The 57,671-nt window shown below is 33.4% G+C and carries 42 protein-coding genes (1 of these 42 only partly in view); 14 read left to right on the top strand and 28 right to left on the bottom strand.

Features of this window, described 5'->3' with window-relative positions; all coding sequences use genetic code 11:
* Window positions 1-64 precede the first annotated feature (64 nt).
* The 3 genes from ACHRVX_RS20025 to ACHRVX_RS20015 all read left to right on the top strand — a co-directional run bounded on the left by ACHRVX_RS20025 (window position 65) and on the right by ACHRVX_RS20015 (window position 4,145).
* On the top strand, window positions 65-919 hold the full coding sequence (locus tag ACHRVX_RS20025; RefSeq protein WP_395335518.1) for an EamA family transporter: 855 nt from the start codon (window positions 65-67) through the stop codon (window positions 917-919).
* A gap of 446 nt (window positions 920-1,365) precedes the next feature.
* The gene (locus ACHRVX_RS20020; protein WP_395335515.1) at window positions 1,366-2,652 is read left to right on the top strand and encodes a Glu/Leu/Phe/Val dehydrogenase; all 1,287 of its coding nucleotides are present in this window, start codon (window positions 1,366-1,368) and stop codon (window positions 2,650-2,652) included.
* Between the two features lie 269 nt (window positions 2,653-2,921).
* The gene (locus ACHRVX_RS20015) at window positions 2,922-4,145 is read left to right on the top strand and encodes a sterol desaturase family protein (protein WP_395335512.1); all 1,224 of its coding nucleotides are present in this window, start codon (window positions 2,922-2,924) and stop codon (window positions 4,143-4,145) included.
* 937 nt (window positions 4,146-5,082) lie between these two features.
* On the opposite strand, the gene ACHRVX_RS20010 is transcribed toward ACHRVX_RS20015, so the two are convergent.
* Window positions 5,083-6,681: a DUF6377 domain-containing protein gene (locus ACHRVX_RS20010; RefSeq protein WP_395335510.1), complete on the bottom strand. Its 1,599-nt coding sequence runs from the start codon at window positions 6,679-6,681 to the stop codon at window positions 5,083-5,085.
* Between the two features lie 479 nt (window positions 6,682-7,160).
* Between ACHRVX_RS20010 and ACHRVX_RS20005 the strand changes: the two genes are divergently transcribed.
* From ACHRVX_RS20005 to ACHRVX_RS19980, 6 genes are all read left to right on the top strand, one after another.
* The gene (locus tag ACHRVX_RS20005; RefSeq protein ID WP_395335507.1) at window positions 7,161-7,685 is read left to right on the top strand and encodes a DUF5004 domain-containing protein; all 525 of its coding nucleotides are present in this window, start codon (window positions 7,161-7,163) and stop codon (window positions 7,683-7,685) included.
* Window positions 7,686-7,776: 91 nt separating this feature from the next.
* Window positions 7,777-8,859: a hypothetical protein gene (locus tag ACHRVX_RS20000; RefSeq protein ID WP_395335504.1), complete on the top strand. Its 1,083-nt coding sequence runs from the start codon at window positions 7,777-7,779 to the stop codon at window positions 8,857-8,859.
* 120 nt (window positions 8,860-8,979) lie between these two features.
* On the top strand, window positions 8,980-12,000 hold the full coding sequence (locus ACHRVX_RS19995; protein ID WP_395335502.1) for a SusC/RagA family TonB-linked outer membrane protein: 3,021 nt from the start codon (window positions 8,980-8,982) through the stop codon (window positions 11,998-12,000).
* Between the two features lie 24 nt (window positions 12,001-12,024).
* Window positions 12,025-13,530 (top strand): RagB/SusD family nutrient uptake outer membrane protein, encoded by a 1,506-nt coding sequence (locus tag ACHRVX_RS19990; protein ID WP_395335500.1) that lies wholly within the window; start codon window positions 12,025-12,027, stop codon window positions 13,528-13,530.
* 609 nt (window positions 13,531-14,139) lie between these two features.
* A complete protein-coding gene (locus ACHRVX_RS19985) occupies window positions 14,140-15,384 on the top strand; it encodes a glycoside hydrolase family 71/99-like protein (RefSeq protein WP_395335497.1) in 1,245 nt (414 codons plus the stop codon).
* Window positions 15,385-15,409: 25 nt separating this feature from the next.
* A complete protein-coding gene (locus ACHRVX_RS19980; protein ID WP_395335494.1) occupies window positions 15,410-17,434 on the top strand; it encodes a glycoside hydrolase family 97 protein in 2,025 nt (674 codons plus the stop codon).
* Window positions 17,435-17,941: 507 nt separating this feature from the next.
* On the opposite strand, the gene ACHRVX_RS19975 is transcribed toward ACHRVX_RS19980, so the two are convergent.
* Window positions 17,942-18,859 (bottom strand): hypothetical protein, encoded by a 918-nt coding sequence (locus ACHRVX_RS19975; protein ID WP_395335491.1) that lies wholly within the window; start codon window positions 18,857-18,859, stop codon window positions 17,942-17,944.
* Between the two features lie 586 nt (window positions 18,860-19,445).
* Here ACHRVX_RS19975 and ACHRVX_RS19970 point away from each other — a divergent pair.
* Entirely contained in the window at window positions 19,446-20,618 is a 1,173-nt protein-coding gene (locus ACHRVX_RS19970; RefSeq protein WP_395335489.1) for a hypothetical protein, read from the top strand.
* A gap of 74 nt (window positions 20,619-20,692) precedes the next feature.
* Here ACHRVX_RS19970 and ACHRVX_RS19965 read toward each other — a convergent pair whose 3' ends face one another.
* Together ACHRVX_RS19965 and ACHRVX_RS19960 are read right to left on the bottom strand one after the other, a co-directional pair.
* Window positions 20,693-21,127: a DUF6526 family protein gene (locus ACHRVX_RS19965; protein ID WP_395335486.1), complete on the bottom strand. Its 435-nt coding sequence runs from the start codon at window positions 21,125-21,127 to the stop codon at window positions 20,693-20,695.
* Between the two features lie 430 nt (window positions 21,128-21,557).
* Complete coding sequence (locus tag ACHRVX_RS19960; RefSeq protein WP_395335483.1) at window positions 21,558-22,040, bottom strand: DNA-deoxyinosine glycosylase; 483 nt, start codon at window positions 22,038-22,040, stop codon at window positions 21,558-21,560.
* 214 nt (window positions 22,041-22,254) lie between these two features.
* Between ACHRVX_RS19960 and ACHRVX_RS19955 the strand changes: the two genes are divergently transcribed.
* Together ACHRVX_RS19955 and ACHRVX_RS19950 are read left to right on the top strand one after the other, a co-directional pair.
* Complete coding sequence (locus ACHRVX_RS19955) at window positions 22,255-23,274, top strand: helix-turn-helix domain-containing protein (protein WP_395335480.1); 1,020 nt, start codon at window positions 22,255-22,257, stop codon at window positions 23,272-23,274.
* 432 nt (window positions 23,275-23,706) lie between these two features.
* Window positions 23,707-24,657 carry a GNAT family N-acetyltransferase gene (locus ACHRVX_RS19950; RefSeq protein WP_395335477.1) on the top strand — a complete coding sequence of 317 codons (951 nt, stop codon included), beginning with the start codon at window positions 23,707-23,709 and terminating at the stop codon, window positions 24,655-24,657.
* A gap of 99 nt (window positions 24,658-24,756) precedes the next feature.
* Here the strand turns inward: ACHRVX_RS19950 and ACHRVX_RS19945 are convergent, their stop codons facing one another.
* From ACHRVX_RS19945 to ACHRVX_RS19915, 7 genes are all read right to left on the bottom strand, one after another.
* Window positions 24,757-25,956, bottom strand: coding sequence for an NAD(P)/FAD-dependent oxidoreductase (locus tag ACHRVX_RS19945; RefSeq protein WP_395335475.1), 1,200 nt, complete (start codon window positions 25,954-25,956; stop codon window positions 24,757-24,759).
* Window positions 25,953-26,441 carry a low affinity iron permease family protein gene (locus ACHRVX_RS19940; protein WP_395335472.1) on the bottom strand — a complete coding sequence of 163 codons (489 nt, stop codon included), beginning with the start codon at window positions 26,439-26,441 and terminating at the stop codon, window positions 25,953-25,955. Before ACHRVX_RS19940 ends, ACHRVX_RS19945 begins: the two co-directional genes overlap by 4 nt.
* Before the next feature lie 6 nt (window positions 26,442-26,447).
* Complete coding sequence (locus ACHRVX_RS19935) at window positions 26,448-29,261, bottom strand: AsmA family protein (RefSeq protein WP_395335469.1); 2,814 nt, start codon at window positions 29,259-29,261, stop codon at window positions 26,448-26,450.
* 198 nt (window positions 29,262-29,459) lie between these two features.
* A complete protein-coding gene (locus ACHRVX_RS19930) occupies window positions 29,460-30,341 on the bottom strand; it encodes an MlaD family protein (protein WP_395335466.1) in 882 nt (293 codons plus the stop codon).
* Window positions 30,342-30,366: 25 nt separating this feature from the next.
* On the bottom strand, window positions 30,367-31,149 hold the full coding sequence (locus tag ACHRVX_RS19925) for an ABC transporter ATP-binding protein (protein WP_395335464.1): 783 nt from the start codon (window positions 31,147-31,149) through the stop codon (window positions 30,367-30,369).
* A gap of 1 nt (window position 31,150) precedes the next feature.
* Window positions 31,151-31,909 (bottom strand): ABC transporter permease, encoded by a 759-nt coding sequence (locus ACHRVX_RS19920; RefSeq protein WP_083693934.1) that lies wholly within the window; start codon window positions 31,907-31,909, stop codon window positions 31,151-31,153.
* A gap of 557 nt (window positions 31,910-32,466) precedes the next feature.
* Window positions 32,467-34,746: a glycosyltransferase gene (locus ACHRVX_RS19915; protein WP_395335460.1), complete on the bottom strand. Its 2,280-nt coding sequence runs from the start codon at window positions 34,744-34,746 to the stop codon at window positions 32,467-32,469.
* Window positions 34,747-35,168: 422 nt separating this feature from the next.
* Here ACHRVX_RS19915 and ACHRVX_RS19910 point away from each other — a divergent pair, with 422 nt between their 5' ends.
* Window positions 35,169-35,330: a DUF1328 family protein gene (locus ACHRVX_RS19910; protein ID WP_394777096.1), complete on the top strand. Its 162-nt coding sequence runs from the start codon at window positions 35,169-35,171 to the stop codon at window positions 35,328-35,330.
* 277 nt (window positions 35,331-35,607) lie between these two features.
* Here the strand turns inward: ACHRVX_RS19910 and ACHRVX_RS19905 are convergent, their stop codons facing one another.
* The 12 genes from ACHRVX_RS19905 to ACHRVX_RS19850 form a co-directional block, all read right to left on the bottom strand.
* Window positions 35,608-36,105 carry a DinB family protein gene (locus ACHRVX_RS19905; RefSeq protein WP_395335458.1) on the bottom strand — a complete coding sequence of 166 codons (498 nt, stop codon included), beginning with the start codon at window positions 36,103-36,105 and terminating at the stop codon, window positions 35,608-35,610.
* A 20-nt stretch (window positions 36,106-36,125) separates the two neighbouring features.
* A complete protein-coding gene (locus ACHRVX_RS19900) occupies window positions 36,126-36,500 on the bottom strand; it encodes a VOC family protein (RefSeq protein ID WP_395335456.1) in 375 nt (124 codons plus the stop codon).
* A gap of 83 nt (window positions 36,501-36,583) precedes the next feature.
* Window positions 36,584-36,796 (bottom strand): hypothetical protein, encoded by a 213-nt coding sequence (locus tag ACHRVX_RS19895; RefSeq protein ID WP_395335454.1) that lies wholly within the window; start codon window positions 36,794-36,796, stop codon window positions 36,584-36,586.
* A 9-nt stretch (window positions 36,797-36,805) separates the two neighbouring features.
* Window positions 36,806-37,186, bottom strand: coding sequence for a DoxX family protein (locus tag ACHRVX_RS19890; RefSeq protein WP_395335452.1), 381 nt, complete (start codon window positions 37,184-37,186; stop codon window positions 36,806-36,808).
* A gap of 385 nt (window positions 37,187-37,571) precedes the next feature.
* The gene (locus ACHRVX_RS19885; RefSeq protein WP_395335450.1) at window positions 37,572-38,309 is read right to left on the bottom strand and encodes a GNAT family N-acetyltransferase; all 738 of its coding nucleotides are present in this window, start codon (window positions 38,307-38,309) and stop codon (window positions 37,572-37,574) included.
* A gap of 70 nt (window positions 38,310-38,379) precedes the next feature.
* On the bottom strand, window positions 38,380-38,985 hold the full coding sequence (locus ACHRVX_RS19880) for a Crp/Fnr family transcriptional regulator (protein ID WP_395335448.1): 606 nt from the start codon (window positions 38,983-38,985) through the stop codon (window positions 38,380-38,382).
* Window positions 38,986-39,178: 193 nt separating this feature from the next.
* Window positions 39,179-40,531, bottom strand: a complete 1,353-nt coding sequence (locus tag ACHRVX_RS19875; protein ID WP_395335445.1) for a hypothetical protein — start codon at window positions 40,529-40,531, stop codon at window positions 39,179-39,181.
* Between the two features lie 348 nt (window positions 40,532-40,879).
* Complete coding sequence (locus ACHRVX_RS19870; protein WP_395335442.1) at window positions 40,880-42,298, bottom strand: TolC family protein; 1,419 nt, start codon at window positions 42,296-42,298, stop codon at window positions 40,880-40,882.
* A gap of 130 nt (window positions 42,299-42,428) precedes the next feature.
* Window positions 42,429-45,593, bottom strand: a complete 3,165-nt coding sequence (locus tag ACHRVX_RS19865) for an efflux RND transporter permease subunit (protein WP_395335440.1) — start codon at window positions 45,591-45,593, stop codon at window positions 42,429-42,431.
* An 11-nt stretch (window positions 45,594-45,604) separates the two neighbouring features.
* Window positions 45,605-46,753 (bottom strand): efflux RND transporter periplasmic adaptor subunit, encoded by a 1,149-nt coding sequence (locus tag ACHRVX_RS19860; protein ID WP_395335437.1) that lies wholly within the window; start codon window positions 46,751-46,753, stop codon window positions 45,605-45,607.
* A gap of 316 nt (window positions 46,754-47,069) precedes the next feature.
* Complete coding sequence (locus ACHRVX_RS19855; RefSeq protein WP_395335435.1) at window positions 47,070-47,663, bottom strand: TetR/AcrR family transcriptional regulator; 594 nt, start codon at window positions 47,661-47,663, stop codon at window positions 47,070-47,072.
* A gap of 997 nt (window positions 47,664-48,660) precedes the next feature.
* Entirely contained in the window at window positions 48,661-49,590 is a 930-nt protein-coding gene (locus tag ACHRVX_RS19850; RefSeq protein ID WP_395335433.1) for a ketopantoate reductase family protein, read from the bottom strand.
* 101 nt (window positions 49,591-49,691) lie between these two features.
* Here ACHRVX_RS19850 and ACHRVX_RS19845 point away from each other — a divergent pair, with 101 nt between their 5' ends.
* Complete coding sequence (locus ACHRVX_RS19845; RefSeq protein WP_395335431.1) at window positions 49,692-50,534, top strand: AraC family transcriptional regulator; 843 nt, start codon at window positions 49,692-49,694, stop codon at window positions 50,532-50,534.
* Between the two features lie 293 nt (window positions 50,535-50,827).
* On the opposite strand, the gene ACHRVX_RS19840 is transcribed toward ACHRVX_RS19845, so the two are convergent.
* The 5 genes from ACHRVX_RS19840 to ACHRVX_RS19820 form a co-directional block, all read right to left on the bottom strand.
* Window positions 50,828-51,256 (bottom strand): GNAT family N-acetyltransferase, encoded by a 429-nt coding sequence (locus ACHRVX_RS19840; protein ID WP_395335429.1) that lies wholly within the window; start codon window positions 51,254-51,256, stop codon window positions 50,828-50,830.
* 338 nt (window positions 51,257-51,594) lie between these two features.
* A complete protein-coding gene (locus ACHRVX_RS19835; RefSeq protein WP_395335427.1) occupies window positions 51,595-52,020 on the bottom strand; it encodes a response regulator in 426 nt (141 codons plus the stop codon).
* A 128-nt stretch (window positions 52,021-52,148) separates the two neighbouring features.
* A complete protein-coding gene (locus ACHRVX_RS19830) occupies window positions 52,149-55,253 on the bottom strand; it encodes an efflux RND transporter permease subunit (protein WP_395335425.1) in 3,105 nt (1,034 codons plus the stop codon).
* 34 nt (window positions 55,254-55,287) lie between these two features.
* Entirely contained in the window at window positions 55,288-56,376 is a 1,089-nt protein-coding gene (locus ACHRVX_RS19825) for an efflux RND transporter periplasmic adaptor subunit (RefSeq protein ID WP_395335423.1), read from the bottom strand.
* Window positions 56,377-56,420: 44 nt separating this feature from the next.
* Window positions 56,421-57,671, bottom strand: partial view of a TolC family protein gene (locus ACHRVX_RS19820; protein WP_395335421.1) — the 3' portion only. 36 nt of this gene lie beyond the right edge of the window; only the last 1,251 of its 1,287 coding nucleotides appear in the window; its start codon lies beyond the right edge, outside the window — the gene reads right to left on this strand; the stop codon is at window positions 56,421-56,423.

Below are 57,671 nucleotides of genomic sequence, written 5' to 3'. Positions count from 1 at the left end.
TTTTGCAGTAAAAAAAATAAAACCAAAAGACTTTAAATACTATTTTTGTTCAAAATTCTATCCTATGCTGTTTCTTGTTTTAAGTATTTTTTGTAGTGTAATTGTTGGCGTAATTTTCAAAATAACCCGTAAATACAATAGCAATCCAATTCAGATTGTTGCAATCAATTATCTAACTGCTTTAGCGCTTTGTTACTTTACTTTTAGTCCTAATCTGGCAGAAGTTAATCCAAATGCACCCTGGAATATTTATATCGCAATCGGAGTTTTATTACCTTTTGTACTCTTGTCTTTGGTTGCTTCCATTAGACATATGGGAATCGTAAAAACCGATGCAGCACAAAGATTATCGCTATTTATACCCATAATTGCTGCCTGGCTTATTTTCAAGGAAGAATTTAATTCGTATAAAGTTATTGGACTTCTAATAGGATTTCTGGCTTTGTTATTTATTCTGCGAAAACAATCTGATAATACCCAAAACAAGTGGTTTTTTCCCACTGCAGTATTCATAGGTTTTGGAGTAATTGATATTCTCTTCAAGCAAATTGCAGTTTATACTACTTTACCTTATCCTACGTCTTTATTTGTTGTTTTTTGCATTTCTCTGGCGGTTGCAATTTTAATTTCGATTTATGAAATGACAACTAAAAAAACCAAATTAGAACCTAAAAATATTCTTTTCGGAATTTTGGTTGGTATTTTTAATTTTGGAAATATTCTATTTTACTTAAAAGCACATAAGGCTTTCGCCGAAAATCCATCAACGGTTTTTGCCGGAATGAATATGGGAGTAATCATTTTAGGTAGTCTCGTTGGCTTGCTGTTTTTTAAAGAAAAATTATCCAAAATTAATTTCATAGGTATCTTTTTAGCCTTAATTTCTATTGTTTTTATAGTTATTTCGCAATTTAAATAATTTTTTTTAAGTCTTAATCTGTTAATTTACAGCTGTTTTTGCATTATCTTATTATTATACTGAAAATAAACTCTACTAATTCTATAGAATTTAAGAAATATATTTATAGATTTGCAGTAACAATGAAAAACTATAGTCTAAATATCATCCCGTTCATGTGCAGCTTCACGATGTGTTGCATGATGGACTATGCGATGAGATGGCGTTAATAGAGAAAGTACTTGTTAGTTATTTTTTTTTTTAGCCTTTCATGCACCATGAAAGGCTTTTTTTAGAAATAGTAAAAAATAAATGAAATGAGATCCAACAGAAATACCAACATAATGATGCAATACTGCTTAATGAAAATTCCATGTTGCAGGTGTAAATTATAATAAACAACAGCTTTTGAAATAGGAGCTTTTAAAAACGATACCAAATAACCCAAATTAAAAAAAATATATATCATGAGTGCAGAATTAATTAAACAGAATCCCTTTCAATCCATGATTGATCGTTTCAATATTGCTGCTGACATTCTAAATTTAAATGAATCGATCAGACAAAAACTACAACGACCTGAAAAACAGATCGTCGTTAATTTTTCTATCACGTTAGATAGCGGAACAGAGCAAAATTTTGAAGGATATCGTGTTATTCACAATACGGCGTTAGGACCATCAAAAGGAGGAATTCGTTATGATACAGGCGTAAATCTTGATGAAGTAAAAGCACTTGCTGCCTGGATGACCTGGAAATCAGCCGTAACAGGAATTCCGTTTGGAGGAGCAAAAGGCGGAATCATTTGTGATCCCAGAAAACTTTCTAAAACCGAATTAGAAAAAATTACCAGAGCGTATACAAAAGCTTTAGCAGATATTTTTGGACCTGAAAAAGATGTTCCTGCTCCGGATATGGGAACTGGTCCTGACGAAATGGGCTGGCTAATGGATGAATTTTCAATAGTTCACGGCAAAACAATTCATGCCGTTGTAACCGGAAAACATTTGCATTCAGGAGGATCTTTGGGCAGAGTAGAAGCAACAGGAAGAGGCGTGAGTATTATTACATTATTGGCACTTCAAAAATTAAAACTAAGACCTGCAAGATCTACCGTTGCGATTCAGGGTTTTGGAAACGTAGGATTACATTCGGCTTTGTTTTTGTTCGAAAAAGGATTAAAAGTTGTCGCTGTTAGTGATGTTTCCGAAGCTTTTTACAATCCGGAAGGACTTAATATCCCGGAACTGATTTTATATTATAATCTCAATAATAGAAGCATCAAAGGATATCCAAATTCAGTTGCGATCAAACACGAAGACTTATTATTGCTGGAAGTTGATGTATTAATTCCTGCTGCAAAAGAAGATGTTATTACACAAAAAAATGCAAATGATATTCGTGCAAAAATTATAGTCGAAGGCGCAAACGGACCCGTTTCATCAGATGCTGATGCGATATTGCATACTAACAATGTTTTAGTGGTTCCTGATATTTTAGCCAATGCGGGAGGCGTTACGGTTTCTTATTTTGAGTGGCTTCAAAATTCCCTTTTAGAGTCATGGAGAATTCAACAGATTAATACCCGTTTGGAGGATATATTAGAAAAAGGTTTTGAAACTGTTTTTAGAGTTGCAGCAAAACACAACGTAACGCCACGTATTGCCGCGTACATTATCGCTTTACAAAAAGTAGCCGATACTCAGGCTGTAAAAGAAGTAGCATTAGAGGAACCGAAATTTAAGCAGAATTAAAAATTAGGTTTTTAGAATACAAAGACTGTTTTCATTGATTACTATTATTTTCAAAAGAGAAGGTATTAATCGATGAAAATATCTTTGTTTTAAGTTTATAGTAATTTGCTGTATGACGTGAAAAATTATTAAACACATAGAAACATAGATTTTATGAGAAATAAAGGATACAAAAAAGAAATACATTTTCTATGTGTTAAAAATAATTGTTGCAGTGTTTACAGTAAAATGTATTTGAGTTTTTTATAATCAAAAAAGTAATTTTTAAAATGGAACATATTAATTTTCTAGCTTTTGCAATGCCCGCTTTTTTTCTATTCTTATTTTTAGAATATAAAATAGCGCAACGCAAAAAGAGACCGGAAATTTTTAATTATGAAAGTTCGGTTTCAAATATTAGCATTGGTATTGCGGAGCGATTAATCAATTTATTTATTGCCGCAAGTTTCTATCAATTGTATTATTTGATTTATGACAACTATAGAATTTTTGATATTCCGAGTAGTGTTTTTGTTTGGTTTGCCCTAATTCTTGCAACTGATTTTGTCTGGTATTGGTACCATAGATTAGGACATGAAGTCAATTTTTTCTGGGCGGCGCATATTGTACATCATCATAGTGAAGAATTTAATTTTACCGCAGCAGCCAGGATTACTACTTTTCAGGCAATTGTCAGAACCGGTTTTTGGTGCGTACTTCCGTTCGTTGGTTTTCATCCGTCAATGGTGATTACAATGTTGATTGTTCACGGCGCTTATTCGTTTTTTACGCACACACAAGTTATTGGTCGGATAAAATGGCTTGAATATGTTTTGGTAACGCCATCAGTTCACGGTGTTCATCATGCATCTGACGAAAAATATCTGGATAAAAATTACGGTGATATGTTCACCTTTTGGGATCGGCTTTTTGGAACTTTTCAGGCAGAGGAAGAAAAGCCAAAATACGGATTAACACATCCGTTAAAAAGTTATAGTTTCCTGTGGCAGCATTTTCATTATTACTTCGAAATTTACGAATTATGGAAACGCTCCGTAGGTTTTCGCGCCAAATGGAAAGCCGTTTTTGGAAGTCCCGCCCACATGGATCAGGATATTCGTCCCATATTAGAAAAACGTTTTTTACAGGATAAAACGAATCCGCATCAAAGGCTCCGGTTTAAAAATTATCTCTATATACAATTAGGAATTTCTACTTTATTTCTAACTGCTTTTACCTACTATTTTGACTACTTAAATGTCGTTGATAAGATTGTTGTATTATTAATTATCCTGATAACATTAGTCAATTGCGGTGCTTTGTTAGAACAGCGAAAATGGATTTATTATCTTGAATATGGACGTATTTTCATTTTTACAACCTACTTTTTATATCAGGAAAATCTAATTTCGTTTTTCTTTGTTCCGCTTGCTATAATGATTTTTGCGGAGCAGTTGTTTTCATTAAGTAGGCGATATCAAAATGTAGTGCTGCAATTGGAATCTTCAGAATAAAATGGTCCACAGATTATGCGGATTAAACGGATTATCACAGATTTTATTATTAGAAATTGTATAATATGGGAACAGAATAAAGGTTGAAAATGATAGCCACGAATTCACGAATCAAATACTCATTGTCAATAATAATAATAATAATAATTCGTGAATTCGTGGCTTTTGACCCTTTTGGTATTTTAAAGTCCCATCGGGACGCCATATTTATAGAAAATTTTATGTCGATTCCATAAAACCCCAGCGGGGTGACATAATTTATACCCTGACATCAAATATATCGCTCCGCTGGAGCTTTGTCTCTCTTGTGTATGAATTTTGCTATAAACATACCGCGCCGCTGGAGCTTTGATTCTCTTCGCGCATAAATTTTGCTATAAACATATCGCTCTGCTGGAGCTTTGTCTCTCTTGTGCATGAATTTTGCTATTAACATACCGCCCCCGCTGGAGCTGACTATTGAAACGTAAAAATTTGATTTTAGAATAAACATAAAAAATGACATCCACGAATTCACGAATTATTTATCCACAATCTGGATGCGAAAATTCGTGAATTCGTGGCGATTTATGTCACACATTAAAAAATCTGTGTAAACCCGTTTAATCCGCTCAATCCGTGGGCAAAAAAAATTATATCGTTTTTCACGAATTCTTTTTTATCAATTTACAGCATAAAAAATTAGCGAAAATTTGTGTAATTCGTGGCATACCTTAAGACTCTACATAAAATAATCTGTTTCAATCTGTTTAATCCGCTCAATCCGTGGGCAAAAAAAATTATATCGTTTTTTACGAGTTCTTTTTTATCAATTTACAGCATAAAAAATTAGCGAAAATTTGTGTAATTCGTGGCAAACCTTTTGACTTAATACGCTAAATAAAATAATCTGTGTAAACCAGTTCAATCCGTTTAAATCCGCGGCCAAAAAAATAATTTAAATAGTTTTAATCGCCATAATCTTCTCTTCAAAAGTATCCTTAAAATCAGATTTGCTTTTGATTCTTGTTTTATACGTATAGATTGTAGCTACAGAAAGTTCCAGGAATTCTGCCATTTGGCTGCTATCCTGAATCCCTAATCTGTACAAAGCAAAAATGCGCAATTCGGTATTTAAAAGTTCTCCTTTTTTAACGACACATTTATGATCGTTTGGGAATAAATGATTAAAATCAGTCACAAAAGTGGGGAATAATTTCAGGAAGATTTCATCAAACTGATGAAAGAGATTTTCTCGTTCTTCCTTTACATTATAACGCTTTAAACTCGCGATAACTTCATCTGTTTTTTTGGTAATGATTTTATGAAGCGTGCTTTTTTGCAGATGATCTATTTTGTTTATAAAAGCCGAAGTTGCCTTAATAAAATACGTAATATATTCCTCTTTAATCTTATTCGCTTCGCTTAAACTAATGTTCATTTCCTGAAGTTGCGCGTACGACGAAGCCATTATTTTTCGGGCTTTATTTTTTTCCTTTAATTGTTTGAAAATAATAATCGAAAACAAAATAATAATCAAGGTTAAAATCGTCAATAGAATAATAATCCTTTCCAGTTTATCATTTTTCTCCTTTACATTGTTCAATTGCGCCTTTTCTATAATAGGTAAAATCGATGAAATTTCGATTTTACGATGCCTTGCATTATAAAAGGTCGCATCGTCCATGGCAATATTAATATACTCATTTGCCTTGTCCAGAAACCCCATTTTAAAAAGTTCATTGGCTAAATTTCTAAGCGCAACAGTTTCCTTTGTCGCATTTTTAACATCGGCAATAGCCGCAAGAGCAAGATACTGAATCGCCTTTTTTGTATATCCTCTTTCAGAATAAATATAGCCTAAACTAGAAGTCGCGATTCCGTAATAATCCGCCGGTAAATTGTAGTTGTTAATCCAGTAACTAAATGCAAATTCGGCACCACGCCAATCTTGTTGTTTAAGGCGTTTTAAGCTTTCTGCTGCCCAATATTCGTTTGTATTTGTACCAATTAATTCTAGTGCCTTTTGCAGGAAATGATTTCCCTGCTGCACATAATGAATATTAAAACGCTGGTCTTTATTATAATCGGCAAGATCATAATAGGCGCGTGCTTTGATGGAATAAAATTCGAATTTGTTTTTGAGATCCAGTTTTTTATCATCAATAACATTCAAAGTATCAATTGCTTCTTTAAAAAGTCCGGACGAAAGCAGCACAAAACCTTCTTTAATCCTGCTTTTAGATAAATATTCAGGTTTTTTAAGCACTATTGCTTTGAATTTTGCCTGTTCTAAATAATAATAAGCCGAGTCGTATTTGAAAGATTTATATTCTTCAAACAACAACATATAATTATCATAAAGCTGTTCGTTGTTTTGGCTCAAAGTAAACTTGGAAACGTTTTTCTTTAAAGTTTCAATTTTACGATACTTCTGTTTTAAGTAAATATCCTTTTTCAGGAGCACTTTATCTAATTCTTCAAGAACAGGATTTGTCTCTTTTGCAGAGAGTGAAAAACCTGCAATGAAAAAATATAGAATTACTATTCTTCGCATGTTTTGGTTTGGTTAGGGTAGAAAAAATGTTTTAGTTCAGTGTGGGTTAATTCGGTTTTTAATTCAAAAATAGTTCAAGAGCTGATGATTGGCAACTTTTAAATATTGGGTAGCTTCTTTCGTAATATACATTAAGGAAAGGAAATTATAGCGTGAAAATGGTTTGTGAATGTTAAAAGTGGTCTAGTGACTTGCAATTATACAATAAAAACTATTCAAATATATAGATAGTGAAAAAATAATCTCGTTTATATTAGATATTGTCATTTTAACCATTATTTAATTGTCATTTTCATCTCAACAAAACCTTGATTTTTTAAATTACGAAAACGTAATAGTAAATTGGTTTTCAGTTCTTTAAACTTTTAAAAAGGCGAATTATATCTTGATTTTTCACAGATGTTTTTTTTTAGATTTATTTAACATCTAGTTTCGTGCTGTTCTTTTAGAAGAATAAAAACTAACAAAAACCAAAATTTATGAGAAGTAAAAGTATTTACTGGTTAGCTGTTTTGATGTGCATATTTGCGATTTCCTGCGATAGTACAGAAGACGGAAGCTACGTTGATCCAATTACCATTTATGAGAAAGTAAATGGAAATTGGGGATTAACAAATTTGAAGATGGTCGATGAATTTGCAAAGGCAAATAAGATCGAACCAAGCGAAGAAAACTTGAGTACTTATTTTAACTACGAGGATTTTAAAATCAAATTCAATGTAGATGAAAAAAATAATCCAACAAGTTATGAAGTCACAGGCAATGTTCCTCCTTTATTCGCCCCAAAAGGATTCTGGCAGTTAAGCTCAGATTTTCAGCCCACAAAAGCAGGAAATGCTATCAGGATTTATTTGTATAGCGATGCTCAGAAAACTCAAAAAACAGATGAACTCAGATTAACATCGGTTCCGGGGAAAAACGAAGAAATGGAAATTCAGTTGGTTCGCAGTTCCGGAGGAAGCCCATTTGTGTCTTACGTGTTTAAATTAAATGCTATTAATTAAAAAGTAATATGAAATCGCCATGTTTCTAAATAACAAACCGGAACAAAGGATGGCGATACCATTTGCTTTAAAAAACAAATATGATATACACATGAAAAAATTTATATATACAGTTTTACTTGCCCTTTTTATGGCTCCTAATTTTATGCAGGCACAAGAAAGTGCGGGAGCTGTGGGCGCTATGTCATCGTTTCCGGTGGTATACAAATATGATGAAAAAGTGACGTGGTATTTTGATATGTCAGCGAGTACGTTTGCTGAGAACGAAGATCTATATATGTGGATCTGGTCACCATCTGAGCCGGATGCAGGAAATTTTGATAACTCATCTGACTTTGCCAAACTAACGCACGTAAAAGATAAAATCTGGAGTTTTACTTTGACTCCAACAGAATATTTTTCTAAAACTCCGGCAGAAATTGCAGCGAGTGTAGGATTTTGGTTCCGTTTAAAAAATAAAAACGGGTCAAAACAAAGTGAAGTGGGAAATATGCCCTATACAGATTTTACAACATTTTACACGGCAAACGAGCTCATCAGGTCTTATCCTGCAAAGCCAACAATTGACAAAGGTGTAAGTATTTTGTTTAATGCCAATTTAGCTCCAGGATTTGCAGGTGCAACGAGTGTTCATATGCACAGCGGACTAAACGACTGGGATCTTAAACAAGAATACCAATCGTGGTTGCCTGAAATTGCGGCGAAAACAAAAATGAAAGATTTAGGAAACGGTTTTTATAAAATAGATTTAGTTCCAAAGGACTATTATAATGCACCGGACGGTTATGTTATGGAAAATTTAGTTTTCCTGATGGTAAAAGATGATTGGGCAGGAACAACTCCGGATCAGGTTCTATTTGCCGGAGCTTTTGTACCGCCACCACCACCGGTTTTTACCTTTTTTCCTTTGCAGATTAGTCAGAAAGATTTTCTTGGAATGTCCAGAAAAAACAATGAATCCGGTGTGAATAAATTGCTTTACACGATTACAGCCGGTAGCAAAGTAATTTCAGGCGAGTTTTCCGGTGGAACGGCAGAGATTAAAGGATTTGTTAATCTGGTTTCAGAACTTAACGGGATTCCGAATTTAAATGAAATTCATGTTTTGGTAAAAGACAATAAAGACAAAACAATTTCGGATACTACCATCCCGCTTAAAACTTTAGACAAATAATTCACTATCAAATTAAAATATCAATTCTAATGGAATCGGCATAATTCATAATGTGGTTATAACCAATAATGATTATGCGAATTACATATGACCGATAAAAAAAACAATAAATAACTACATATGAATAGTAAAAATAAAAAAATAGTCCTGCATCACATGTGGACTACTAAAAATGTGGTATTCATGCTTTTCATGCTTTTTCTTTCGGCAGGAATATTTGCTCAGGAAAAAAAGCAGGTAACAGGTAACGTTTATGATAATACAGGATCTGCATTACCGGGAGCGACAGTTCTTGAAGCAGGAACCAGAAATGCAACTACCACAGATTTTGACGGTAAATTTGTTATATCTGTAGCCTTAGGAGGTGCTATTGAAGTTTCATTCATTGGTTCAACCACTCAAAAAGTACAGATTACGGCGGCAACAAAACCTAATTTAGACGTTCGTTTACAAAATGACGGTTACATGCTTGCTGAGGTTCAGGTAGTTTCTGTAGGTTACGGAACGCAAAAAAAATCAGATTTAACGGGAGCGATTTCTAGTTTAAAATCAGATGATTTAGTAAAAGGAACAATCTCTTCTACAGAACAGGTTTTACAAGGAAAAGTAGCGGGATTAAATATCATTCGCCCATCCGGAGATCCGGCTGCGGGTTCTACAATTCGCTTGCGCGGAGGAACTTCCCTAACTGCAAGTAATAGTCCGCTGATTGTGGTTGACGGAATTGCGGGAGTTGATATTAATATTGTTCAGCCATCTGATATTAAATCAGTTGATGTTCTTAAAGATGCTTCGGCGACAGCCATATACGGATCAAGAGGAGCAAACGGAGTTATTATTATTACCACAAAATCAGGTACAAAAGGAGTTTCGGTTACGTACAGCGGTTTATCAAGCGTGGGTTATGTAACAGATAATTTAGATCTTTTGTCAGCCAATCAATGGAGAGGTTACGTTCGCAGTACAGGAAATACGGATGCTGTTGATTACGGCGGAAATACAAACTGGCAAAAAGCGTTACAGCAAACGGCTATTTCGCAGTCACATACTTTAAGTATTAATTCAGGAAAAGCAGATAGTGGTTTCAGAACGTCACTTTCGTATTTAAATAATGAAGGTGTGATCAAAAAAACGGGTCTTGAAAGATTGAGCGGAAACATCAATGCCTATCAATATCTGGGAGATAATAAAGAGGTGAAATTTGACATGGGTTTATTTGCCAATGTTGACAAATGGCACCCAATGGATTATAGAATTTTTGAACGTTCTTATAATTTAAATCCAACAATTCCGGTATATGATGCTAACGGAAATTTCTCCTCTGTAGCAGGAAATATTTATGAAAATCCCGTTGAAATTTTAACGAACAGAACCGTTGATAACGAAAGACACAGATTATTAGGCTATTTTAAAACCGAAGTGAAATTTGCAAAAGATTTTCTTGCGGTTGCGAATATATCTTATGAACATAATGCGGTAAAAGGAGCCACTTACAAACCAAGTTATGCGGTTATGGAAGGAGTGACTGAAAACGGTTATGCTCAAAGAACCTATGCTGAATATGCAAATGCACAAGGCGAACTTTATGTAAACTATAATAAAGTGATCGACAAACATACGATTGGCGCACTTGCAGGATATTCGTATTTAGAAAATATCTATGAAGGTTTTGGCGCACAACGAAGTGGTTTTGTAACCGATGCTTTTAGTTATAACAATCTTGGTGCGGGTTACAATTATCGTTTAGGCGATGTGTATTCGTATAAAGGCAAATCAAATTTAGTTTCCTTTTATGCCCGTGCAAATTATGCTTATGATGGTAAATATTTACTGACCGGAACAGTGAGACGTGATGGTTCAAGCCGTTTTGGAGAAAACAATAAATGGGGAACATTCCCATCAGCTTCTGCAGCATGGAAAGTTTCCAGCGAAGAGTTTATGAGTGGTACAAAAAGCTGGTTAGACAATCTTAAAGTGAGAGTGGGTTACGGAGTTACAGGAAATCAGGACGGAATTGGGGAATATAAATCACTTTCGATTTTAGGAGTCGGTAATGATAGTTACTATGATCCTGCAACAGGAACGTGGAGTTTAGCTTATTCGCCAAAACAAAACCCAAATCCTGACTTAAAATGGGAATCAACAAGACAATTAAATGTTGGTTTAGATTTTAGTCTGTTCAACAGAATTACTGGTTCATTTGAATATTACGTAAAAAATACCGACGATTTATTATACACTTACGAAGTGCCTCAACCGCCTTATTTAGTGGGAACAATGTTAGCAAATGTGGGGGAAATGTCAAACAAAGGAGTTGAACTTACTTTGAATGCCGATATTATAAAAGGCGATAAATTTTCCTGGAATGCGAATTTGACATTAGGACACAACATTCAAAAAATAGAAAAATTATCAAATCCTACTTATAAAACCGATGTTATTTACAGCGGATCTCTTCACGGATTAGCAGGAATGTCTGGACAATATTCTCAAATTATTGCCGAAGGATATCCAGTTGGAACTTTCTGGGGTTTCAAAAATGCAGGACTTGATGAAAATGGTAAAATTCAGTACTATAATGCAGCCGGAAGTGTAGTGGCAGAAAGTAATTTAGTGGATGCTGATAAAAGAGATTTAGGAAATATTCAGCCTGATTTAACAATGGGTCTTGGAATGAATTTTACTTATGGCAACTTTGATTTAGGCGTTTCAGGATATGGAATGTTTGGTCAAAAAGCTTTAAACGCAACCAACATGATGCTGAATGATCCTAACAGATTACCAACGTTCAATGTTCCGGATGATTTCCTGAATAGCGGCATCACATCTGCACCTAAATATTCAGATTACTGGATCGAAGATGCTTCTTTCTTCAGGCTTCAAACCGTTTCCGTAGGATATACTTTGCCTTTAAAATACAAAAGTTCTAAACTTAGAATATATCTTATGGGAGAGAATCTGGCCGTATTTACAAGCTATAAAGGCGTAGATCCTGAAATTGGTTTAAATGCACAAGACGGAATAAATCAAACAGGCGTAATGGATTTAACCGGATTAGCAGCTCCGGGAATTGACAGATATAATAATTATCCTCGTCCAACAACGATTTCTGTAGGATTAAATTTTACGCTGAATAACTAAGCGATTAACTCAAAAATATATAAAATGAAAATCAAAATAACTGCAGCACTATTAGTTAGCATGCTTTTTACGATATCATGTACCAATTTAAATGAAGATTTATATGATAAAGTTGAAGATGGAAATTTTGGAAATACTCCAAAAGAAGTTGATGCATTAGTGGGAGGAGCCTATTCATCATTAAGAGGATTTGCTGACGGAATATCAAATAATTATCCAACAAGTGAGTATGTTTTCTTTTTGAATGAAACTGCTTCAGATGAAGCTACAATCCCAACAAGAGGAACAAACTGGTACGACGGAGGTCAATATCAGGATGTACAAAAACATATCTGGAAAGCAGATAACCGTTTGATTCTTTCGTCATGGCGTTACAATTATACCGGAATTGCCAAGATCAATTCGATCCTTTATCAAGTGGATAAATCATCGTTGACAGATGCTGCAAAAGCACCAATTTATGCCGAATTAAAATCATTGAGAGCCTATTATTACTACAATCTTTTAGATGCATTTGGGAATGTGCCAATCGTAGTAAATTTTGAAGATACCTCTTTGCCATCCAATTCTACCAGAAAACAAGTGTATGATTTTGTCGAGAAAGAATTACTGGACGCGATTCCGCATTTAACATCAAATGTGGTGTATTCTAAATTAACAAAAAACGTAGCCTATTCATTATTGGCCAGATTATATCTTAATTCTGAAGCTTTTATAGGGACAGCGCGTTGGCAGGATTGTATTAATATGTGTCAGAAAGTGACGGGATATACTTTAACGCCTGATTTCTTTGCCAATTTTGCAACAGAAAATCAAAAGTCACCAGAGATTATTTTCGCAATTCCGTACGATTCAAAAGCAGGAACATTAGGTAATTATATGAACTCAATGTCATGCCATTATCTTCATAAATTAACAATTTCGGCTTCGGGAAATGATTATCCGTGGAGTGGAAACGGAATGTGCGCACAACCTGGCGTTTATTCGGCTTTTGCAGCAACAGATAAAAGAAGAAAATGTATGGTTGCCGGTGATCAGATTAATGCAGCAACCGGACAAGTTATTGTAATGGATAACGGAGAACCTTTAACTTATACAGAAACAGTTACAAGTGTGGCTGATGCCAAAGAAAATCAAGGAGTCCGTTTAGGAAAATACGAAATGAAAGCCGGAGAACAATGGGAACGTGATCACGATTTTGTATTAATTCGTTATGCCGAAATCCTGATGATGCAAGCGGAATGTTACGTTCGTTTAGGATCTGCTGATTTAGCGAAACCTTTTATTCAGCAAATTACAGCACGTGCGGGAGAAGAAATGCCAACAACAATCGACCTTAATTTTATAGATAAAGAATTGCTGAAGGAATTTACATTTGAAGGAAGAAGAAGAACTGATAATATCCGTTTTGGAACCTATTTTCTTCCTTGGTGGGAAAAAGGAGCAACGGAGAAATACAGAGCAATTTTCCCAATTCCGAGTACAGTTTTAACCACAAATAAAAATTTGGTACAAAATCCTGGGTACTAAATTGTTGAATGTCAGTCTTCCGTGTTGGTTAGTCGTGGAAGGCTGACATATTTTTTATGTAAATGAGGGTATAAATTAAAAATTGAGAATTAAAAATTAAAAATCATTCAATCATGGGCAAAAGAAAAATCTGCCAGATCTGCAGAATCTGCGCGAGAAAAAATTAGCCACAGATAAAAGTATTAAAATGATTAAAAAAGTTTCACGCAGATTTTACAGATTAAGCAGATCTAATTTTGATGTATTTGAATAAATCCGATTGTAACATTTCTAGTAAAAAACATTTGATCAGTAGCAAAAAAAAAATCTGCCAGATCTGCAAAATCTGCGTGAGAAAAAATTAGCACAGATTAAAAGATTAAAAAAGTTTCACGCAGATTTTACTCATTAAAGCAGATTAATTTTGATTAAAAAAATAAAAACATCTGCAAAATCTGCTTAAATCATTTTAAATCTGCGTGAAATAATTTTAGCCAAAGATTTTCAGATTAAAACGATTAAAAAATCTGTGATAATCTTTTAAGCAGTGTCAAAAAAAATCAGCTCAATCTGCCAAATCTTCGTGAGAAAATTCAATGGCAGAAAAATAAAAACAAATAATACATCAATATGAAAAGATCTATCACATTATTGTTTTTTGGGATCATGAATATTTTAGTCATTGCAGGTTGTAGCAGCGACGATAAAAATTCAGATCAGCCCACAGAACCAGAAACAATTCAGCCTGTTGCGATTGAAAAAACAAATAGCACCAAAATTTACGTTCATTATATGCCCTGGTTTGAAACCAATGAAAGTAGCGCCGATAAAAAATGGGGATATCACTGGACAATGGCAAACAAAAATCCAAACAACACAGGCGCAAACAATCGCAGAGAAATTGCGTCCTATTATTATCCGCTAATTGGTCCCTATCATTCAGGTGATAAAAATGTGATCGAAAATCATTTATTATTGATGAAATATTCCGGAATCGATGGAGTTTTAATCGATTGGTACGGCACTTATGATGTCAACGATTACAGAATGGTAAAAGAAAACACAGAACAGCTTATCGCCATGCTGGACAAAGTTGGTTTAGAATATGCCATAGTTTACGAAGATAGAATTTTGACGAATGTAGTAAATGCCGGAAAAGCAATATCTGTTACCAGCGCAGCAAAAACCGACTTGGCTTATATGGAGAAAAATTATTTTGATGATAAAAATTACATCAAAGTAAACGGGAAACCATTGTTGCTGAATTTTGGACCAATTGTATTGCAAACTCCAGCCGAATGGACAAACGTTTTTAATACGTTAACCACAAAACCTACTTTTTTAACGCTTTGGGATCAATCAGTAGAAGCAGGAGAAAATGCTTCAGGCGAATATGCCTGGGTGTATAAAAACAGTACGTATCTCACTAATTTTTATACCAATACAAAACCAAAATTAGCTGTTGCAATGGGAAGTGCTTATCCCGGATTTAAAGATTTTTATGCCGAAGGCGGCGGTGGAGCAGCAATTGGCTGGACAATAGAACATAACAGTGGGGCAACTCTTGATGAAACACTTTCTCTGGCTAAAAATGAAAATATAAACTTCCTGCAATTAATCACCTGGAACGACTTTGGCGAAGGAACAATGTTTGAACCAACGGTAGAATTCGGTTATAGCTATATTGAAAAAGTAAAAGCATTTGCAGGTGTAAAAAGTACCGAAACTGTTTTTCCTGATATCAGTAAAATGTATAATCTGAGAACAGAAAAGAAAGGCAATGCCGATGCCCAAAAACAATTAGATCAGGCTTTTAATTATTTTGTTTCCATGCAGCCAGCAAAAGCAAAACAGTTACTAAACGAAATTAAATAAGAGTTGTAATTAATACAATTAAATAATGAAAAACATAAAATATAGATACTGTTTAATCGCTTTAGCGTTGATATTGATTTACGCTTGCAGTTCTGGTACTAAAAAAACATACAAAATAAGTTCTCCCGGAAAAAATACCGAACTAGTTTTTGAATTAACTGCTTCCGGTCAGCCGCAATATAGTTTTACTGCTAACGGAAAATCCGTTATAGAACCCTCTTTATTAGGATTTGAATTTAAAGGAATCCAAAAAATGACAGATGGTTTTGAAGTGGTTTCCACCGAAGAAAAAGCAGCGGATGAAACATGGGAACAACCGTGGGGAGAATTCAAAAAAGTGAGAGATCACCATAACGAATTAATTGTTCATTTGAAAGAATCCAAAGGCGAGGAGCGTCTGGTTGATATTATTTTCAGGATTTTTGATGATGGTGCAGGATTTCGATATGAATTCCCAAAACAACCCCATTTAGATAAGGTAGAAATATCAAATGAGATCACTCAATTCACGTTTAAATCAAATAATGATGTTTGGTGGATTCCCGTCCATCGTGAAAACAGTTATTATGAAAGTACGTATCGCAAAACGCCAACAAGTAAAACCGATACGATAAATACTCCGGCGACTTTTGAAACCAAAGAAAAATTATTTGTGGCAATTCACGAAGCCAACTTAACGGATTTTACTTCAATGACGTTACTTAAAACAAATGATAAACAATACAAAAGCGAGTTAGTACCGTGGAAAAATGGTGTAAAAGTCTATGCTCAAACACCTTTTAAAACTCCGTGGAGAACTATTGTTGTGGGAAAAACTCCGGGCGAAGTAGCGACTTCTACCATTATGCTGAATTTAAACGAACCTTCAAAAATTGAAGATCTTTCGTGGATTACGCCTTCAAAATATATTGGGATTTGGTGGGGAATGCATTTAGAAAAATTCACTTGGGGACAAGGACCAAAGCATGGCGCAACAACTAAAAACACTAAAGAATACATTGATTTTGCGGCAAAAAACAATCTTGACGGAGTTTTAGTTGAAGGCTGGAACGAAGGCTGGGACGGCGACTGGACTGCTGACGGTTCATCATTTAGTTTTGTAAAAGCATATCCTGATTTTAATCTTGAAGAAATTACAAAATATGCCGCGATAAAAAATGTTCGTTTAATAGGACATCATGAAACTGCCGGAGCAACAAAACATTACGAAAGCCAACTTGAAGATGCTTTTAAATTGTATCAAAAAATGGGCGTAAATACCGTAAAAACAGGTTACGTAAATAAATATCTGGATAAAAAAGAATGGCATGACAGCCAATACGGAGCGCGTCATTACAGAAAAGTAATGGAAACGGCGGCGAAATATCATATCATGATCGACAATCACGAACCTATAAAAGGAACAGGATTACAGCGTACATATCCTAACTTTATGACGCAGGAAGGCGGGCGAGGTCAGGAATATAATGCGTGGTCAGTTGATGGAGGAAATACTCCGGAACATTTAACGACTTTGCCTTTTACCAGAATGCTTTCCGGACCGTTTGATTATACACCGGGAAATTTTAATTTTGATTATAAAACGCCTTCAGGAGCGCGAGTGCAGACTACTTTGGCAAATCAATTAGCCTTGTATGTGATTATTTTCAGTCCGTTGCAAATGGCTTCAGACTTGCCGGAGAATTATGAAGGAAAACCGGAATTTCAGTTTATAAAAGATGTTCCGTGTACATGGTCTGAGACTAAAATTTTAGATTCTAAAATAGGTGATTACACCACAATTGTCCGCAAAGACTGGGACGAAAAAAACTGGTATTTAGGTTCGATAACAAATAGAGATGCAAGAAACCTTAATGTAGCTTTATCATTTCTGGACAAAGGAAAAGATTACGAAGCCGTAATTTATGCCGATGGAGCAGGAGCAAATTATAAAACGAATCCATATCCGGTGACGATTTCAAAACAAAAAGTAAATAGCAAAACCATATTAGATCTGAAATTAGCAGCTGGCGGAGGAACAGCTATAAAATTTTCTCCCATTGAAAAATAATGAGTTGAAGTTTATTTTGAGTTTTTTTGAACCATATAAGTTCATAGAAGAAATTATAAGTTTGGCGGGACCTTTGTCAAAGTTTTAGACTTTGACAAAGGTTTTTTATTTCGATTACAATTCGTGCTTTTTGTGATTCTGATTTATTTTTTAAAAACAAATTTTTTGATGCGTCTTACCATTTGTGCCGTTAGGTACTAAATATTGGTAGTTCGCATAGAAATCGGAATAAATCTAGCGTGCCGTAGGTACGCAATAGTTATCATTTTGTTGCGTACCTACGGCACGCCAACATATTTCGAATCTATATTATATTAACTACCAATATTTAGTGCCTAACGGCACATTCAAATATTAGTTTACATTGCTCTAATTACAAAAAAAGCTTAACGTAATGACATTGACTGCAATCCTTAATGCCGCATTTTGACAAAAAAAAACAGTAATATAAATTCAACATAAAACTTATAATTTCTTCTATGAACTTATATGGTTCAAAAAAAAAACTTAATGTCTATAAAACTTAACGTGATTCCCAAAGGCATAAGTTGCAGTTAACGTTGGACCATTATAACCCCATTTAAAAAATCCGTTTAGTTTTTCTCTGTCTACATCAATTCTCATGTTCAAGCCTGTATAACCTGCTGTTAGACTTAAGTTTTCGTAAACATTGTATAATACGGACAAATTATAACTCCAAAGACGCCCGTCGATTTCATCAACTTTTATAGCAAAATAGTTCGCATTTGCATAAATCCCCCATTTTTTTGCCAGAACAACTTCTGTCCAAAGTCCCAGATCGGGAAGTGGTGCAGTAAAATCAAAACTGTCTTTGTATTCTGCTTGTGCCGTAGCAGCTTCCAGATTTAAACCCACATCTGCAAGCGTAATATGCGCTCCTATAAGTGCACCAATTTCATATTTAGGTTGTGATACGAATGCATATCCATAAGTAATGCGATAAATTTGATTGTCCATAAATGCCGAAACGGTTGCATTGACAGGATAAGTATGGTCGCCAAATTCTATCTCTTTTTGCAGCGTTTTAGTGGCTGTTCGTTTTAAATAAAAATATTCTGCGCCAAATCTGGATCTTCTGGAAATTCTCCATTCAAATGCTCCGGTAAATGAGGTAGTATTTTTTTTAAATCCCAGATCGTTTTCAAAATCAATCATATTTCCAAAATCACCATTATTACTTCCTACTTCAACCTGTGTATTATTTGACGGAAAAAATACGCCGGCGGTAAATTTAAAACGACGTCCGTGCCAGGGTAAATCTTCTGCCTCATAATTTTGAGCCGACAAATTAGAATTGTTTTGTAGCGTCGTTAAAGTATTTTCTACGGGGATTTCAGCTGTAGTCTGAGCGTAAATTGTACAATAGAAAAAGAAAACTATCAAAAAATAAAACAATTTTTTCATGAGACTTACTTTTAGATTTATTGATAAAATTGAAACATTTAAAGTTAGCAAAAAAAATCATACATACTGAGTTTTTTCTTGTTATTTTTCTGTAATAACATTGATAATCAGTGAAAAGAAATATCAATATCAATTTCAAAAATCAATATCAAAAATCAATATCAAAAAACAATTACAAAAAACAATTATAAAAAGCAATGTCAAAAATCAATATCAAAAATCAATATCAAAAATCAATATCAAAAATCAATATCAAAAATCAATATCAAAAAATAATTGCAAAAAACAATTACAATTCAATTTTATCCTAATTATGACATTCACATTGATTTTTGACATTGACATTTACTTTGATTTTTGACATTGACATTGCTTTTTGAAATTGACATTTGATTTTTGACATTGACATTGCTTTTTGACATTGACATTCACATTGATTTTTGACATTGAAATTGATTTTTGACATTGACATTGCTTTTTGACATTGACATTGACATTGATTTTTGACATTCACATTGATTTTTGACATTGACATTAACTTTTAAAAAGATTAATTATATTTGAGAGTAATCTCTTAAAATAAAACATGGATAAAAAATTAAAGCATTTCTTCGTAAAATCTGGTGTAGTATTATTATTGATTCATTTGGGCTATTTTTTATATGGCTATTTTATGTTTGAAGGAATTGGGAATATTGATATTTATACTGAGTTTTACAGGTTTAAATTTTATGATGATGTTTCAATTTCGCACTTCTTTGTAAGTGGTTTGTTTTTACTTTTCTTTCTGATTTTTATACTAAAAAATCATTCAGGACAAAATTATTCTTTTGGAAAATTGCTTAAAATTGGCGGCGTCTTATTGCTGATTTCTTTTTTGAGTTTTTCTTTTTTTGTGAGTTATAGTTTTGGATTGAATGCAAAATTGAAATCGGAATTATCAGAAAAAGAGTTTAATAAGGATAAAACGCTGCTGAATGTTTTAAATCCGTTTTTGTATAACTATACATCTTATAGTTCTGAGAAATTATTTAATCCGCTTAATATTTTATACCCAAAACCATATCCGGTTATTGAAGTTGTGGACAGTACTTTGATTTCGGATCAAAATTATAGTACCGAAAGTACCTATTACAGCATTGATACGCTGAAAATGCTGACAACTGATTTAGATAAAGTTTCAACAGTAACGAGTTCGATTTTGGATCATATTGGTTTTGGACAAAAAGAACTTAAGGAACGTATTATTTCTAAGAAAATAATTAAGGATAGTACTGAAATTATTTATAAAGGGCAGGAAGTAAAGCCCAGATATGATGGTGATATTTGCATATTTCTGGAAAATAAGTCATTGTACCAACCTGTAAATGGCATTCCGAAAGAGAAACAGCAATTTGATGCTGCGGTAAAACGTTACAAGCTGATTTATAAGTACAAGCAAGATTCTTTAGTTACTAATTTTAAAAAATTAGATACACTTTTAAAGAAATACAGGATCGAAACTGCTATTGTTCCTAAAAACCTTGCGAAAGATGTTGAGTATTTTAAAAATCACAATGATGAGGTGCTGAATGAGATCAGGAATAATTATGACAGAAAAGCTTTGAAAGAAAAATTCATGACTTTAGAAAGATTATTCTATGAGCCAAACTATCTCCATCAGTCAATTATTGCAATTTATTTTGGCGTTATTGTAATAATGTGGCTGATTGGCTTTTTAATTTATATTTTGTTCAATTTCAAAAGAAAAGCTGCTTAAAGAAAAGCAAATCAATTTTATTGAATTTAAAATTTGAAATTGATTTTTGAAGTTGCTATTGCTATTGACATTTGTTAAACCCTGTTATAGTCTCCCTTCCAGTGTACAATCGCTTTTTTGATTGCATCTCCGGTTAAGTTGTTTTTTAGAGCATCTTCTATAAGCGGAAGTATTTCATTATCAGGCGCAAAACGCAGTGCAAATATTTGATCGTCGGTCAATTTATATTCAAATTCTTCAAGCCTTTTTCCGGTAAGGGTAAAGTAACGATAACGAAGTTCTAATCGCACAATTCGGTTTTGAAGAATTAACGAATAATGCTGGCGTAACATAAAAGCAAGGCAAAATAAAAAGATAAAAACAACGCTTATAAACGTCCAGATTAAGGCATCATTTGTTGTGAAGGCAAAGTAAATACTTAAAGCTAAAAAAATAGTCAGAATAGGATAATAAACAAAATGATGCGGTGTATAAAACCGTATATGATTGTAGTAGGTTTGAATTTTCATAGCTGTTTTGTGTTTAATGGGTATAAAAAACAAAAGCTACCCTAAAAAATAGAATAGCTTTTTTTCCAAAAATAAACTAACATAACCAATGTTTCCTTTATAATTAAACTTATTAAAGTTCTCTCAGTAATATCTAAAATATCTTAAAAAAAGCCTCAATTTCATGATTCATTCTACATGGCTTTATTTGTTTTTGTAAAATTAATATTGATTGTAAGAAAAGCTGTTATATTTTGAAAGACAAATGTTATAGGATTTCAACATTGTGTATAACATTGAATTATTGAAGTGAAAAAAGGCGTTTAATTAGCATTAATATATTGTTATGTGTAAGAAACGAGTTTCTTTTTGATTTACTATTTTCAAACACATAAAATCTATGTTTCTATGTATTTAAATAAATTTTGCTGCATTATACCTAAGGGGTTTATTATAATGTCGCAATAATTTTCCACTCGTCTAGCTTAGACTGATATGTTTTACTGGCATTTGCCGGACTTGTAGAGGGTAACGTAATAAGTCGATACGGGTTTTTTAAATGAACATATTTTTTGAAGAATGCCGCTGCAGCCTGCCCATTAAACAAAATGGTTTTAATATTGGGATGCTGTTCCAAAAATGTTTCAAAATCATTTGCTATTTCGTTTTTTATGGCGCTGTCTAAACTTCCAACACGGTCACAAAATTGTAAAACGTCCCATACTGCAATTTTATTTTTTTGCAAAAGTGCTTTTTTAGTTTCGTAATCGGTTGTGAAATCTTCATTAAATATAGCGAACATAAATTTCCAGAAATTATTTTGATTATGTCCATAATATTGGTTCAGCTCTAATGATTTTGTTCCGGGCATTGTGCCTAAAATCAAAATCTTAGCGTCATCTTTTGCTATTGGGGAGAAGGAAAAACTTTTCATATAATTACTTTTTGCAATAGTTAAGGTAAAGAATTTAAATCTTAAAATAATCATTCGGAAGTAATTATAAAACAATTTAGAAAAATTATATAACATTCTTGCTGTACTTCTGACCGAACTTTGAATCGTAGATTTTTAGAAATCCGTATACCACAAAACGGAACTTACTCTATAAAATCTATATCAAATTAAGTAGAATTTAAATCCGGGCAAAATGAAAATAGTTACTATAAATACAGAAAAAACTCAAAATATATTTGAAGAGTTAAATGCAAACTTTGGAGGAAAAGTAACTTTTGATTTAGACGAATATACATTAGAAACGAATAATAATTTTGCCAAAGGTTCTATAATTGGTGCTTCTTTTAATGATAATATTTCTTATGTTCAATTTGATATGACATTTTCTGTTGATGTTCGAATGGATATTTTAAATTCAAAATCATCACCAATATATTTTGCTTATTGTTCAAAGGGAAATTTATCGCATAGATTTGGTGTTACGGGCGAGGAACGTGCTTTTAAAACGTTTCAGACTGCAATTGTAACTTCAAAGGAAAAAGAAGATAATGTTTTGTTCTTTGAAAAAGGTAAAAACACTCAATTGACATTGATAATTGTGGGAACGCAAAATGCAGATCAAAAACATTCTTTGAATCATAAAGTAAAAGATACTTTCTTTGAAAATAATGAGGTTCAGGATTTCTTTTATGTAGGTTCGTATAATTTGAAAATTGCAGAGAAAATCGAACAATTAAATGCGATTACACAAACCGGAATCGTTAGAAATTTATTGAAAGAAGGAATTTTAAGAATTATTCTTGCCATGGAAATCCAACAACATACAGATGATGTAAGCATTGGTGCTAAAGATACAAGTTGTTTGACTTTAAGAGAAATGGAAGAAATAAAAGAACTTTCGGAAGCTATTAAAGCAAATCCTGAAGAAGCTTTTACGATTAAATCACTAAGTAAAAAGTCCGGTTTATCACCAAACAAACTACAGGAAGGTTTCAAATTGATTCATAACAGAACCGTAAATGACTACATTACTCATATGCGTGTTTTAAAAGCCGAAATATTAATTAGAACTTCTGATTTAAATATATCTGAAATAGTTTACTGCATTGGTTTTACCAGCAGAAGCTACTTCTCTAAAATCTTCAAGGAAAAATTCAATTGTTCTCCAAAAGAATATAAATTCAATTTGAATCCGTTGGCTATTACAGCTTAAAAGGAGGTTCAAGGAAGGTTCAAAGGTGCTAAGGTTCAGAGGTACAAAGGCTTTTTGTTATCAATATAAGATATTATTAATGTCTTCGTAGAGGCGCACAGTAGTGCGTCTCTTTTTTTTGTGTATAATTTGCCCGCGGATTTTACGGGTTAAACGGATTTATACGGTTTTCTTACTGTTAAAAGTGTTCTCGAAGTTCGCATTCTTTTTTTGCTTCTAATTTGCCCGCGGATTTTACTGGTTAAACGGATTTATGCGGCTTTTATAAGCTTTTTGAACCTTTAATCTTCATATTTCAAAAGATAATGTTGTACGCCTTTAAGGAAACCTTTGCCACTTTGTACTTCTAAACCTAAAAAAACTCTACCTCTTATAACCTTCGTATCTAAAAAACAATTACATTTGCATAACTAGTTATGTAATTAATTATATATGGAATTTTTTAATAAGGTTGGTAAGGTGGCTTTAGGTAGCCGATTACGTTTAATGACAGCGATTATTACTGATGATGCTGCGAAAATATATGAATCGTACGGAATGGATTTTATGCCAAAATGGTTTCCGGTTTTTTATACCTTGATGGAAGAAAAGGAAATAACCATTACAGAAATTGCCAATGAAATTGGTCATTCTCAACCATCAGTCAGTAAAATTGTGCAGGAAATGATTGTGGCAGGATTGATCGAAGAAAGCCAAAAAAGCAATGATAAACGCAGGAATATTGTGGGTCTGACATCGCAAGGAATGGAATTTTCGAAAGAATTAAAATTGCAGTTAAAAGATGTGGAAGCGGCTGTTGATGGTTTAATTTTTGAATCAAGTTACAATCTCTGGGCAGCACTTGAAGAATGGGAATTTTTATTGGAACAAAAAAGTTTATTCAAAAGGGTAAACGAGGAAAAGAAAAAACGTGAAAGCCATGACGTGCAAATTGTAGATTTTGAACCTCAATATCTTGAAGCTTTTAAATCATTAAACGTAGAATGGATTTCGACTTATTTCGAAATGGAAGAAGCAGATTATAAAGCTCTCGACAATCCGCAGGAATATATTTTAGACAAAGGCGGAAAAATTTTCGTGGCTTTGTACCGAAATGAGCCTGTTGGAGTTTGTGCGCTGATCAAAATGAAAAATCCAACGTATGATTTTGAAATGGCAAAAATGGCAGTTTCTCCAAAAGCTCAAGGGAAAAATATTGGCTTTTTATTAGGTCAGGCAATTGTAAATACTGCCAGAGAACAAGGCGCTAGCAAAATATATCTGGAAAGCAATACAATCTTAAAACCTGCAATTAACTTGTATAATAAATTGGGTTTCCAGAAAGTATTTGGTTTAGCCACACCTTATAAACGTTGTAATATTCAGATGGAGTTGGTTATTTAGTAAAAAGGTTCAAAGGAACAAAGGTGCAGAGGCTCAAAGGTTGGCTTCTTTGTACCTTTTATTCCTTTGTTCCTTTGAACCTTAAAAAAAGTAAAATTTTCACCTTCCAAATCGATAATACTCCAGATCCTGATTCTTTTTATCATTAATCGAGTCTAAAATCGAATTCATTCCTATAACGCTAAAAGTGATTCCGTTTCCTCCAAAGCCCAGGACATAATGCTCATTTTTGTTGGGATCTTGTTTTCCAAAATACGGTAAACCATCTTTGGTTTCTCCAAAAGTTCCTGCCCAGGAATAATCTAATTTAAAATCGATATTAGGGAATTTTCTTTTAAAATGTCTTAAAAGATATTGTTCTTTTTTAGGCAGTAGTTTATCACGCTTTATTGCATCTTTGAATTCTTCATCACCGCCACCCATAATAATTCTGTTATCTCTGGTGACTCTAAAGTATAAATATGGATTTGAAGTATCCCAAAAAATGGCGTTTTTAAAAGCCGTAGGTAAAGTCTCCTGACTTTCGGATGCAATTACAAACGTACTTTTTAAATCTACTATCTTTTCATTTATAGTTTCGGTGCTTTCATAACCTGTGCAATGAATTACGTGATCTGCGGTTATGGTAAATTTATCTTCTGTTTGGGCTATTGCTTTTCCTTTTTGATTTTGAATCGATGTAATATTGGTTCGGTCATAAACCAGCATTCCCTTTTTTTTACAGTAATGAATTAAATCATTTGCAAATTTATAAGGATCCATAACGGCGGCTGTTTTTGATTCTATTGCGGCAATGGCATTAAGTCCCATTTTTTCAAGATGCCATCTTTCCAGCCAGTTAACATCAAATCCGTGTTCTTTCCGGCATTTATATTCGTTTCTTAAAAACGGAATATCTTTTTTTAAGGAACAATAGTAGATACTTTTTTTGAACTCAAACTGACAATCGCTTTTTATGGTATCAATAATAGTTCGCAAATCAAAAATGGCTTTTTTTCCATTTGTATAACTATTTACAGCGCATTGTACTCCCCTCAATTCTATAAGTTTGTGCAGCGGAACATCAATTTCATATTGTAGCAAAGCGGTACTCGCCGCCGTGCTGCCGTTAGCAACGTCGCGACGATCCACTAATATTACTTTTTTACCTTCGGAAATTAATTTGTAAGCGATTAATGCGCCTGTAATTCCAGCACCAATAATTAAAATTTCTGTTTTGAGATCTTCGTCTATGGATGGATAGCTGTATTTCATGGCGCTTTTTAAAGGCCAAAAAGTTTCAGAGGAACGTAGTTTCATTTTTTGGTTATATTTCTGGTGCGTGATTTAGTTCTGTTTTTGTCTTTTCGCTCGTGCTGGTCCTGTGCTTCGGCAATAGAATGCGAACTTCTGATGCTTTCATCTTCTTTAGCCAGTTCACTAAGTCGGTGATAATATTTTTGAACGATAATCATTTCTTCCTCGGTCATACTTTCAATGTCGACCAGGCTATTACTGGAATATTCGTTTGAAGCCACTAATTCGTTTAACTTCAATTGAATGGCAAGTGAATCTTTATTCTGTGCTTTCTGAATCAAAAACACCATCAGGAAAGTAATAATTGTAGTTCCGGTATTGATTACCAATTGCCAGGTTTCTGAATAATTGAAAATAGGTCCTGAAACTGCCCAAACAACTACAATTAAAAAAGCACCTATAAAAGCTGTTGTACTTCCTGCGGCTTTAGAAACTTTGGTGGCAAATTTTTCGAAAGCACTGCTTTTCTTTTGTTTTTTAGATTTCATTGCAATTTACTTTTTTCGTTTACTTACTTTTTCTTCCTTAATTACTTTGTTATTTTTTTCATCATAAACAGCTCCAATAATTTTTTGACCTGTTTTACTGAAAATTTTAATTTTAGGGGAATCGTGAGTTCCTGTAATCACAATAGGAAATCCGACTATACCAAATGGAGGTAATCCTAAACGCATTCGTAAATCTAAAAGTCCGTCAAAGCTTGTTGTTCCTTTTATTGTAGGTCTGAAACTAGCAACGCTAAAAGTGAAATCTTCTATACTTATTAAGTTATTATCAATGGTTGAATTAATTTCAATTCCTTTCAAATTAGGATCGTCTAAACCTTTTTGTCCGGTTTGAGAACTGATTCCGTCAAATAATTTCAAACCTTTGACTTTTACATCGCGTAAATTTATTTTTCCGCCACCTTCAAGAGATTCGTAAATAGGTCCCATATTTCCGTCCAGATCTCCTTTGATTTTATAATCAACAGAAATAATTCCCTCTGCTTTTTCTGCTGCTGAAACCATATCATGAAACATCGGGATTTCTTTGTAAGCTCTTTGAACGCTAAAATCTTTGGCGGTAAAATGAGCATCAAAATGTGCTGATGTTGGCGACTCATCTTTATAATTAGCGTCAACTCCCATAATACAATCAATGATATTAAAAGTGGTATTTTGTAAATAAAAACCATCTTTTGTGATGCCTATTTTACCATTCAGTTTGTTTAAAACTAAACCGTTATATTCAACTTTATCTGCATTTGCAGTAAGTGCAACATTTAAGTTTTTAGGTACAATAACAACTCCGCTCATTTTAGGATGATCTTCTCTGGCGTATTGCACTTCGATATTACGATCAATATTTTCTCCCTTTTTAAGCGCCATAAATTCATCAACATTAATCAGTTTTGATTTCATATTGAAATTCCCGCTCAAGGTTCCGTGTGATTCCAGAAAGTAATTAATCGTATTCAGTAAATATCCGTTTATGGCAAAATCAGATTTTCCGTAAGAAGCATCAAATCTTTCAAACCACATTTTCTCATTCTGAAAACGGAAATTTCCCTGTTTGATAAAAAATGCTTTCGGGAAAAGTTGTGAGGTTGTTTTTATATTTTTTAAGACAATAGTGCCTCGATTATCTAATTTGTCATATTGCCCTTTTGTAGCATAGCTTTGTTTCCCTTTCAACGAAAGATCTGCTTTTGCATAACCCGTAACATCAAGTCCTTTTTGAGAAAAAACCTGATAAATACGTCCAACATTGAGTTCGCCTTTTATTTTTGCGTTATACGCTAAATCGCTAAAATCAGAAAGTGTGGCGTTTACGTACATCGGATTTCCTTCAAAAACAAATGAAGCAGGAGCAACCGCAACAATCAAATCCTGAAATGTTCCGGCTTTGTTTAATACATTCGCCACAAAAGTGATGTCTTTAATAGGGTTAGGATAGGAGTCGGTTTTTAGCCAGCCGTTATGTAATGCGATTCCGCCAATAGTTTTAGGGAACAGTTTTTTTGATGTACTAAAAACACCTTTTGCCTGAATATTAGTTTTTAGAATCCCTTTTAAGTCAAGACTTGTTAAACCCAGCGCAGCATCAACTGTAGCCAGATCTAATGCGCCTTTTACACTTGCGTCAACTGTCATTTCGTTAAAACCTTTACTGCGTAAATAAGCGGTGAAATAATCTTTTTCGCCCACTTTAAACTTAAAAGTATCCAGATTCACCAATAGTTTTTCTATGTCAAGTGAAGGCAAAACCGCGTTTAGATTCATTTTAAAATCTGTTAATGGGGCAGGAGCATTCTGGTAATCTATAGCACCTTCATCAATTTTTAAATTGAAAGCCAAATCTGGTTTTTGGTTTTTGGCAATATTATAATTTCCTCTAAAAGTAAAAAGCAAGTCACTTTTACCGGAGATTTCGGTTTCATCCATCCAGGTTAAATATTCCGGCGGCATCACTGAAAATAAATCTTTTAAGGTGGTGTTTTCAGATGCTGCTTTAATATTGATTTTATATCCGTCTCTTAAAATGGTAAATAAACCAGTAAATTTTAAAGGTAATTTATTGATTCGTAACTCATTTTTTTGAAGAATGAACGAAAGTGCGTGTGTATTAATTCTGGTAATTAAATCAGCACGAAGTTCTTTTTGTCTTAAATAGGCTGTTTGCTTGTAATAGAAATCGACATTGTCTATTCTGGCATCTGTTTTTAAATCAAAAATATCTTCGCTTAAATTTCCTTTACCAACATAATTAAAACCTTTTGCATCAACCATAATTTTGGCAGAACGGTCGTTGTATTTTACATGACAATCCTCAAGATCAATTCGTTCTAACCGGATTGCGGTTCCTTCATCAGGGTTATTTGGATCTTCCGGTTTTTGATCTTTCGGAGCTACATAAATGTTATAATTAGCTTGTCCTTTTTGGTTGACCATTATATTGATTAATGCTTTTGAAACGTATAATTTATTAATTTTTACTTCATTGTCAAAAATTAATCTTTTAAGGTTAATCCCAAAAGCAACTTGTTCTGCTTTTAGTAAAGTATCATTGCTGAATGGCGCCGAACCTGTAAGTGATAAATCGTCAAGCGAAACGGTAAGCGACGGAAAATGTGTAAAAAAAGAAAGTCTGGATTTTGTAAAATCCAGTTTTGAATCTAAACGCTCATTTGCGATTTTTTTTACTTCAGTGGCAACTGTTCCGGGAAAAAGTAGCGGAATCAAAAATAGTAACAGCAAGATACTTGCTATTACTATTCCTGTTACTTTTAAAATTTTGAGGCTTATATTTTTATATGAGGTTTTCATAATTATATACTTTAATCGTAGTTGAAGCAACTATTTTTAACACATCAAACATACTTTTAAACTGAAAAAAAGGCATTCCATCTGTTTAATGCATATATTATTCTTGTGTGAAAAGAAATATATTTCTTCTTTGATTACTTTTTAAAACATGAAATTTATGTGTCTATGTTTTAAAAAGTTTTCACTGCGTAATTATTTTTATTGTTTTCCTTTTGCAGATTGCGCTTTTTTAGCGTCTTCCTCTTTTTGCTTTTCAAGCTTTTGTTTGTCTTCTTTAGCTTTTTCCTCTTTCGCTTTCTCTTCTTTTTCCTTTTGCTCTTTTGCCGCTTTTTCTTTCTCTTCTTTTTCTTTAGCAGCTTTTTCCTGTTGTTCTTCCTTTTTCTCTTTTAGTTCTTCTTTTTTCTTTTCTTTTTCTTTCTCTTTTTTCTTGAAATAACCTTTAAGTAAAAAGTTGCTTTTTGCCGCTTCCATATTTTCACTGAAACCTTTTGTACCGGATTCTAAATTAGAAAGTGTGTTTGACACGCTGCTCGCCATTTTATCATCGCGAACTAATCTTGCCAAAGCACCGTTTCCGTTATTCATACTATGACTAAAAATGGCAAGTTCATCTGTTATTACAGCAGCATTATCAACACTTTTTTTAACGCTTTTCATTAAATCCTGCATTTCAATTCCGTTGACAGATGGAATTGCACCACCATTTTCTACCACTTTTGTAGATTTAACTCCAGGAGAAATAGTCAGCACTTTGTCTCCCATTAATCCGTCAGAACCAATACTTGCACGGGCATCTGTTTTAATAAATTCACGAACTTCATCTTTAATGACCATTCTTACTACTACCGAGGAGTCATTTATTAGTTGAATTTCTTCGACCGTTCCGATATTAATTCCTGAAAAACGTACATTATTTCCAACTTCTAAACCACTAACGGTTTTGAACTGGGATGTGATGTTGAATGTTGAACCAAAAAGATTTTTTTGTTTTCCAATAAAGTAAATCGCCATTACAAAAAGCAGTAAACCTATTGTTACAAACATTCCTAATTTCCAAGTATATCCAGATTGCTTATCCATGATTTCTAATTATTTATTTTTAGTATTATTGAAAAAAAGACCTAACCCATTCGTCTTCGTCTTTTTCTAGTTCTTCGTATGTTCCTTCTGCGTGTATTACTCCATCTTTTAAAACCATGATTCTGTCAGCTGTTAGTTTTGCACAAGCCATATCATGTGTAATAATGATCGAAGTAGTTTTGCGTTTATGTTTGATGTCGAGAATTAATTCGCTTATTTCTCTTGATGTTATCGTGTCTAATCCGGTTGTTGGTTCATCGTATAAAATAATCTCCGGTTTTAGTATTAAAGTTCTGGCTAAGCCAATTCTTTTTTGCATTCCTCCGGATAATTCGGATGGCATTTTGTCAATAGCATCACTCAATCCTACATTATCCAACGCTTCCAGAACTTCACTTTCAACTTCTTCGGGAGTTAGATCGCGTTTGTGTTTTTTAAGTGTAAAAGCTAAATTTTCTCTAACCGACATTGAATCATATAAAGCACCGCTTTGAAACAAAAATCCAATTTTGACTCTGATAGCATTCAGTTCCGGTTTTGTTAGATTCAGTATGTTTTCGTCAAATACTTTTATTTCGCCTTTGTCTGGTTCAATTAAACCTACAATACATTTTATAGTAACTGATTTTCCTGATCCTGATCGTCCTAATATCACTAAATCCTCGCCTTTATTTACGGTAAGATTTACGCCTTGCAAAATCTTGTTGTCTTTCCCAAAAGTTTTGTGCAAGTCTTTGATTACAATCATAGGCTCTTGCGTTTTGGTATCTGAAACAGGTTCTTCTATGTTTTCTTTATCCTTAATCATCTTAAAAAAATAAATCGGTTATTTGAACAGCGACCATATCAATAATAAAAATGGTTAACGAAGCCGTTACAACTGCTGAATTGGCTGCTTTTCCCACACTTTCAGTTCCATTTGAGGCATTAAATCCTTTGTAACATCCAATCATTCCGATAAAAAATCCGAAGAAAAAGGTTTTAACAGTTGCCGGAATAATATCCAGGAATTCTAATGATTGCAAAATTTGTGTGAGATATCTGTAAAAATTAACATCTCCATGTATATTGATGCCTACATATCCGCCAATGATCCCTACAGCATCTGCAAAAAAGACTAAAATAGGCACCATTAATGTACAGGCTAAAATTCTGGTTACAACTAAATAATTATAAGGATTTATCGCTGAAACTTCCATCGCATCAATTTGTTCTGTTACTTTCATGGAACCTAATTCGGCACCAATTCCTGATGAAATTTTACCGGCACAAATTAGTGCTGTAATAACAGGCGCAATTTCTCTGATTAGAGAAAGTGCCACCATTCCGGGTAACCATGATTCCGCCCCAAATTTTACCAAAGTTGGTCTTGATTGAAGCGTAAGTACTAAACCCATAATAAAACCGGTTATAGCAACAAGAGGCAAGGATTTATAGCCAATAACATAACATTGCTTCAAGAACTCTTTTGTTTCATAAGGAGGAACAAAAACCTCTTTAAAAAACTGCTTTGCAAACACGGTTGCATTTCCTATTTCTGTGAATGTATTTTTTAAAGTAAGAATCAAAATACTATGTTTTAAGTTAAATCTATCGCATAAAATCAATGGTTTAGGAAGATTGCATACCCCTTGATTATTATAGGTTAAAATTACTTTAGAAGTAGGAAGAAAATCTTACACAACTTTTTTAGAAGTTTATATAATTAACATAGTCAAACACAATAAGTGTAATATTATCACGTTATGCGGAAAATGTTAAAGGCTGATTATTAGGTTCATTTCGTATATTATATATCTATAATAATGGCACACGGATTTCGCGGGTTAAACAGATTTGAGCCGTTTTGTTTGTTTGTTTGTTTGTTTGTTTGTTTGTTTGTTTGTTTGTTTGTTTGTTTGTTTGTTTGTTTTCTAATTTTTTAGTTTCTGACGGAGGGAGAAATTGATCCCAACTTTGAGCACAGTAAACCCGACAGGTTTTAAAACCTGTCGGGTTTCGCGAACAGTCAAATTGCTCGTTTTAGAATTTCCTGAATATACAAAAAAACAAAAAATCCCTTTTATAAAAAAGGGATTTTCTGGGTTGAATAGATTTTGGTCAGTACTAATCTATATCTTATTTATTACGAATTAATAGCAATTTCGTCTTTATTGGGTTTCATTAAGGGGATTACTTTTATTTCGGATAATTTTAGGTTTTCCATTAGTAATCTTGCAGTTAAGAAACATACAGTTGATTCAGCACCTTGATTTAAGTTTACATTTTCTTTTTCAAGTCCGTCATAACCTCCACCACTAATTGGGTTGTACATAATTTGACCTAAATGATTTTTTCCTAAAAACCAGTTGAATGCAATCTTCATTTTCTGTTTGTATTCCGGCGTACCAAAAGCACTGTAAAATGAATTTAATGTATGAATTGTGTAAGCAACATCAATAGGTTGTTCTCCATAAGGATGTACTTCTGATTGTGAATTTCTGTGTAACCAGCCATTGTTTGAGATTACCTTGAAATTATTTTCACTGAACATTTTAGACATTAAAAAGTCAAGTGAATCTAAAGCTACTTTTTTATAAATAGGTTTATTAGTGGTTAAAAATGCAAACAGCATTGATTCCGGTAAAATACCATTTCCGTAAGTCATGGAGTTTTCAAACCATCTCCAGTCGCTTGACGCGTGAATTTCATAATTAGAAAGCAATTTTGCATTCAGTTTATTGATAATTGCAGCAACGTATAAGTTAGGAACAGCTGTGTGATATAAGTATAAACCTTTTGTTGCAAAACCTATTGAACGTGGCGATTGAATGCTTTCGGCCCATTTTAATGAGTTCAATAAACATTTGGATGCTTTTTTAGTGATGGCTTCAGGTAAAATATCCGAGTGTGAAATTACTGTTCCTAATGCCCAGATCGCTCTTGCGTTAGAATCTTCTAAGTTTACTTCAGCATTTTGCTCGATATGTTCGCGGTTTTCCTGATCAACATAATTGATAAAATCACCTTTTGGCTGTTGACAACGTATGATGAAATCTAAATAAATTAGAATATATGCTAAATCTTCTTTATCCTTTGTAAGTTTGTAATGCATACAAATCGCAATTAAAGCGCGTGCATTATCATCTAATGTATATCCTGATTCAAGATCCGGAATTGAAATTTTACTAAATTGGATAATTCCTAAATCAGTTGTCAGTTTTTTGATGTGTGACAATTGTATTGATGGATAGGTATATTTTACTTCAGTTTGGCTTTCAAAAAGTTGCTGATAGGTATTCATGTGAGTAATTGCTGCATTTTCCCATGATGAAGCACGAGTTTTTCTAAAAGCGTTAATTCCCATTTCTTCTCTTAGATTGTCATCTGAAAGTAATTTGATGGCTGCATCTGAAAATTGGTCTACATTTCCGATATCTACTAATATCCCTGAATCCTCAGTTAAAACCTCTAATGTATGAGGTATTTTTGAAGCTACAATTGGGCATGCACAACTCATTGCATAAGAAAAAGTGCCGCTTACTGCCTGATTTGGATCTTTTGATGTAAATAAATAAACATCAGTAGCTTTTAAGTAATCTAAAAGTTCATTTGTATCTAAATATTCATTTATAAACCTAACGTGATCTTTTAAGTTCAGGTTACTAACCATTGCTTCAAGTTTATCGCGATAAGCATCAACACCGTCAACGATTAGGTTGGGGTGGGTTTTGCCAATAATTAAATAAAGAGCGTTTGGTGTGTTTTCAATGATTTTTGGCAATGCCTGTAAACCGGTTTCTATATTTTTTCCTTCTCCTAAAAGACCAAAAGTAGATAATACTTTACGATCCTGGATATTGAATTTTTCTTTGGCTTGTTGCGGAGCTTCATAAATTACAATATGAGTTCCGTGAGGTACGCAGGTAATAATTTCATCTTCGATGTCATAATCTCTCATCAAAATTTCTTTTGACTGGTTTGTCATTACAAAAACCGAATTACTATAGGATAATAATAACTTTACAAAAGTTTTTAATTCTTTGTTTGGATTTTGAATTACACTATGAAAAGTATAAGTCAGTGGTTTTTTTACTTCATTCAAAAAATCTAATAAATAGTCTCCGTAGTTTCCTCCAAATAAACCAAACTCATGTTGAATATGAACTAATTTTACCGATTTATCTTTGTTGATTTCGTGGGCAACTTTAGTATATTCTTCTTTATTTTTTGTGTTTAAAGTATAAGCCTGTGTTGGATTTGCTTTTGGTTTATCAACTAATTCACAAATCTGGCAAGTAATAGATTTACCGTAAACGTCTGTAATTCCTTTTATTGTATCCTGAGTGTATGTTGCTATTCCGCATTGAGTTGGAGGGAATGTTGATAGAAAAACTATTTTTGATTTATTTGATATCGTTTTCATGAATAGTATGTTTTAGTTCTGTTTAATAAAGTTGTTAAGGTTCAATTTTGCTGCCGCAAGTTTTAATTGGCAACACTGTAATAAATGTAAATTAGTTTATCAAAAAATGTTTTTTCAAAATGGTGTAGTAATTAAGATTTGTAACCTTCTACAACCATGTGATTTTTAAATTTTTTATAAAATTACTTTGCGAATGCAGGCAGAATTAATCCAATCGATCAAAAAATTAACTCAAAAGGTTTTATGTGGGAATTCTATAACAAAAATCGTTAATTGTAAAAGTACGCAAAAAATTGATTTATAGTCGATTGCGATAAAAAAATACTGTTTAGAGTTAAGCTATTTTGTATGAATTATCGAATTTTGAATAACAAACAAATCAGACTTGCAAAAAGTCATTTATAAATTAAAAAACTAAGATTATGTTACGTTGGACTGTCACATTTGTAATTCTTGCTATAGTAGCCGGAATTTTTGGTTTTGGCGGAATTGCCGCTGGAGCTGCTGGTATTGCAAAAGTTTTATTCTTTATATTTTTGGTATTATTCGTAATTTCATTAATCACTGGAAGAACAAAAGTTTAGCAATAAATTTTCAATCATATAAAAAAGCGATCCTGTATTTTAAATACGGGATCGCTTTTTTTATGTAAGTTAGAAGATAGAAAAAATTTTCGCAGAGCAAACAAAGTTTTTTTCCAGAGAGAATGGATATAAACGCAAAGTTCACAAAGCTAGGTCAACACAAAGCTATTTGAACTTTGTGTTTGTCAACAATCTACTATAAAAAATAAATTTGTTCAGGTTTAATTATTTTCACGTTTCAACTTGTAAACTGCGACTGAAAACTGAAAACTAAAAACTATTTCCCTTCAATAACTTTCAATTGATGCGTATGTCTTTTAGTATGGAAAATAGCAAAGTTAATTAACTCATATATTGTTAAGTTGCCGATTCCCGGGATTTCAAAATCAAGACAGGTTAAGGATAAATCATAATTCTCTACAATATCAAGTATTTCTGATTCTATTTTTTGAAGCGTAGAAAGAAGTTTATTTTTGTCGTATTCCCAATCTTCAGGATAAATGGATTCCGGCGAATCATATTTTGTATTGAAATTTAAAAAAATATTCTTTAGAACAGGAACTTTTTCATCGATTGTACCTTCTAGTTTTTTAGTATTTCCATCACAAACTTTTTTAAAACCTGATGTTGCTTTTATAATATGTCGGGTCACTTTTCCAGGGGTCCAGCTTCCATCAAATGGAATTATATTAATTTCGCTTTGGTCAAAAAGTGAAAGTGTTTGATATAATGCCGCAAATGTATTTTCTACTTCTTTTTTTAGTTCGGCTTTCATGATGATAATTTTAGTTTTACTTATTTAGTTATTGAAGTAATCCACCAAACATTTCCAAAGGGATCTGTTATACCGCATGTTCTGCCATAATCCTGATCACTTAATTCCATTACATTTGTTGCGCCGTTTTCTAATGCTTTTTTATATGTTTCATCGGCATTAGAGACATATATAAATAAGTTTGAGGTTTGTTTTGCCCAATCTTGATTTTCGTCTGTGACCATAATAGTGCTTCCGTTTATGGTAATTTCGGCGTGCATTACAGTACCGTCGTCGCGTGTTTGTTTATTAGATTCTGCTGCACCGAAAACTCTTTTGGTGAATTCGATAAATTCTGATGCGCCTTTTAAAATTAAATAAGGCATTATTGCTTGATGTCCAGATGGTAAATTCATTTTTTATAGTTTAATAATTAGTATTATAAAATTATGATTTTAAAATATTAATGTAAAAATGAGGTTTTATGCTTTTTATTGAATTATAAAAGTACTTCACAATGAAAACCATGAGCATTGAGAAGCTCAATGATTCTTGCGCTTGAGATCGATATACTATGGATTCGCAAAATTTTATCACAATCTTCCAAATCAAAATTGATGTTGCTGTTCGGAAAATGTTCAAGAAGTTTGGCTACAATCATATTTGATTGTTCTATTTCCTGAACATTTGTTTTAAAAACTTCGATCATCATTTCTACATTTTACAAAGCAATATTTTTATAGCGATCAATTCTATGATAATAATGGTATGAAATTGCTAAAATAACCAAAAAGATTAGGGGAAAAAATGACTGAAAGTTAACTCCATCAACAGCAAAATGACTTATCGATGCAAATATGAAATCGAAACCAAAACCGGCATAAGCCCATTCTTTTACATTTTTTGGAATCTGTGGAATGACTAATATCAAAACTCCCAGGATTTTAAAAACAACCAATGCATTTCCGAAATATTCCGGATATCCTAAATGTCTGATTCCTTCTTTTGCCATTTCGCTTTGTGAAGTCAGCGCAGGCATTACGCCTTCAAATAGAAATATAATAATAGTGGTAATCCAAAAAATAATTTTTGCTTTTTTCATAAGGTTGTTTTTAAATAGTTATTAGCTAATGTATTACAAACTTACGAATCTTATTTTTTTGAATTAATAGGTATTTAAGACTATTTTAGGGGCATTTGGGACAAAGTTTTTAATTTAGATTTTTAGATTATAGAGGAAAGATTATAGAAGAAAGATTATAGAGGAAAGATTATAGAGGAAAGATTTTTAGATTTTTTTTGAATAAAGTAACCGCAATAGTTGTCAGGCTGAGCGAAGTCGAAGTCTGTTCGCTGCGCAATTCGGGAAGAATCACTTTGCGGGACTTCGACTTCGCTCAGTAGGACAAAATGAGCAAAAAAAATGCACCGATAGAAAAATAAATAATCAGTGTAAAATCCGTTTAACCCGCGTCATCCGCGTGCCATTACAACGCCCTTAAAATATAATTTTTGATAATAAACAAATCTTCAAACCCCAGCTTTGTATATATATCTTTTCCCATTGCAGAAGCTTGGAGTAAAGCATAATCAGCTTTTAAATCGATAGAAAGATTAAGGGCAAACTTCATGATTTCTTCTGCAAAACCTTTTCTTCGCATGTCCGGCGTAACACCAACACCATGAATTCCGATATTGTTTTCGGTTTGAAAAAGTATAAAAGTACCTATCGGTTTATTTTCTAAACAAACTAAATAAAAATGTACTTTATTGTGATTGTGAATAAGGATTTCTTTGCTAATCACATAACCAAAAGCAGCTGGATAGAGGTTTGCCCAGATTTTAGCATCTTGTTCGTTATCAATTTTTTTAAAACTAAGATTATTTTGAAGGATAAATTTCTGGTCTAATTTTAATGCCATTGCAACTTGTTCGGTTTTTATTTCGAAGCCATAAGCATCAAGTATTTCATAAGATTTTGTTTTGAAGATATCCCAATACGGCAAAACTAATCCCAAATTAGACTGCATCGTTTTTATAATCTCCGGTAAATCTCTTTTGGTAATATCTTCATGTAACCACAATTTATTAGGCCATCCTGAATTTTCGATTTTACAATATTCGAAGGTTTGATTTTTGTGACAGGATAGGAAAGGAGCTCCAACCGTTCGCCATAAAGAGGTAAGATTATTTATGTTGTCTTCGATCAGGTTTATATGTTTCATTTAGATACTAATTATAATAATGAAGACAAAGGTAAGCGTCACTTTTTTAAAAAATCTTTACATATGTTGATTACAAATCTTTTTCAAGACTTTTTCTAATGCGGCTTAATTGTGTAGGCGTAATCCCTAAATGAGATGCAATGTGCAGTAACGGGATTCTTTCTTGAATATCAGGATGTTTGGATAAAAGGTGCAAGTATCTTTCGGTTGCGTTTTTCATAACGATAGAGATTTCTCTTTGCTCTTTTTCAATTACCCAATTTCTTTCTAAATAAGCAATGTAAAACGTTTTTAAATCATTGTTTTGGAAAATGAGTTCCCGATATTTTTTATGGTTGATGTTTATTAAAATGGAATCTTCGAGTGCTTCAATCGCAAAATCAGAAGGTATTTGCTGAATTAAAGAAGCTGTTGAACCTGCAAAATCACCTTCAAGAAAGATATTTTTATTATAAATATTTCCCTCGCTATCAGTTATGAAAGCTCGTAATGCACCCTGAATAATAAAATGGATTTCTTTTGCAATTTGTCCGTTTCTTAAAAGTAAATCTCCTTTTTTTATTGATTTTTGTTCAACGATATTTTCTATCAATTGCCATGAATCCAATGAAATAGGAGCATAACTTTCGAATTTTGATTTTAATATGCTGAGAGATTTGTATTGATCGAGTGACATTTTTAGTTACGATTTCATTGAAATATCAAAAGTAATGATAAAGTTTATCATTTATCAGGGTCATAAAAAACACCAATAATTACTCTGTTTTTTAAAGAAGGGATTTGCATAATAATAAGCAAAAAAAACGCTGTACAAAATAGTTGTTACAGCGTTTTTGACAGCTTTTTTTTAGTAAATTTTTAAATACAATTTACTGATAATAAGTATAATCAATTTTAATAATTTGATTCGTATTACTTTTTGTAAAATTATAAGAGTCTACTAAATTATGATCATTAAGCTGAATTGTACCAAAGAATTTGAAATTATCATTTTCTGTTTCCTGTTCCGCTTCAGAGTAATATTTCTCAAATGTAGTATCTCCTTTTTTCTCTATTTTCGATTTTCTAAATTGTAAAACGGTACCATTTTGGTATGAAGTATATTTATGCGTAAAAGGAAATATATTTGCCTGACCGCCACAGTTTCTTGTCCAGACCACATTGTTTATGTAATATACAGTACAATTGTTTTCAATTTTTTCTTCGGTAAAAGAATTCATGTAAGCAAATTTATCATCGATCATTAAAGTGTACGATTTTTGTAATAGTTTGCCATTTTCAAGCCAACTTATTCTGGTTTCGTTTGCGTCTCCCACTTTTTCAGTCGATATCATTTTGCTGTCATCATAAGTGATAGTATGTGAAACCTGATCATTTTTTAGCACTGTAGTGAGTAATCCTTCTTTATAGATAAAAATAGTTTTACTGGTTTCTTGTCCTTCTCTGTTAAAATTTTTAATTAAAGAAGGCTGTCCATTTTCATTTAATACAATACTTTTTAATGGAATTTTGGTTCCTTTTTTATTGGTAATATATGAATCTATCGTTTTTACTTTTGTATTAGGTTGTTTAAATACAACAGCATCATCTTCTTTAATGTCACTAAATGGCATAATAATGCCTGACAGTGCAACGTTCAAAACTTCTTTAGATTTTGCCGTAATTTTGTTTTTGCTTAGCAGCGAAGCAACTTCTTTTTTATATTTTCGGTTATTGATTACATAAGATGATTCTTTTTTACCACCCACTTGTTCTGATACAAATTCCGTAGCCATTTTATTGCCTTCTCTTACTTTTACATTATCTTTCATTTTGCCACTCCAGTATACAAGAGATTTGTAAGACTGACCATCAACGCTTATATCAAGAGTTTGCTGGTTGTTGAAAATTATATAAGTGTATTTTCTAATATTGATGATTTCTAACGGCTCTTTTTCAAAATTCTTTTTTAATTCCATTTGCTCAGAGTTGTCCGGATTTGCTAAATCTACATTGCTTCGTCCTGAATATTGATCAACATCTACTATTAATACATACTTTTTTCCTGCAGATATACGTAAAGTATCAATTACTAATGGTTCCTCTTTAACTACCATTTCCTCAACAACTACATCTTGTGCCACTTTTGTTGTTTTAGGTTTTGTTTTCTTTTTAGTTTTTTTTTGTGAAAACCCTTGAAATGAGAATGTAAGAATAATAATAAAGCTCAATAAATGTTTCATTTGACTTAGTTAGATGATTAATTTGTTTTTTAATTAATTTATTTGTGGTATTATTTAAGATAAGACTTATAAATTCTTTATATAGCTTAGATTTATAAGTGGGTCAAATGTAATTATTTTCGTAATAAAAAACCAGTACTTTTTAGTAAATATTACGATCCATGAAGGGACGGAAAAATCTTTTTTTGTAGTCAGGAAGTTCCGGGGCGCAAAAATGATTTTAGAAGGAAACAGAATAAAGTGAATATAACAGAAGAAGGAAATAATTCCTACTAAAAAACGCCATGAAACTTAAAAGTCTCACAGCGTTTTTGCCTCAAAAAATAAATAATTAACGGGTAATGGGTATTATCTCCAACCACCGCCTAATGCGCGATATAACTCGGTATTAGCAGAAAGTTGCTCTCTTTTTATGTTTGCCAGTTCTAATTCGCTTTGCAATAAATTGGCTTGTGCTGATAAAACTTCTAAATATTCAGCCATACCATTTTTAAATAACAAATTGGCATTTTTAATAGCTTGCTGTAATGTTTTTACGCGTTCTTTCAAGAATGATTCCTGTTGTTGTAGTTTTTCTACTTTTACTAAAGCATCAGATACTTCACTTACAGCAACTAAAACCGATTGTCTGAAAACTAAAACTGCTTTTTCTCTTTCAACAACGGCGATATTGTATTGTGTTTTTACTTTTTTATTATTGAACAAAGGTTGAGTTAAACCTCCTGCAACGGTTCCAAATAGCGAAGCCGGAATATTGAACCAATTGCTGGTTTCGAATGAGTTTACTCCGCCTTGAGCTGTAATTCTAAGTGCCGGATACAAATCGGCTTTTGTGATTCCTACGTTTGCATTGGCCACTTTAAGCGCTAATTCGGCACTTTTTACATCTGGTCTGCGAGCTACTAATGAAGACGGAATTCCAATTGCATTATTGTTCTTTACTTCAAGTGAACTTAAACGAATTGTTCTTGTTTTTGAATTAGGAAAAGATCCTGTCAAAACACTTAAAGCATTTTCCTGAATAGCAATATTTTGCTCTAATTGCGGAATTAATTGAGCCGCAACTAATTTCTGAGCTTCAGATTGCTGAATCGCTAATGTGGTTACTTGTCCTGCATCGTATTTTAATTTGATGATGGTGGTTGTACTATCATTTAATTTAAAATTTTGCTTTGCGATTTCTAATTGAGCATCTAACATTAAAAGATTGTAATATCCCTTTGAAACATTGGCTACAATATTAGTCTGCAATGCTTTTTTTACTTCTTCTGACTGAAGATATCCTGCATAAGCGCCTTTTTTCTGATTGCGGATTTTACCCCAAATATCAGCTTCCCATGAAAGTGAAGCTCCGGCAGAATAATCATCAATATGATTTTGGCCCAAAGCCTGGCTTAAATTTTTTCCTGTAAAACTATTATCAGATGGATTGCTGGTACTTGCTGTTACATTCAAATTGACCTGAGGAACATTTCCCCATTTTGATTGTGTGAATCTGTATTGTGCAATTTCGATATTTTTTATAGCAATTTGTAAATCATTATTTCTGGATACCGCGCTATTAATCAATTGAATAATATCTTTTTCGGTATAGAAGTTTTTCCACTCCAGATCTGCAATACTCGTTGTATCGTTTGAAACCGATGCACTCCTGAAATTTTCAGGAAATGCATCTTTTGGAGTTTCAATATCCTTCGAAATCTTACAGGATATTATTGTGGTGATCAAAATGGCGATCATCACGATTTTGGTTATATAATTTTTCATTTTATGTTTTGTCATTAAATTTCTGTACAAGTATCTTTTCTTGTTTCAAGATCTCTTGAGATTTTATAGGATATGTATCCAATGCCAATGATGATGGCTACTAGGATTGTCGTTATATAATTTTCCATTTTTATTTTTCTTCGTTATGAATTACGGCGACTGGTTTTCCAGTAACCTTTTCTTGTAAATATTGGAATATGATGAATAAAACAGGTATAATAAACAACCCTAATATTACTCCTGAAATCATACCTCCGGCGGCACCAATACTAATGGAGTGGTTACCTTGTGCAGACGGTCCTGTGGCGCTCATCATCGGGATTAATCCCACAATAAAAGCTAGTGATGTCATGATAATTGGTCGTAAACGTAGTTTTGCTGCATCGATTGCTGCTTTGACTAATGCCTGACCAGATTTTCGTTTTTGAACGGCAAATTCTATAATCAGAATCGCATTCTTGGCGAGCAGTCCAATTAACATTACCAGTGCAACCTGCACATAAATGTTGTTTTCAATTCCTGTTAATCCAATGGCAACAAATACTCCAAATATACCTGCAGGTATTGATAATATTACGGCCAGTGGCAAAATGTAACTCTCATACTGTGCAGCAAGTAAGAAATAGATGAATATCAAACACAGTAAGAAAATTGTTGCTGACTGACCTCCGGACGAAATCTCTTCACGAGTTTGTCCTGAAAATTCAAAACCATAACCCGCAGGTAATTGTTGTGCTGCAACTTCTTGTATTGCTTTAATGGCATCTCCGGAACTAAATCCTGGTTTAGGGATTGCATTGATCGAAATCGAATTAAATAAATTGTATCTCGAAGCGGTTTCTGAACCATAAATACGGGTTAGTTTTACTAAGGTATTTATTGGCACCATTTCGCCAGTTTTGTTTTTTACAAAAACTCTGTCAATTGATGACGGATCAGCTCTGTCAGCAATATCTGCCTGAACTACAACTCGGTAATATTTACCAAATCTGTTAAAGTCAGAGGCTTGTGCACTACCAAAATAGGTTTGCATGGTTTGTAAAATGTCTTTTACATTCACGCCTAATTGATTTGCTTTTTCATCGTTGATATCCAATTGCAATTGAGGATAATCGGCTTTGAAAGAAGTAAATGCTACGGCAATTTCCGGACGTTTCATCAATTCACCGATGAAGTTTTGAGAAATTCCGCTAAACTTATCCAGTTTTCCTCCGGTTTTATCCTGAAGTACTAAATCTAAAGCTTCAACATTACTAAATCCCGGAACGGTTGGGAAACTGAATACGAAGAAACTTCCGCCTGAAATCGCTCCTAATTTGCCACGAACCTGATTCATTATTTCGTCAATATTCTTGATATCTCCACGATCCTCATTTGGTTTAAGCAATACGAATACAACTGCAGATGATGGACTTGTAGAGTTGGTCAATAAGTTGAATCCTGAAATAGCGGTAACATCTCTTGAAGCATCTAGTTTGCTTAAAATATTTTCTGCTTCGGTCATTACTTTTTGAGTTCCGTCCAGAGATGTTCCTGATGGCGTGTTTACTGCAATGGCAATAAATCCTTGATCTTCTGTTGGGATAAATCCTGCCGGAGTAGTTTTTACCATTATTACGGTTGCAATAGTAATTAAAGCTAAACCTCCTAAACTCAACCATTTTCTGCGAATTAAAAATTTCAAACCTCCAACGTAACGGTTGGTTAAGGAATCAAAACTTTTATTAAATCCGTTAAAGAATTTTTCTTTAAATCCTTTTTTCTCATATGGAGTATCTCCATGTTCTCCTGCGTGATTGTCTTTTAAGAATAATGCAGCAAGTGCAGGACTTAAAGTTAAAGCGTTCACCGCTGAAATTACAATTGCAATTGCCATAGTAAAGGCAAACTGACGATAGAAAACTCCTGTAGAGCCTTCCATGAAACCAACAGGTAAGAATACAGCAGCCATTACCAGCGTAATCGAGATAATAGCACCCGTAATTTCGTGCATCGCTTCGTGTGTTGCCACTTTTGGCGATAAATGTTTGTGTTCCATTTTTGCATGGACAGCTTCGACGACCACAATCGCATCATCGACCACAATACCAATCGCCAGGATTAAAGCGAAAAGTGTTAAAAGATTGATCGAAAATCCAAATAACTGCATGAAAAAGAACGTTCCTAAAATTGCTACGGGAACTGCAATTGCCGGAATTAATGTTGATCTAAAATCCTGTAGGAAGATGAAAACAACGATAAATACCAGAATAAAAGCTTCTAATAAAGTATGCTCAACTTGCTCAATAGATTGATCTAAGGCAACTTTTGTGCTATAGAAAATGTTATGTTTAATTCCTTTAGGGAAATCTTTAGCTGATTTTACCATCAACTTGTTAATCGCAACCTGAATATCATTGGAGTTAGAACCTGCTAACTGAATGATCCCAATTACAACTCCTTTTTTACCATTTAAACGTGTTAAACTGTTGTATGAATAGGCACCAAGTTCAACTCTGGCTACATCTTTAAGATGAAGTACTGAACCATCAGCATTAGAACGTATAGCAATATTTTCATATTCTTCGGGTTTGGTTAATTTACCTTTGTATTTAATAACATATTCGAAAACTTCTTTACTTCTTTCTCCAAATTTACCCGGAGCAGCTTCCAAACTCTTATCCTGAATTGCGCTCATGATTTCGTTTGGTGTCACTTTATAAGTCGACATTTGTGTTGGATTCAGCCAAACACGCATTGAGTAATCTTTTACACCTCCAAAAATACTTGCCGACCCAACTCCCGGAATACGTTTGATCTCCGGAATGATATTGATTTGTGCATAATTGGCAACAAACGTCTGATCATATTTTGTCTCGTCATCGGTATACATACCAATCGCCATAATGAAACTGTTTTGTTGTTTTGCAGTGGTAACACCTTGTTGCACAACCTCCGCAGGCAATTGACTTGTCGCCTGAGCAACTCTGTTTTGAACGTTTACCGCAGCCTGATCTGCATTAGTTCCCAGTTTAAAGAAAACTGTAATAGCAAGAGATCCGTCATTACTGGCTGTAGAACTCATGTAAGTCATGTTCTCAACACCATTTATAGATTCTTCTAATGATGGTGCAACAGAACGTAAGACCGTTTCTGCATTCGCTCCCGGATAAACCGCCGTTACTAAAACCGATGGCGGCGCAATATCAGGAAACTGTTGTAAAGGCAACTTCGTAAGACCAAGTATACCTAATATCACCAATAAAATGGAAATAACGGTTGCCAGTACAGGTCTTTGTATAAATATTTTGAACATTTTCGTAAAAATTATTTTTTATTAATTATTTGGGCAACTTTTGCAGTTGATGATTTTTCAGGTTGAATAACCTGACCATCCTGAAGTTTATCGACTCCGCTTAATACGATTTGGTCACCTGATTTTACACCATCTTTAATAAGATAATTAGTTCCGCTTTTACCAGAAACCGTGATAGGCATTTTAGCCACTTTGTTTTCTTTGTTAACTGTGAAAACAAAAATTTTATCCTGCATTTCTACCGTAGCTGATTGTGGTACTAAAACGGCATCGTCATGTTGAAGACCTAAACGAATTCTTCCTGTATTTCCTGAACGTAAAGTTCCGCCAGCATTAGGGAAAGTTGCTCTTAAAGTAATCGCTCCGGTAGTTTTATCAAATTGACCATCAACCATATCTATTTTTCCTGTTTGAGGATAAGCGTTGTTATCTGCCAGAACCAAAGTTACAGGAGGCAATTTTTTTAGTTTATCACCAAGACTGTTTCCAGCGTATTGCGCTTTGAAATTGATGAAATCGGTTTCACCTAATGAGAAGTAAGCAAACACTTCATGAACATCAGACAAGTTTGTTAAAGGCTCAACATCAGTTGCAGAAACTAAACTTCCTTGTTTTTTCGGTAATCTTCCAATGTAACCACTTACCGGGGCTGTCACATTGGTATATCCTAAATTAATTTTAGCAGATCCTACCATTGCTTTTGCCTGTTCGATATTTGCAGCAGCAATTTTTTGAGAAGCTTTAGCCGTTTTTAACTGATAGTCAGAAACTACTTTGTTCTGAACTAAAGGAGTTAATTTATCAACCTCTAACTGAGCGTTTATTAAAGCTGCTTCATAAGCATGAAGACTTGCCAACGCATTGTTTAATTGCTCACGGAAAGGACGTTCGTTTATTTTAAATAAAGTCTGACCTTTAGTTACATAAGCGCCTTCGTCTACGTAAACTCTTTCAAGGTTCCCACTTACCTGAGGGCGAATTTCAACGTCAACAGTCCCTTGTATTGAAGCAGGATATTCAGCATCTGTAGTAGTGTTTTCACTTGTGATAGCTAAAACCGGCAATAATGGTGGAGCAGGAGCTGCCGGAGCCTGCGACTTATCTGCACAACTGCTTAGCACTAGTGCCAGGATAAAACTGGTTATAATTACATTTTTCATTTTAATATTGGTTTTAATTTGTTGGACATTCATGTTGTTTAATTGTGGTATTATGACATTCTGGGAACTCATGTTTAATTATATTAAATTATCTAACGTTGTTAAGTAAAAGTACGCAATTTTTTATATAGCAAACCCATTCCAATTCTATTCTAAATCGGTATTAAATTATTTATCACTGTTAAGTAAAGAAGCTAAAAACTCTTTTTTACTTGTATTAAATTTTCTAACAGTGTTAAGTGATAGTTATAAAAAAAAGGATTTTATATTATCCAAATTAAATTATTTTACACTGTTAAGTAAAAACTGAAAAAAATTATTGTATTGATTTGATAATACCACCAATGGCATCCTTCAAAATTTGTGCATTTATAGTTTCTAAAATATCACTTTTGTTAATGATGTTGATGGCTATTAAACCATGAATAACAGAAAAGAAAGTAAAATATTTTTGTTTAATGATATCTTCACCCGGATTGCTGTCTTTCATAACCTCAGCAATAACTCCGGTAAACAATTTATAAGGTGCTTCCTGAGCTGAGCATCGCTGTGCGCAGCAAGTCATCTGAACACCAAACATTAACTGATACATTTCAGTATTAGTAAAAGCGAAGTCCCAATACGTCATCCACATGGCTTCTAATTGGTCTTCGGGTTTTTCAAACTTGGCTTTAGCGGTTTGTAACTCTTTTGCCAGTTTCATAAAACCTTTGCCTGTCAATTCCTCTAATATTGCTTCTTTATTCGAAAAATATTCATAAATAATAGGAGCAGTATATTCGATTCTATCAGCAATTTTACGCATACTCAAACCATTCCAGCCTTCTTCTTTTACGATATCATAAGCAGCGCCAAGAATATTACTTCTTGTCTCTTCTTTTTGTCTTAAAATTCGATCTTTACTTGCCATTTTATTTGAGTATTAAATTGTTTAACACCGTTAGGCAAATGTATGGCTGTTTTTTTGATTATGAAATAATATTGTCATAATATTTTCTTATTGCTGTATAGACAAGTATTAAAAATCGCTTAAAGCCTTTATTTATAAGGTTTAATTTAGTTTTTTTTTTTTTAGAAGCAGATGATTTTCGGCTTTTAAGGCCATTTGTCCCGCTCTACACTATATCTTTTATGATAAACCCCATCATAAAAGGATGCCGTTTCAATCGGGGCTAGGCGAGAAAAATCTTTTTTTCGTAATTTTCATTGTAATGCTATGTGCATAATGCATTTTTAACTGGACTAAAGTCCAGCCCTACAATATTTTTCGAGCTGCTGGCTCTTTTTTAATCATCTTAATGATTATTTACATAAATTTTAAAATTGGAGGAATGATTTATGTTGTAGAGCTGGACTAAAGTCTAGTCCTACAATATTTTTCGAGCCGCAGGCTCTTTTTTAATCATCTTAATGATTATTTACATAAATTTTAAAATTCCGCAGGAATGATTTATGTTTTATGACTGGACTAAAGTCCAGCCCTACAAAAATATGTCGAGCCGCTGGCTCTTTTTTAAATCATCTTAATGATTATTTACATAAATTTTAAAATTCCGGAGGAATGATCTATATTGTAGAGCTGGACTTTAGTCCGGTTTATAATGAATTTGTTCGAGCCGCTGGCTCTTTATTAAATCATCTTAATGATTATTTACATAAATTTTAAAATCCGGAGGAATGATCTATATTGTAGAGCTGGACTTTAGTCCAGTTTATAATGAATTTGGTCGAGTCCATAGCTCTTTTTAAATCATCTTAATTATTATTTACATAAATTTTAAAATTCTGGAGGAATGATTTATTTGTAGAGCTGGACTTTAGTCCGGTTTATAATGAATTTGTTAGAGCCGACGGCTTTTTTAAATCATCTTAATGAAATTACATTCGTTTTTCATAATTCATTTTGATCACGAAACGTTATGAGATGTTTTTATTTTTTCATTTACAGCATTATAAAAAGGAGTTTCAATTCTGTGTTTTTTGGCATTTTCAATCACATAATCAACTAAGAAACGTTTTTCGGTTTGATTGTTATTTTCAAAATCCAATTGCAATGATGATTTCGATTCGAATGGGAATTTTGTCAATAAATCTTTCGAAGTTACGATGTCTTCATTTGTTAAATGACTATCATTTTCAATCGCAAGCAATTGAATTTCGATCATCATATTTTCCAGAATATGCATTAGATTTTTATCTTCTAAAAGTTGTCCAAAAGTAACTTTATAGGCAGAAGTTATTGCTGCAACAGGCGCAACAAATAAGTATTTCTTCCATAGTATTTGATTGATGTTTTCGACATATGTAATATCTAAACCACCGTTTTCTAATAAATCAATTAATAGTTTGTTCTCTTTTCCTCCAACAAATATTTTTCCAGGTCCGCCAACATGCTGAATATGTCCTGGCTGCTTTACATTCGAAGCCACATAAATACAACCTTCCATGATCTTTTCGGCATTTGGTAAAGCCTCACGAACTATTTCTCTGGCATTTACCACATTTTGTAAAGTGATTATGATGGTTTTTTCATCTATACAATCTTTATAGGTAGATAATATTTCGCTTATGGAATAAGATTTAGAGGTAAGTATTAAAACGTCTAAAATTCCTATTTTTGTTGGATCATCAGATACTAAATCCGGAAATATAGTTTCTTTAATACCTTTAGATTCAAATATTAAACCTTCATTCTGAATCGCTTTTTTTGTTTCACCTCTGCAAATAAATATAATTTTGGTTGTACTGTTTTTATACTTTTTGGCGAGGGGAGCACCCACAAATCCGCCGATTCCTCCAATTCCTATAATCCCTATTTTTATTGTATCTGATTTCATATAGTGGTATTTTGATTTTTAAATTTTAGATGCAAAGTAAATAGGTTACTAATCATTAATTGATGTAAAAATATCGGTTATATTTGTAAAAATTAAGGATTATGAAAGATACTTTTTTTATTTACAAAGATTTTGAAATTTATTCTGTCGAAGAATTGACATGGAAGAAGGAAGTACACCGACATAATTTTTTCGAGCTATTATATATTGAATATGGAACTGGAAATCATATCTTAAATTCGATTCCTCACAATTATAAAGAACATGATATTTATTTGCTTACGCCAAAGGATTATCACTCTTTTAAAACACTAACACCTACCAAGTTTCATTGTTTGCGTTTTCTGCCCAATTTCTTTTCGAATAAAAAAGAAATTGAAGAAATCGAAAAGTTATTTTATTATCACAATCAAACAAATGGAAATTTGATTTTTTTGGAAGATGATAAAACCTTTTGTGAAATGGTTATTTTAAAAATACTGGATGAAGTTGCTCAACCAAAAGGACAAAACGAAATCATCATCAAAAGTTTGATGATGTCATTAATTCAAATAATCCGAAGAAACGCCAGCATAAATGAAAGCAGTTTGAATTTTCAAACTACTGAGGTTTTAAAGATCGATACTATTTTAAGTTATATTCGGTCGAACATTGCCAACCCGCATTTGCTGAAGAAAAAAGAAATGGCAAATCATTTTAATGTTTCCATACATTATATTGGTGAGTATTTTAAAACACATCTCAATATTACTTTAAGGGATTATATCGAACAGACAAAACTGAAAGTGGTAACAGAAAAATTAAGCAAAAGTAATCTGACTTTCTCAGAAATTAGTAATGATTTGGGATTTATTGATAGTAGTCATTTCAATAAATTCATCATGCGAAGTACTGGAACCTCTCCATCTGAATTTAAAAAATCATTGAGTGTTTCTGTAACGTAAGTTCGATTGTCTTTAGTATTATAAGCTCCATCGGAGCGCTATATTTATAGAATTTAGATATTTTTGTTTTACAACCCCAATCGGGGTAATATATTTATAATCGAGATAAAATATATCGCTCCGCTGGAGCTTATTGTTTAGATTATATTATTTGCTATAAATATATCGCTCCGCCGGAGCTTTATTGTTTAGATTATATTATGTGCTATAAATATATCGCTCCGCTGGAGCTTTATTGTTTAGATTATATTATTTGCTATAATTATATTGCTAATCTATACTTGTAATAAAAATTATTTTATAAAATCCATTTCGACATGTTCGATTCCGGCATCCAGAAAATAATTATCGGTTTGCCTGAATCCGTTTTTGATGTAAAACTGACTTGCGTTTACCTGAGCATACAGATACACTTTCTTTTCGTTTTTTAAATCGTCTAATATTTTTAACAAAATAGCTTCACCAATTCGTTTTCCTCTAAAGGTATTTAACACCGCAATTCTTTCGATTTTTGCTCCTTTTTCCATTTTCCTGTATCGCGCTGCTCCAACTGGTTCTCCGTTTATTGTTGCTATATAATGTACTGCGTCTTCATCATCCATTGATTCGCGTTCTTGTGATACATTTTGTTCTAGGACAAATACTTGTTTTCTAATTTTGAAGGCAATTTCTATTTGTTTTTGGTCTTCGACTTTTTCGACATTAATACTGTTGGTGCTCATACTGTTTGAGTTTTATACAATTGATGTGTAGTAAAATAATTTACATACAAATATATGTAGTTAACTACATATATTCAAAATAAAATCTGAAAATTAAGTTTTTTTATTACTAATGATTTACTTGAACATGAATTGTGGAGTTAATTTTATCAATGAATTTCTCGAATAGCCCCGATGGAAACGGCATCCTTTTTCTGGCTTCTTTAGCCGGGAAAAGATATAGTGTACAGCGGGACTAAAGTTCTGGTTGAATGGAATTTATTTGCTCCTAAACATAAAAAAACACCTCTAAAGATTATGTCCCGAAGTGTTTTTTAAAATTTAATGAGTTCAATTATTTACTTTACATAGTTGGGAGAAACACAAGTTTCCCAGTAATTTACAATTGTTTTAATCATTTCCTTGATTTCGTTATAGCCGGATGGCTTAACAAAAAATCCCTGAATAGATTTTGAATAAGCATCGACAACATGCTTTTGTTCTGCGCTTGTAGAAAAGAACAAATAAGGGATTGATTTGAGTCTTAGATCTTCGTTTTGATGAATTTTTTCCCGCAATTCCATGCCATTTAATTTTGGCATATTAATGTCAGAAAAAATAATAAAAGGCTCTACTTGTGTAGAGGTTAAGTATTCTAATGCTTTTTCGCCGTCGCCAAAAAAGATAATTTCATTTTTATAATCAAGTTCTGTAAAGATATCACTTAAAATTTCCTGATCGTCTAAATCATCTTCAATTATAATAATTGGTCCACCTTTATTCATTTTATTTTTTTTTAAAGGTAGAAGTTTATTCGTAGCAATTTACTCTTTTTATGATTTAGTGATAATCAAAAAAACACCTTTAAACATGACGTCTAAAGGTGCTTTCAAATTTAATTTATAGTAGGATATTAAGATTCTTTATTACTGAGATCCTTTTTGCGATATACCAGATAAAATACCTGAGGCAATACTGTTAAGGATAAAATCATACAGGTTATCAATCCGCCAACAATCATGATGGCTAATGGTTTTTGAACTTCAGAGCCCATTCCGGTTGATAATGCTGCGGGCAATAATCCCAGAGATCCCATTAGGGCGATCATTACAATAGGACGAATTCTGCTGTAGATTCCGTTTGAAATGGCATCTTTTAAATGCATTCCGGCGCGCATATTTTCCCGAATCATTCCTATAAGGACAATACTGTCAATCGCACTGACTCCAAACAGAATGATAAAACCAATTCCTGCCGATATTCCAAACACGGTTCCTGTAACCCAAAGCGATAAGAAACCACCAATAAAGGCATAAGGCATTGCGCTAATGGCAACTAAAGTATCTTTAAAATTACCAAAGTTGAAATATAACAGACATAAAATCAAAATCAATACAACGGGAACAATCATCGCCAGTTGTTTAGAAGCTCTTTCTTTGCTTTCAAATTCTCCTGCCCATTTCATTACATTTTCTTTAGGAAGTTTTACTTCTGCAGCTACTTTTTTCTGAGCTTCATCAATAGTACTTCCTAAATCTCGTCCTTCAATACTAAATCCTACGGCAATGTAACGACTGTTTCCTTCACGGTAAATGAATGTTGGTCCCGTTTTATACTCAACGGTTGCAATTTCCTTTAACGGAACTTTTTTACCGTTCATTGTTGGAATTAGAATATCTTCGATTTTTTCTTTTGAGTCACGATATTCTTTTTCGAAACGCAATGTGATATCAAAAATCTTTTCATCATCATAAAACTTCGTTGCAGCTTGTCCTCCAATGGTCATTCGGATTACGGCTTGCGCATCGGCGGTTGTAATCGCGTAACGTGCCATTTTTTCGTCGTCAAGCTGAATTCTTAATTCGGGTAAACCAATGTTTTTATAGACGTTGATGTCTTCAATTCCTTTGACATCTTTTATAGATTTGGCTACTTTTTTAGCCATTGCTTCCAATTGAAAAAGATCATTTCCGAAAATTTTAATTACAAGCGGACTTTTTACTCCGGCAACATATTCCTCGACATTATCCTGTATTGGCTGACTAAAACCAAAACCAATTCCGGGATAGACATCGAGTTCTTTTTTTATTTCGGCAATCAGTTCTTCTTTGCTTATGTTTCGTTTCCATTCGTCCTGATGTTTTAATTCGATATGTAATTCGATATTAAAAAAACCGGTTGGATCAGTTCCGTCATTTGGTCGTCCGGTTTGTGTCAGGACAAATTTTACTTCTTCAAACTTTCTTATTTTGCCTTTCATTTCTTTCGTAAGCCTCACAGCTTCATCAAGATTAATACTGTTTGGTAAAGTTGCTCTTACGTAAATGGCACCTTCATTCAATTTCGGAATAAATTCTGAACCATAAAAAGCAAACTTGGCACAACAAACGGCAAGCAAAGCTAAGAAAGCGTATATTGTTGCTTTACGGTGACGTGTACTCCATTGAAATAGTTTAAACAGATTGACTCTGAAAAAACGGGAGATCATATTTTCTTTTTCAACAATGTTTTTAGTCAACATCACTTTACACATTGCCGGAACATAGGTAAGAGATAAAATCAACGATCCTAGTAGCGCATAACTTAACGTAAAGGCCAGGGGAGAGAACATTTTTCCTTCCACTTTAGTGAAAGAGAAAATCGGCATTAACGCCACAATTAAGATAATCAGGGCAAAGAAAATATATGTAGCAACGCTGCCCACACTTTTCTTGATCAGTCCCATTTTACTCATGCTGTTAAAGCGTTCCATTCCCACTTTATGAGCTTTCTTTTCGAGCGATACAAAAACCTGTTCAACAATAACCAATGTTCCTTCAAGTAATAATCCAAAATCTAAAGCTCCCATCGAAATCAAGTTCGCGGGTAATCCCTGAATTCTCAACATTATAATGGCAAACAAAAACGAAAGCGGAATCACAGATGCCACAATCAACGATGTTCTCCAGTTATAAAGAAAAATAAATACAATTAAGGATACCAATAAAATCCCTTCGACAAGGTTTTTTGTTACCGTTTTTACAGTTGTATCGACCAATTTAGTACGATCGATGAACGGAACAATTTTTACATTATCAGGTAGTACTCTTTCATTAAGTTCGGTCAAACGATCTTTCAGTCTTTTGATTACTTCACCCGGATTTTCGCCACGTAACATTACTACAATACCTTCAACAACATCATCATCACCATCTAAACCTACTTGTCCTAATCTTGGCTTTGCCGAAATCGAAACTTCGGCTACGTGTTTTACTAATATTGGCGATGAACCTTTGGTTTCTATTAAAATATTCCCAATATCTTCGACTTTATTAATCAAACCTACACCACGTACGACATAAGCCTGATCGCCACGCTGAATAACGTCTCCGCCAACATTGACATTACTTTTTGAAACTGCTTCGTAAACATCGAGAGCAGATAAATTGTAATTTTCCAGTTGTGTTGGATTAATTTTAATTTCGAAGTTTTTTTCCTCTCCACCAAAACTTACTACGTCAGCGACTCCGGGAACCGAAATTAGTTCTCGTTCGATTACCCAATCCTGAATGGCTTTTATTTCCTTAATTGGCAAATCACTTTTGATGATATATCTGAATATTTCGCCTGTTGCTCCGGATGGCGGTTCAATTTCTGCATCGGCTCCTTCAGGAAGATCCAATCCGCTAAGACGATTTGAGGCGTATTGCTGCGCGTAGAAATCCTCTACATCATCATCAAATAATACCGTTACAACTGATAATCCAAAAAGCGAAATAGAACGTACTTCGGCTTTTTTAGGGATCGTATTCATCTGTTTTGAAATAGGAAGAGTGATGAATTTCTCTACTTCCTCGGCACTTCTTCCCGGCCATTGCGTAATAATTCTGGCTCTGGTATTCGTTACATCGGGAAAAGCTTCTATGGGCGTATGGATATAGCTAACTATACCGGCGACTAGTAATACGGCTGTCAGGAAAAAAACGATGAGCGAGTTTTTTAATGAGAAAGCCACTAGACCTTGTACAAATTTTTTCATGTCTTGTATGGTGTTTATCCGTTTTTAGGGATAATTAGTTTTTTAGTCTTTCGTGAATTAACAGCTGATTTTTGGTAATCACCATTTCGCCTTCATTAACTCCTTTATCAAAATAAACCCAGTTGTTATTTTTTATTGTTGGATTAATTTCTCTGGTTTCAATCGTGCAATCATCTTTGTAAATCAAAATATGGTCACGATTATTATCAAAAATGACTGCTTTTGCAGGAACAGCCACTAACATTTCGCCGCCTTTACTTTTATCGATTACGATATCGGCAGTCATTCCCGGTTTTAATTTTAAGTTTCTGTTTTCCATCACGATTCTGGCTTTCAAGACATGTTCATCAGCATCAAATACTTTGGCAAGCGATGTGATTTTTCCTTTAAAAATTTCACCCGGATAAGCTGGAGTTGTTACGTCTACCAACATATTTTCGGTTACGTTTTTTAAATTACTGGTATATACATTTACTAATACCCAGATTTCTTTTAAGTCAGAAATGGTAAAAAGAGGTTCGCTTCCTTCTGTAATCTGCATTCCCGGACTAATATTTTTGGCTACGATATAACCTTCTGTCGGGGCTTTTATCTGGAAAACTGATCTTTCGCTGCTAGCGCTGAACATGGCAAGATTGGCGCGTACATTTTCAAGAGAAGATTTTAAAACATCGAGTTCGCTTTGTGCCTGCATTAAATCTTTTTGAGACGAAATTCCATCGTCAAACATTGATTTAGTCGATTGCAGATTACGTTGTGCAACTGCAATTTGAGATTGAAACGATTTACTTTCAGATTGCATGCTATTTAATTCCGTACTTTTAATCTCTGCCAAAATTTGTCCTTTTTTTACATAATCACCTAATGAGAAAGTAGTTTTAGTAATAATTCCTTCAACAAGACTATTAAACTGAACTACGTGATCACCGTTGTAAGTGATGTTTCCGGTAAGATTTATAGATTCTGTAACGGCACGTTTTTGAACCTGTTCAATCGTGATTTTTTCTTTTAAGTCTTTATCAATACAAAATTTTTCCTCTTTTGTTTCCTTAACTTCTTCCTTTTTGCCACATCCGTAAACGAGCATTAAACCAAGTATTGGGAGTAAAATATATTTTTTCATTGTTTTTATTTTTAGATAATTATTGCAGTTTCCGTTTGCGGGAATTAGTTGATTTCCTCACCGGCGATATAGCGCAGTTCTTCGAGGTTTTTATTCAGGTCTTTTTTAGCATTCAGCAGGATTGATTTGTTGTCTAAGTAAGCATCAACAAAATCAAGATATTCTAACATGCTGGTGTTTCTTTGCAGGAAGTTTTTGCGGTAGCTTTCCAGAAGTTTATCCAGATCTGCTTCGTAATTGGCATCAATACTTTCATATAAATTTTTAGTCACCAGTAAATCTTCATACGCTTGTAAAACTTCCGCTTGTACGCTGATTGTTTTTTCTTCGGTTAATAATTTACCCTGGTCGATAGCTATTTTTGCAGCTTTTATATTTCCTTGATTTCTGCTGAAAAAAGGAAGATCCAGAGCAAAACCGATCCCAACAAAATCGTTCATCGTACTGGCGCCACGGTCATAGCTAACTCCAAGAGTAACGTCAGGCGTTCTCATTGCCTTTTCGTATTTGTATTTATTATCGTTGTAATCATTACCAAGTTTAATGACTTTCATATCAGGTCGGTTTTCTACTGCCGAAGCCATTAGATTTCCTACATTGATATTTTCTATATTTTTATTATTAGGTACAAACCCTTCCTCTGTAAGTTTGATAAATTGAGATGCAGGAAGATTCATCAGGACTTTCGATTCCTTTTGTAATGAATTATTTTCTTTGCGTAAATCAGCGATTTCTTTTAAAAACTGCAGTTCAGATGCTTTAAGCCTGATATATTCGCCTTTGCCAATATTTCCCTGCGCAACCTGATTACTATAACCTTTAAGCATGGTTTGCATTGATGAAAGCTGTTTTTTGTAAACGGCTTCCTGAGCCTGAGTATATTGCAGTTCAGTAAGATTTTCTCTAAACTCAATTTTCAGGTTGCGCAAAAAGGTTTTAAAGTATTCCTTGGCAACATCAACACCCACTTTTTCCATGGCGATCATCTTTTTTCGTTTTCCGGCGGTCTGAATCAATTGTTCAAGATCAGCGGTAACCTGGGATGTTTTTCCAAAATTTCCCCACAAAACCGGAACTTCCGATGCCGTAGCGTTATGCCAAAGATTGATTTCACCAATAGTAAGCGTAGGATTTGGCCATAATTTTGCCTGAATCACTTGTGCATCAGCAATGTCAATATTAAGTTTTTCAGAAATAAGAGAAATATTCTTGTCCAGAAATAAAGCCTCAGCCTGAGTTCTGGAAAGAACAATTGTATCGTTTATTGCAGCGGTTTGTGCCACACCTTTGTGTGA

It is taken from the genome of Flavobacterium sp. FlaQc-47, assembly GCF_044006475.1.
Taxonomy (GTDB): domain Bacteria; phylum Bacteroidota; class Bacteroidia; order Flavobacteriales; family Flavobacteriaceae; genus Flavobacterium.
This window is presented reverse-complemented; position numbering and strand designations above follow the sequence as displayed.

Bases quoted from the DNA above. Each gene is read 5' to 3' on its own strand.
- ACHRVX_RS19970 (WP_395335489.1), top strand. From the start codon at position 19,446: ATGGATAAAAAATTAAAGCATTTCTTCGTAAAATCTGGTGTAGTATTA.
- ACHRVX_RS20000 (WP_395335504.1), top strand. From the start codon at position 7,777: ATGAAAAAATTTATATATACAGTTTTACTTGCCCTTTTTATGGCTCCT.
- ACHRVX_RS19960 (WP_395335483.1), bottom strand. From the start codon at position 22,040: ATGAAAAGTTTTTCCTTCTCCCCAATAGCAAAAGATGACGCTAAGATT.
- ACHRVX_RS20020 (WP_395335515.1), top strand. From the start codon at position 1,366: ATGAGTGCAGAATTAATTAAACAGAATCCCTTTCAATCCATGATTGAT.
- ACHRVX_RS19880 (WP_395335448.1), bottom strand. From the start codon at position 38,985: ATGTCACTCGATCAATACAAATCTCTCAGCATATTAAAATCAAAATTC.
- ACHRVX_RS19825 (WP_395335423.1), bottom strand. From the start codon at position 56,376: ATGAAAAAATATATTTTACTCCCAATACTTGGTTTAATGCTCGTTTAC.
- ACHRVX_RS20025 (WP_395335518.1), top strand. From the start codon at position 65: ATGCTGTTTCTTGTTTTAAGTATTTTTTGTAGTGTAATTGTTGGCGTA.
- ACHRVX_RS19850 (WP_395335433.1), bottom strand. From the start codon at position 49,590: ATGAAATCAGATACAATAAAAATAGGGATTATAGGAATTGGAGGAATC.
- ACHRVX_RS19995 (WP_395335502.1), top strand. From the start codon at position 8,980: ATGAATAGTAAAAATAAAAAAATAGTCCTGCATCACATGTGGACTACT.
- ACHRVX_RS19840 (WP_395335429.1), bottom strand. From the start codon at position 51,256: ATGAGCACCAACAGTATTAATGTCGAAAAAGTCGAAGACCAAAAACAA.
- ACHRVX_RS19940 (WP_395335472.1), bottom strand. From the start codon at position 26,441: ATGAAATCTAAAAAACAAAAGAAAAGCAGTGCTTTCGAAAAATTTGCC.
- ACHRVX_RS19870 (WP_395335442.1), bottom strand. From the start codon at position 42,298: ATGAAAAATTATATAACCAAAATCGTGATGATCGCCATTTTGATCACC.
- ACHRVX_RS19950 (WP_395335477.1), top strand. From the start codon at position 23,707: ATGGAATTTTTTAATAAGGTTGGTAAGGTGGCTTTAGGTAGCCGATTA.
- ACHRVX_RS19925 (WP_395335464.1), bottom strand. From the start codon at position 31,149: ATGATTAAGGATAAAGAAAACATAGAAGAACCTGTTTCAGATACCAAA.
- ACHRVX_RS20010 (WP_395335510.1), bottom strand. From the start codon at position 6,681: ATGCGAAGAATAGTAATTCTATATTTTTTCATTGCAGGTTTTTCACTC.
- ACHRVX_RS19945 (WP_395335475.1), bottom strand. From the start codon at position 25,956: ATGAAACTACGTTCCTCTGAAACTTTTTGGCCTTTAAAAAGCGCCATG.
- ACHRVX_RS19845 (WP_395335431.1), top strand. From the start codon at position 49,692: ATGAAAGATACTTTTTTTATTTACAAAGATTTTGAAATTTATTCTGTC.
- ACHRVX_RS19890 (WP_395335452.1), bottom strand. From the start codon at position 37,186: ATGAAAAAAGCAAAAATTATTTTTTGGATTACCACTATTATTATATTT.
- ACHRVX_RS19905 (WP_395335458.1), bottom strand. From the start codon at position 36,105: ATGAAAGCCGAACTAAAAAAAGAAGTAGAAAATACATTTGCGGCATTA.
- ACHRVX_RS19915 (WP_395335460.1), bottom strand. From the start codon at position 34,746: ATGAAAACGATATCAAATAAATCAAAAATAGTTTTTCTATCAACATTC.
- ACHRVX_RS19900 (WP_395335456.1), bottom strand. From the start codon at position 36,500: ATGAATTTACCATCTGGACATCAAGCAATAATGCCTTATTTAATTTTA.
- ACHRVX_RS19935 (WP_395335469.1), bottom strand. From the start codon at position 29,261: ATGAAAACCTCATATAAAAATATAAGCCTCAAAATTTTAAAAGTAACA.
- ACHRVX_RS19985 (WP_395335497.1), top strand. From the start codon at position 14,140: ATGAAAAGATCTATCACATTATTGTTTTTTGGGATCATGAATATTTTA.
- ACHRVX_RS19865 (WP_395335440.1), bottom strand. From the start codon at position 45,593: ATGTTCAAAATATTTATACAAAGACCTGTACTGGCAACCGTTATTTCC.
- ACHRVX_RS19955 (WP_395335480.1), top strand. From the start codon at position 22,255: ATGAAAATAGTTACTATAAATACAGAAAAAACTCAAAATATATTTGAA.
- ACHRVX_RS20005 (WP_395335507.1), top strand. From the start codon at position 7,161: ATGAGAAGTAAAAGTATTTACTGGTTAGCTGTTTTGATGTGCATATTT.
- ACHRVX_RS19965 (WP_395335486.1), bottom strand. From the start codon at position 21,127: ATGAAAATTCAAACCTACTACAATCATATACGGTTTTATACACCGCAT.
- ACHRVX_RS19910 (WP_394777096.1), top strand. From the start codon at position 35,169: ATGTTACGTTGGACTGTCACATTTGTAATTCTTGCTATAGTAGCCGGA.
- ACHRVX_RS19930 (WP_395335466.1), bottom strand. From the start codon at position 30,341: ATGGATAAGCAATCTGGATATACTTGGAAATTAGGAATGTTTGTAACA.
- ACHRVX_RS19875 (WP_395335445.1), bottom strand. From the start codon at position 40,531: ATGAAACATTTATTGAGCTTTATTATTATTCTTACATTCTCATTTCAA.
- ACHRVX_RS19885 (WP_395335450.1), bottom strand. From the start codon at position 38,309: ATGAAACATATAAACCTGATCGAAGACAACATAAATAATCTTACCTCT.
- ACHRVX_RS19860 (WP_395335437.1), bottom strand. From the start codon at position 46,753: ATGAAAAATGTAATTATAACCAGTTTTATCCTGGCACTAGTGCTAAGC.
- ACHRVX_RS19980 (WP_395335494.1), top strand. From the start codon at position 15,410: ATGAAAAACATAAAATATAGATACTGTTTAATCGCTTTAGCGTTGATA.
- ACHRVX_RS19990 (WP_395335500.1), top strand. From the start codon at position 12,025: ATGAAAATCAAAATAACTGCAGCACTATTAGTTAGCATGCTTTTTACG.
- ACHRVX_RS19895 (WP_395335454.1), bottom strand. From the start codon at position 36,796: ATGATGATCGAAGTTTTTAAAACAAATGTTCAGGAAATAGAACAATCA.
- ACHRVX_RS19975 (WP_395335491.1), bottom strand. From the start codon at position 18,859: ATGAAAAAATTGTTTTATTTTTTGATAGTTTTCTTTTTCTATTGTACA.
- ACHRVX_RS19830 (WP_395335425.1), bottom strand. From the start codon at position 55,253: ATGAAAAAATTTGTACAAGGTCTAGTGGCTTTCTCATTAAAAAACTCG.
- ACHRVX_RS19835 (WP_395335427.1), bottom strand. From the start codon at position 52,020: ATGAATAAAGGTGGACCAATTATTATAATTGAAGATGATTTAGACGAT.
- ACHRVX_RS19855 (WP_395335435.1), bottom strand. From the start codon at position 47,663: ATGGCAAGTAAAGATCGAATTTTAAGACAAAAAGAAGAGACAAGAAGT.
- ACHRVX_RS20015 (WP_395335512.1), top strand. From the start codon at position 2,922: ATGGAACATATTAATTTTCTAGCTTTTGCAATGCCCGCTTTTTTTCTA.